Origin of the sequence: Archangium violaceum (genome assembly GCF_016859125.1) — a bacterium.
GTDB classification, from domain to species: domain Bacteria; phylum Myxococcota; class Myxococcia; order Myxococcales; family Myxococcaceae; genus Archangium; species Archangium violaceum_A.
The window spans coordinates 229,355-284,347 of record NZ_CP069338.1 but is presented as its reverse complement, the minus strand read 5'-3'; the positions used below and the strand labels follow the sequence as shown (position 1 = coordinate 284,347).

General features: G+C 69.1%; 51 protein-coding genes and 6 tRNA genes (2 of these 57 only partly in view). 20 read left to right on the top strand and 37 right to left on the bottom strand.

Annotated elements, in window-relative coordinates:
* From JQX13_RS01190 to JQX13_RS01130, 13 genes are all read right to left on the bottom strand, one after another.
* Positions 1 to 811, bottom strand: the 5' portion of a protein-coding gene (locus JQX13_RS01190) for an SGNH/GDSL hydrolase family protein (RefSeq protein WP_203407235.1). The gene continues 308 nt to the left of window position 1, outside the view; only the first 811 of its 1,119 coding nucleotides appear in the window; it begins with the start codon at positions 809 to 811; the stop codon falls past the left edge of the window.
* 159 nt (positions 812 to 970) lie between these two features.
* Positions 971 to 3,799, bottom strand: a complete 2,829-nt coding sequence (locus JQX13_RS01185) for an AAA family ATPase (protein ID WP_203407234.1) — start codon at positions 3,797 to 3,799, stop codon at positions 971 to 973.
* 139 nt (positions 3,800 to 3,938) lie between these two features.
* Complete coding sequence (locus JQX13_RS01180; protein WP_203407233.1) at positions 3,939 to 4,145, bottom strand: hypothetical protein; 207 nt, start codon at positions 4,143 to 4,145, stop codon at positions 3,939 to 3,941.
* A 380-nt stretch (positions 4,146 to 4,525) separates the two neighbouring features.
* Positions 4,526 to 5,068, bottom strand: a complete 543-nt coding sequence (locus JQX13_RS01175) for an HNH endonuclease (RefSeq protein ID WP_203407232.1) — start codon at positions 5,066 to 5,068, stop codon at positions 4,526 to 4,528.
* Positions 5,069 to 5,094: 26 nt separating this feature from the next.
* Positions 5,095 to 5,169 (bottom strand) — tRNA-Leu (locus JQX13_RS01170).
* 21 nt (positions 5,170 to 5,190) lie between these two features.
* A tRNA-Phe gene (locus tag JQX13_RS01165) sits at positions 5,191 to 5,263 on the bottom strand.
* 6 nt (positions 5,264 to 5,269) lie between these two features.
* A tRNA-Pro gene (locus JQX13_RS01160) sits at positions 5,270 to 5,343 on the bottom strand.
* Positions 5,344 to 5,349: 6 nt separating this feature from the next.
* Positions 5,350 to 5,421, bottom strand: a tRNA-Asn gene (locus tag JQX13_RS01155).
* Positions 5,422 to 5,435: 14 nt separating this feature from the next.
* Positions 5,436 to 5,506, bottom strand: a tRNA-Lys gene (locus JQX13_RS01150).
* A gap of 81 nt (positions 5,507 to 5,587) precedes the next feature.
* Positions 5,588 to 5,668, bottom strand: a tRNA-Tyr gene (locus tag JQX13_RS01145).
* 86 nt (positions 5,669 to 5,754) lie between these two features.
* Positions 5,755 to 5,892, bottom strand: a complete 138-nt coding sequence (locus tag JQX13_RS01140; RefSeq protein WP_203407231.1) for a hypothetical protein — start codon at positions 5,890 to 5,892, stop codon at positions 5,755 to 5,757.
* 83 nt (positions 5,893 to 5,975) lie between these two features.
* On the bottom strand, positions 5,976 to 6,533 hold the full coding sequence (locus tag JQX13_RS01135; protein ID WP_203407230.1) for a DUF4123 domain-containing protein: 558 nt from the start codon (positions 6,531 to 6,533) through the stop codon (positions 5,976 to 5,978).
* A gap of 14 nt (positions 6,534 to 6,547) precedes the next feature.
* Entirely contained in the window at positions 6,548 to 7,069 is a 522-nt protein-coding gene (locus tag JQX13_RS01130) for a hypothetical protein (RefSeq protein ID WP_203407229.1), read from the bottom strand.
* A 76-nt stretch (positions 7,070 to 7,145) separates the two neighbouring features.
* Here JQX13_RS01130 and JQX13_RS01125 point away from each other — a divergent pair, with 76 nt between their 5' ends.
* From JQX13_RS01125 to JQX13_RS01115, 3 genes are read left to right on the top strand one after another with little or no spacing between them, the layout of a single operon-like run.
* Positions 7,146 to 8,171, top strand: coding sequence for an MvdC/MvdD family ATP grasp protein (locus JQX13_RS01125; protein WP_239014457.1), 1,026 nt, complete (start codon positions 7,146 to 7,148; stop codon positions 8,169 to 8,171).
* 20 nt (positions 8,172 to 8,191) lie between these two features.
* On the top strand, positions 8,192 to 9,214 hold the full coding sequence (locus JQX13_RS01120) for an MvdC/MvdD family ATP grasp protein (protein ID WP_203407228.1): 1,023 nt from the start codon (positions 8,192 to 8,194) through the stop codon (positions 9,212 to 9,214).
* Between the two features lie 36 nt (positions 9,215 to 9,250).
* Positions 9,251 to 9,481, top strand: coding sequence for a hypothetical protein (locus JQX13_RS01115; protein WP_203407227.1), 231 nt, complete (start codon positions 9,251 to 9,253; stop codon positions 9,479 to 9,481).
* Positions 9,482 to 9,618: 137 nt separating this feature from the next.
* Here the strand turns inward: JQX13_RS01115 and JQX13_RS01110 are convergent, their stop codons facing one another.
* The 3 genes from JQX13_RS01110 to JQX13_RS55825 all read right to left on the bottom strand — a co-directional run bounded on the left by JQX13_RS01110 (position 9,619) and on the right by JQX13_RS55825 (position 12,538).
* The gene (locus tag JQX13_RS01110) at positions 9,619 to 10,518 is read right to left on the bottom strand and encodes a hypothetical protein (protein WP_203407226.1); all 900 of its coding nucleotides are present in this window, start codon (positions 10,516 to 10,518) and stop codon (positions 9,619 to 9,621) included.
* A 434-nt stretch (positions 10,519 to 10,952) separates the two neighbouring features.
* Complete coding sequence (locus JQX13_RS01105; protein WP_203407225.1) at positions 10,953 to 11,612, bottom strand: glutathione S-transferase family protein; 660 nt, start codon at positions 11,610 to 11,612, stop codon at positions 10,953 to 10,955.
* Between the two features lie 491 nt (positions 11,613 to 12,103).
* Complete coding sequence (locus tag JQX13_RS55825; protein ID WP_203407224.1) at positions 12,104 to 12,538, bottom strand: hypothetical protein; 435 nt, start codon at positions 12,536 to 12,538, stop codon at positions 12,104 to 12,106.
* Positions 12,539 to 12,629: 91 nt separating this feature from the next.
* Here JQX13_RS55825 and JQX13_RS01095 point away from each other — a divergent pair, with 91 nt between their 5' ends.
* The 4 genes from JQX13_RS01095 to JQX13_RS53605 all read left to right on the top strand — a co-directional run bounded on the left by JQX13_RS01095 (position 12,630) and on the right by JQX13_RS53605 (position 14,663).
* A complete protein-coding gene (locus tag JQX13_RS01095; RefSeq protein ID WP_203407223.1) occupies positions 12,630 to 13,049 on the top strand; it encodes a GFA family protein in 420 nt (139 codons plus the stop codon).
* A gap of 104 nt (positions 13,050 to 13,153) precedes the next feature.
* Entirely contained in the window at positions 13,154 to 13,522 is a 369-nt protein-coding gene (locus JQX13_RS01090) for a hypothetical protein (RefSeq protein WP_203407222.1), read from the top strand.
* Between the two features lie 210 nt (positions 13,523 to 13,732).
* Complete coding sequence (locus JQX13_RS53610) at positions 13,733 to 14,233, top strand: fascin domain-containing protein (protein WP_239014456.1); 501 nt, start codon at positions 13,733 to 13,735, stop codon at positions 14,231 to 14,233.
* Between the two features lie 145 nt (positions 14,234 to 14,378).
* Entirely contained in the window at positions 14,379 to 14,663 is a 285-nt protein-coding gene (locus JQX13_RS53605) for a hypothetical protein (protein ID WP_239014455.1), read from the top strand.
* 64 nt (positions 14,664 to 14,727) lie between these two features.
* Here the strand turns inward: JQX13_RS53605 and JQX13_RS01080 are convergent, their stop codons facing one another.
* From JQX13_RS01080 to JQX13_RS01070, 3 genes are all read right to left on the bottom strand, one after another.
* Positions 14,728 to 15,306 carry a HesA/MoeB/ThiF family protein gene (locus JQX13_RS01080; protein WP_203407221.1) on the bottom strand — a complete coding sequence of 193 codons (579 nt, stop codon included), beginning with the start codon at positions 15,304 to 15,306 and terminating at the stop codon, positions 14,728 to 14,730.
* A gap of 12 nt (positions 15,307 to 15,318) precedes the next feature.
* Positions 15,319 to 15,564 carry a hypothetical protein gene (locus tag JQX13_RS01075; protein WP_203407220.1) on the bottom strand — a complete coding sequence of 82 codons (246 nt, stop codon included), beginning with the start codon at positions 15,562 to 15,564 and terminating at the stop codon, positions 15,319 to 15,321.
* Positions 15,565 to 15,649: 85 nt separating this feature from the next.
* Complete coding sequence (locus JQX13_RS01070; protein ID WP_203407219.1) at positions 15,650 to 17,842, bottom strand: site-specific recombinase; 2,193 nt, start codon at positions 17,840 to 17,842, stop codon at positions 15,650 to 15,652.
* Positions 17,843 to 18,107: 265 nt separating this feature from the next.
* Between JQX13_RS01070 and JQX13_RS01065 the strand changes: the two genes are divergently transcribed.
* Positions 18,108 to 19,235, top strand: coding sequence for a sensor histidine kinase (locus JQX13_RS01065; RefSeq protein ID WP_203407218.1), 1,128 nt, complete (start codon positions 18,108 to 18,110; stop codon positions 19,233 to 19,235).
* A 32-nt stretch (positions 19,236 to 19,267) separates the two neighbouring features.
* Here the strand turns inward: JQX13_RS01065 and JQX13_RS01060 are convergent, their stop codons facing one another.
* A complete protein-coding gene (locus JQX13_RS01060; protein ID WP_203407217.1) occupies positions 19,268 to 20,209 on the bottom strand; it encodes a DUF1684 domain-containing protein in 942 nt (313 codons plus the stop codon).
* A 104-nt stretch (positions 20,210 to 20,313) separates the two neighbouring features.
* On the opposite strand from JQX13_RS01060, the gene JQX13_RS01055 reads away from it, so the two are divergent.
* A complete protein-coding gene (locus JQX13_RS01055; RefSeq protein ID WP_203407216.1) occupies positions 20,314 to 22,083 on the top strand; it encodes a DUF6311 domain-containing protein in 1,770 nt (589 codons plus the stop codon).
* A 16-nt stretch (positions 22,084 to 22,099) separates the two neighbouring features.
* Here JQX13_RS01055 and JQX13_RS01050 read toward each other — a convergent pair whose 3' ends face one another.
* Both JQX13_RS01050 and JQX13_RS01045 read right to left on the bottom strand, forming a co-directional pair.
* Positions 22,100 to 22,582, bottom strand: a complete 483-nt coding sequence (locus tag JQX13_RS01050) for a hypothetical protein (protein ID WP_203407215.1) — start codon at positions 22,580 to 22,582, stop codon at positions 22,100 to 22,102.
* Positions 22,583 to 22,669: 87 nt separating this feature from the next.
* The gene (locus JQX13_RS01045) at positions 22,670 to 22,885 is read right to left on the bottom strand and encodes a DUF2905 domain-containing protein (protein ID WP_203407214.1); all 216 of its coding nucleotides are present in this window, start codon (positions 22,883 to 22,885) and stop codon (positions 22,670 to 22,672) included.
* A 191-nt stretch (positions 22,886 to 23,076) separates the two neighbouring features.
* On the opposite strand from JQX13_RS01045, the gene JQX13_RS01040 reads away from it, so the two are divergent.
* A complete protein-coding gene (locus tag JQX13_RS01040) occupies positions 23,077 to 23,733 on the top strand; it encodes a DUF2231 domain-containing protein (RefSeq protein ID WP_203407213.1) in 657 nt (218 codons plus the stop codon).
* Positions 23,734 to 23,755: 22 nt separating this feature from the next.
* Here JQX13_RS01040 and JQX13_RS01035 read toward each other — a convergent pair whose 3' ends face one another.
* Positions 23,756 to 24,019 (bottom strand): hypothetical protein, encoded by a 264-nt coding sequence (locus tag JQX13_RS01035; RefSeq protein ID WP_203407212.1) that lies wholly within the window; start codon positions 24,017 to 24,019, stop codon positions 23,756 to 23,758.
* A 217-nt stretch (positions 24,020 to 24,236) separates the two neighbouring features.
* On the opposite strand from JQX13_RS01035, the gene JQX13_RS01030 reads away from it, so the two are divergent.
* Positions 24,237 to 24,761, top strand: a complete 525-nt coding sequence (locus JQX13_RS01030) for a DUF2378 family protein (protein WP_203407211.1) — start codon at positions 24,237 to 24,239, stop codon at positions 24,759 to 24,761.
* Here JQX13_RS01030 and JQX13_RS01025 read toward each other — a convergent pair.
* The 4 genes from JQX13_RS01025 to JQX13_RS01010 form a co-directional block, all read right to left on the bottom strand.
* On the bottom strand, positions 24,740 to 25,114 hold the full coding sequence (locus tag JQX13_RS01025) for a hypothetical protein (RefSeq protein WP_203407210.1): 375 nt from the start codon (positions 25,112 to 25,114) through the stop codon (positions 24,740 to 24,742). The two genes, JQX13_RS01030 and JQX13_RS01025, sit on opposite strands and share 22 nt — an antisense overlap.
* Positions 25,115 to 25,124: 10 nt before the next feature.
* On the bottom strand, positions 25,125 to 26,045 hold the full coding sequence (locus tag JQX13_RS01020) for a hypothetical protein (protein ID WP_203407209.1): 921 nt from the start codon (positions 26,043 to 26,045) through the stop codon (positions 25,125 to 25,127).
* Positions 26,046 to 26,061: 16 nt separating this feature from the next.
* Positions 26,062 to 27,828, bottom strand: coding sequence for a VWA domain-containing protein (locus JQX13_RS01015; protein WP_203407208.1), 1,767 nt, complete (start codon positions 27,826 to 27,828; stop codon positions 26,062 to 26,064).
* 62 nt (positions 27,829 to 27,890) lie between these two features.
* Positions 27,891 to 30,893 (bottom strand): hybrid sensor histidine kinase/response regulator, encoded by a 3,003-nt coding sequence (locus tag JQX13_RS01010; protein WP_343211060.1) that lies wholly within the window; start codon positions 30,891 to 30,893, stop codon positions 27,891 to 27,893.
* A 219-nt stretch (positions 30,894 to 31,112) separates the two neighbouring features.
* On the opposite strand from JQX13_RS01010, the gene JQX13_RS01005 reads away from it, so the two are divergent.
* From JQX13_RS01005 to JQX13_RS00995, 3 genes are read left to right on the top strand one after another with little or no spacing between them, the layout of a single operon-like run.
* Complete coding sequence (locus JQX13_RS01005; protein ID WP_203407207.1) at positions 31,113 to 33,404, top strand: ATP-binding protein; 2,292 nt, start codon at positions 31,113 to 31,115, stop codon at positions 33,402 to 33,404.
* The gene (locus tag JQX13_RS01000) at positions 33,401 to 33,865 is read left to right on the top strand and encodes a response regulator (RefSeq protein ID WP_203407206.1); all 465 of its coding nucleotides are present in this window, start codon (positions 33,401 to 33,403) and stop codon (positions 33,863 to 33,865) included. Before JQX13_RS01005 ends, JQX13_RS01000 begins: the two co-directional genes overlap by 4 nt.
* Positions 33,862 to 35,364, top strand: coding sequence for a sensor histidine kinase (locus JQX13_RS00995; protein ID WP_203407205.1), 1,503 nt, complete (start codon positions 33,862 to 33,864; stop codon positions 35,362 to 35,364). The genes JQX13_RS01000 and JQX13_RS00995 overlap by 4 nt, the downstream gene beginning before the upstream one ends.
* Positions 35,365 to 35,375: 11 nt before the next feature.
* Here the strand turns inward: JQX13_RS00995 and JQX13_RS00990 are convergent, their stop codons facing one another.
* Positions 35,376 to 37,757, bottom strand: a complete 2,382-nt coding sequence (locus JQX13_RS00990) for an ELWxxDGT repeat protein (protein ID WP_203407204.1) — start codon at positions 37,755 to 37,757, stop codon at positions 35,376 to 35,378.
* 93 nt (positions 37,758 to 37,850) lie between these two features.
* On the opposite strand from JQX13_RS00990, the gene JQX13_RS00985 reads away from it, so the two are divergent.
* A complete protein-coding gene (locus JQX13_RS00985) occupies positions 37,851 to 38,519 on the top strand; it encodes a pentapeptide repeat-containing protein (protein WP_203407203.1) in 669 nt (222 codons plus the stop codon).
* A 102-nt stretch (positions 38,520 to 38,621) separates the two neighbouring features.
* Here JQX13_RS00985 and JQX13_RS00980 read toward each other — a convergent pair whose 3' ends face one another.
* Positions 38,622 to 41,207 (bottom strand): ATP-binding protein, encoded by a 2,586-nt coding sequence (locus tag JQX13_RS00980; protein ID WP_203407202.1) that lies wholly within the window; start codon positions 41,205 to 41,207, stop codon positions 38,622 to 38,624.
* Positions 41,208 to 41,563: 356 nt separating this feature from the next.
* On the opposite strand from JQX13_RS00980, the gene JQX13_RS00975 reads away from it, so the two are divergent.
* Positions 41,564 to 42,226 (top strand): RNA polymerase sigma factor, encoded by a 663-nt coding sequence (locus JQX13_RS00975; protein ID WP_203407201.1) that lies wholly within the window; start codon positions 41,564 to 41,566, stop codon positions 42,224 to 42,226.
* Positions 42,227 to 42,259: 33 nt separating this feature from the next.
* Entirely contained in the window at positions 42,260 to 43,435 is a 1,176-nt protein-coding gene (locus JQX13_RS00970; RefSeq protein WP_203407200.1) for a hypothetical protein, read from the top strand.
* A gap of 17 nt (positions 43,436 to 43,452) precedes the next feature.
* Here JQX13_RS00970 and JQX13_RS00965 read toward each other — a convergent pair whose 3' ends face one another.
* The 5 genes from JQX13_RS00965 to JQX13_RS00945 form a co-directional block, all read right to left on the bottom strand.
* Complete coding sequence (locus JQX13_RS00965; RefSeq protein WP_203407199.1) at positions 43,453 to 44,112, bottom strand: oxidoreductase; 660 nt, start codon at positions 44,110 to 44,112, stop codon at positions 43,453 to 43,455.
* A gap of 48 nt (positions 44,113 to 44,160) precedes the next feature.
* Entirely contained in the window at positions 44,161 to 45,270 is a 1,110-nt protein-coding gene (locus JQX13_RS00960) for an AraC family transcriptional regulator (protein ID WP_203407198.1), read from the bottom strand.
* An 11-nt stretch (positions 45,271 to 45,281) separates the two neighbouring features.
* The gene (locus JQX13_RS00955; protein ID WP_203407197.1) at positions 45,282 to 45,821 is read right to left on the bottom strand and encodes a zf-HC2 domain-containing protein; all 540 of its coding nucleotides are present in this window, start codon (positions 45,819 to 45,821) and stop codon (positions 45,282 to 45,284) included.
* Positions 45,818 to 46,441 carry an RNA polymerase sigma factor gene (locus JQX13_RS00950; protein WP_239014453.1) on the bottom strand — a complete coding sequence of 208 codons (624 nt, stop codon included), beginning with the start codon at positions 46,439 to 46,441 and terminating at the stop codon, positions 45,818 to 45,820. Before JQX13_RS00950 ends, JQX13_RS00955 begins: the two co-directional genes overlap by 4 nt.
* Positions 46,442 to 46,557: 116 nt before the next feature.
* Positions 46,558 to 47,028 carry a PaaI family thioesterase gene (locus JQX13_RS00945; protein WP_203407196.1) on the bottom strand — a complete coding sequence of 157 codons (471 nt, stop codon included), beginning with the start codon at positions 47,026 to 47,028 and terminating at the stop codon, positions 46,558 to 46,560.
* Between the two features lie 30 nt (positions 47,029 to 47,058).
* On the opposite strand from JQX13_RS00945, the gene JQX13_RS00940 reads away from it, so the two are divergent.
* On the top strand, positions 47,059 to 48,414 hold the full coding sequence (locus JQX13_RS00940; protein ID WP_203407195.1) for a hypothetical protein: 1,356 nt from the start codon (positions 47,059 to 47,061) through the stop codon (positions 48,412 to 48,414).
* Between the two features lie 91 nt (positions 48,415 to 48,505).
* A complete protein-coding gene (locus JQX13_RS00935; protein ID WP_203407194.1) occupies positions 48,506 to 50,899 on the top strand; it encodes an ATP-dependent helicase in 2,394 nt (797 codons plus the stop codon).
* 87 nt (positions 50,900 to 50,986) lie between these two features.
* On the opposite strand, the gene JQX13_RS00930 is transcribed toward JQX13_RS00935, so the two are convergent.
* The 3 genes from JQX13_RS00930 to JQX13_RS00920 all read right to left on the bottom strand — a co-directional run bounded on the left by JQX13_RS00930 (position 50,987) and on the right by JQX13_RS00920 (position 53,844).
* Positions 50,987 to 51,895 (bottom strand): DUF3396 domain-containing protein, encoded by a 909-nt coding sequence (locus tag JQX13_RS00930; RefSeq protein WP_203407193.1) that lies wholly within the window; start codon positions 51,893 to 51,895, stop codon positions 50,987 to 50,989.
* The gene (locus tag JQX13_RS00925; RefSeq protein ID WP_203407192.1) at positions 51,892 to 52,515 is read right to left on the bottom strand and encodes a hypothetical protein; all 624 of its coding nucleotides are present in this window, start codon (positions 52,513 to 52,515) and stop codon (positions 51,892 to 51,894) included. Before JQX13_RS00925 ends, JQX13_RS00930 begins: the two co-directional genes overlap by 4 nt.
* 261 nt (positions 52,516 to 52,776) lie before the next feature.
* Entirely contained in the window at positions 52,777 to 53,844 is a 1,068-nt protein-coding gene (locus JQX13_RS00920; RefSeq protein WP_203407191.1) for a PQQ-binding-like beta-propeller repeat protein, read from the bottom strand.
* A gap of 54 nt (positions 53,845 to 53,898) precedes the next feature.
* On the opposite strand from JQX13_RS00920, the gene add reads away from it, so the two are divergent.
* On the top strand, positions 53,899 to 54,993 hold the 5' portion of the coding sequence (gene add, locus JQX13_RS00915) for an adenosine deaminase (RefSeq protein ID WP_203407190.1). The gene runs 66 nt beyond the window's last position; only the first 1,095 of its 1,161 coding nucleotides appear in the window; it begins with the start codon at positions 53,899 to 53,901; its stop codon lies beyond the right edge, outside the window.

Here is a 54,993-nt window from a genome sequence, read left to right as displayed (position 1 = left end):
CGTCGCGGAAGCGCTCCTCGCCGGGGTGCTCCTTCCAGAAGTCATTGGAGCCGAGCTGGATGACCACCGCGTCGGGCACCCATGACGTGAAGTCCCAGCGGCTGTCCTCGCGATGGGGGAGGGTGCGCTCGTAGAGCTGGGGCAGGAGGGGAGTGGGGTCGTTGGCGTAATTGACGGCCACGCCCTTACCGGAGAAGGCGACGATGGAGGCCTCGGCGCCGAGCGCCTGCGCGGTGAGTGAGGCCCAGGTGCGGGAGTTGCGCTGGGTCTCCGCGTTGAAGCTGCAGAACTCGTTCTTGCCCTCGATGCCGAAGCCGGTGAGTCCCGAGTCTCCGACGAACTCGATGCGGCGCCTGGGCCCCGGAGGCGCGGGCAGCACTCGGGCCCCTGGGTCCAGCTCGAGCCCGAGGACCTGGGTCTCTCCGACGACGGGCTCGGTCTCCTTCTCCAGGCGCAGCACGTGCTCGCCCTTGGGGAGACCTTCGGCGATGCGGTAGAGCATGCGCCCCTCGCCCACGTAGAGGTCGCGGAAGGGCGAGCCATCCACGCTGAAGCGAAAGCGATTGGGTGCGTGCTCCTCGACCTTGGGCAGGTCGAGCAGGCGCAGGCCGAGGGACGTGCCGGTGAAGCGCACGGTCAGGGACGTGCCACCCCAGGAGAGACGAGGCCCCTGTGGGTCTTCCCGGTCCACGCGGCCACCGAAGCGCAACTCCGGGGCCTGGGGGGAGACCTGGACGGGGACAGTGCGACAGCCACTGAGTGCGGCCAGGGCCACCAGCATTCCCATCAACTTCCAATGCGTACGTCTCATCCCCCTCATCCTACTGCATGCTCCCTCTCCCTCTGGGAGAGGGCGGGGGGTGAGGGTCGTCGTCACCCGCGTGCCACCCTTGGTTCCCATTCAGGAACACGGGAAGGGAATACCCTCACCCTGACCCTCTCCCAAAGGGAGAGGGGATTGAGCGACGGCTCAGCTCGCGGCGCTCGTGGGGCCCGTGGCGGGTGGACGTGAAATCCACGCGGCGATGAAGACGTCCAGCTCGCCGCGCAGCACGTCCTTCACGCGAGGAGTGCCGGCTCCGGTGCGCGGATCCTCCACCCGCGCGCCTCGGCCCATGTGGTAGCGCCGGGCCTCGTCCGCTGTGTTGCTGCTCCCCTGGCCCTTCACCACCCGCGAGGCGATGTCCTTCATCTCGCCCAGATCGCCCGCGCCCGCCAGCGTCATCATCCGGCCCGTGCTCTCGTCCCGCACCGTCACTTCCGTCTTCACCCGCGCGAGGTAGGTGCCCTCGTGCCGCCTCACCTCGCGGCCCTCCACGTCCAGGCTCTCCTCATCCTCCACCGGCCCACCCCGGTGCACGCGCACGTAGGCGCGCTGGCGCTTCTCGTCTTCGATCCGCCGGTGCAGGCCCGCCTCTCCCGACAGGTAGCCGTAGGCCCCCGGTCCCGCGATGCGCACCACCACCCGGAAGGGCTCCTCCGCCTCCGCCACCGCCATGGCCTCGTAGCCGCGACGCTCCGCCCAGCCCAGGTACATGGTCGCCAGCTCCTGCACCCACGCGTCCTGCCCCTCGCCCGTCTCGCTCGCGCAGATGTCCACCAGCGCCTCGTCGCCGTGGTCCGTCGCCCCCGCCGCGCCCAGTGCCTCGGCCATCTGGACCTCGCGGGCCACTTCCTCCACCTGCTTCGCCGCCGACGCGAGCTGCGCCTCTCCCTTCGCCTCGCGCACCAGCCGCCGCGCGAAGGTGGTCCGCTCCTCCATCCGGTCCAGCTCGTTGAGCTGCGCCTCCACCGAGCGGAAGGCCCTCAGTGTCGAGGCCGCCCGATCCGGGTCGTCCCACAGGTTCGGGGCCTGCGTCGCCGCCAACAGCTCCGTGCGCCGCTCCTCCAGTCTCGGCCGGTTGGCCGACACCGCCAGCGCTCGAGCACGGCCCACCAGCCGGTCCATCTCGTTGAGCAGCGACTTCTTGTCCAGCCGCCGCTTCACCGCGGACACCGACTTCTCCGTGGGCAGCGCGAGCTGTGCAGTCTCCTGGCGCGGGCGCGGTGCGAGCTCCGCCACCGCCACCACCTTGCCTCCCGGGCGCGTCTCCACCCGCACCGGTGCACCCGGTGGGAGCGGACGGCGGGCGATCTCCACCGCCAGCGCCGCGGTGAGCGTCTTTTCAATCTCCCGCTGCAGGTAGCGCGCGCCGAACTGCGGCGAGTAGCCCCGGTCCACCAGCAGATCCACCACCGCCGGAGTCACCTCCACGTCCAGCCCGCGCGCGCGAATACCCTCGCGCTCCAGTACCCGGCCCACCTCGCGCTGGGCGATCTTCCGGATCTCCACCTTCGTCAGCGGCTGGAAGTGGCAGATGGCGTCGAAGCGGTTGAGGAACTCGGGGCGGAAGGCCTCGGCGATGCGCCGGTCCACCTCGGTGATGAGCTCCTCGGCCCGGCGCGAGCCCATGAAGCCGATGGCCGGCTCGCGGTACACCTCGGCGCCCACGTTGGACGTGGCCACGATGACGGTGTTGTTGCAGGAGATGGTCTCTCCCGCTCCGTTCACGAAGGTGCCCTCGTCGAACAGTTGGAGGAAGCGGTCGTGCACGCTGCGCGCGGCCTTCTCGAACTCGTCGAGAAGCAGCACGGTGAACACCTTCCCCTCGAGCAGCGCCGTCAGCTCGCCGCGCTTCGTCTCGAGCGCGGGAGCCCACGAAGCCCCGAAGGGGACGCTCTCGTCACCGTCGTTGGGGAAGTCCGCCATGTTGAGGCGGACGAGCCTGTCCTGTGAGCCGAAGAGGTACTCTGCGAGCAGCTTCGCGAGCTGCGTCTTGCCCACGCCGGTGGGGCCGGCGAAGAGGAACACGCCCAACGGGCGGCGCGGGTCGTTCAACCCCGCCTTGAGCAGCGCCACGGAGCGCAGCACGGCCTGTACCGCGTCCGTCTGCCCGAGCAACCGCTCGCCGAAGAAGCGCTCCGTCTCCTCCAGGTCCAGCGGCATGGCGTCGTCCACGACGAAGCGCGGCAGCCGGGTGGCGGTGCAGAAGCGGGTGAGGACGTCCTCGGGACCCACGCGGTCCTTGGCCCCACCGGCGGCCTCCGCGGCCGTCTCCTTGAGCAATTCAATCGCCTTGCGTGGCAGCCTCTGGGCCAGCAGGAACTTCGAGGCCAGCCGCAGCGTCAGGTCGCACGCCGCCGGGTCGATGGGCAGGCGCAGCTCGCGCTCCAGCTCCTCGGCCACGCGGCCCAATATCCACCGGGCCCGCTCGGCGGGGGGCTCCTGGAGGGGGATGAGGTGGAGCCGCTCGGCGAAGGCCTCGTCCGCGCGCAGCAACTCCTGCACGCGCTTGGGCTCGGTCTCGAAGATGAAGCGGATGCCCCCGGTGCGCAGGGCCCGGAAGGCCACGGGAGCCAGGGGCCCGCCAATCACCGCCGGCAGGTCGCGGATGTAGACGATGGGGCAGGGGTGCCTGCTGAGCCAGGCCAGCAGCTCCTCGAACGTCTCCGCCGCCTGACGCTGGGTGCTGCGCGCCAGGATGTTGGCGACGGACACCTCCACCATCCGCGCGTTGGCCAGCTCCGCGTCCACGCGGCCCTCGACGATGCGGCGCGCCACCTCCTGCACCAGGGCGGACTTGCCCACGCCCGGGTCTCCGGAGAGCAGCGGGTGCTTGCCCCCACGCGACAGGAGGCCGAGCACCTCCATCACGGGTCCGTCCACGCCGTGCGCGGCCGCAATCCTTCCTTCCCGCGCCAGCGCGGTCAGGTCTCGGTCGATGAGCCGCTCGTTGTCCTCGCTCTTCCTGGTGGCCATGGTCGGGAACGCCTCGCCGGGCGCGGGAGCACTCTAACGTGCTGAACCGCAGTGGTGGACCCCGACCCTCCCGGGCCGGAGTCTTTCCTTCCCCGAAATCGAGGATTCCCGCCCGCCATGGACACCGGTGGTACCCGGCTCAGCAGTCCGCGACCGGGTGCCCCCAGGGGTTGGTGGCCGGGGTCTGCCGCAGCAGGGCCTGCAGCCTCTGGGCCCGGGTGCTGGCGTTCTCTCGCGCCGGGGTTGAGGGAACGAGGGGATGAGCCGTCGCGCTCAGGCGGGCTGCCTGGTTCGCGAGGAGCTGCTCCACCTCCGGAGACCAACGACCGAACTCGAGCCACTCCATGTGCGTCCTCCGCGTCAGAAGAAATACGGCAGTACGCATCCATGCCCCCGGCCCCCGTGTGGGTTCATTACGCCGCGCGTCAGGGAATGCTTGGACTGATGGGTTCCAAACCTTTCTGGGTTTCCGGGCTGGTGATTGACCAATCAACGGAAGGTGGAGGACTCGAACCCCAGACCGGAGACCCGGTCCGCACCCGGTAGCAACGGGGCCTGGCGCCATCGCCAGTTCACACTTCCAGGATGGGCCGGCAGCTGCACCCGCCTGCCGGCGCGCGGGGCGTACGGGCCGGGGGATGCCTCTGGCCTCCCCTGTAGGCACCTGCTCCCCCCTCGGGAGCAGGGCCGGGGCACCCCCTCAGGAGGTCCCCCTGTACCCGCCGCTCACTCCTCCAGCTCCGTGTGCCAGTACGCGACGTCACGGAGGAACTTCTTCCACGAGAGGGGCATGCCCTTCTCGTAGGCGAACGTGAGCTGCACCGAGCCCGGGAGCTTCCGGGGCTTCTCCGGAGCGGAGAGCAGCTTCATGTTGGCCTGCACGGGCGTGCGCCCGCCCTTCTTCTGGTTGCAGGGCACGCAGGCAATCACGATGTTCTCCCAGGTGGTGCGGCCCCCCTGGGCCCGGGGCACGACGTGGTCGTACGTGGCCTCGGGGCGCGACACCTTCCGGCCGCAGTACTGGCACTTGCAGCCATCGCGCATGTACACGTTGTCGCGGCTGAACTTGATGCCGCGCCCCTTGCGCCGCTCGCCGCGCAGGAAGCGGATGACGGAAGGCATCCGGAGCTCCAGGGTGACGGAGCGGACGAGGCGGTCATCGTACTCCTCGACCACCTCGACCTTGCCCTGCCACAGCAGCATCATCGCGCGCTGCCAGGAGATCCGTGCCACGGGCTCATACGACTGGTTGAGGACCAGCGTCTCCATGACTCGGGTGTCCTTCTTCGGGGATATGTCCGCGGCGAGAGTCGAACTCGCACGTGAGCTGGGTTTGAGCCAGCCGCCTCTCCCTGTTGGGCCACGCGGACGGGTTGGGGAGCTCCTTCGAATGCCGACCCCAGGAATCGAACCTGGTCCTCCCATTTTTCAAACGGGCGCGCGGACCACCTACGCAAGGACGGCGAAACATCTGGGTGACAGGATTCGAACCTGCAACCTCGCGGACCCGAACCGCGCGCTCTACCAGCTTGAGCCACACCCAGGTGATGCTCCACAGGAGGGACTCGAACCCCCAACCTGGCGGTTAACAGCCGCCCGCTCTTCCATTGAGCCACTGTGGAATGTGTTGCATGAGTACCTCCGGAGGGACTCGAACCCTCACCGTCCGCTTAAGAGGCGGATGCTCTACCCGTGAGCTACGGAGGCGTGTGCCGCCCCTCGTGTGGGCAGGCGGCGCTTCACCACTGCGATTCAGTTGTCAGAGAGCCGCGTACGGCGCGCTGCGAGTGGGGACGCTGGGAGTCGAACCCAGCGGGCCATGGCTCCGGCTCTACAGGCCGGCGCGTCTCCGTAACGCTCTACGTCCCCAGGAGGTGAGGCTGGAAATGCGAGAGGCCGGGACCCTTTCGGGAACCCGGCCTCGTTCGCGCCGCCTCACGTCTGGAGGCGGAGCATCAGAAGAGACCGGGATACCGGCGATACGGCAACCGCGAGGAGGGGGCCGGAAAGGCACTGACGTGCACGGGGGCGAAACCGGCCAGACTGTTGTTCTGCTTCGGATTCATCTTGCTCGGCATCGTCATCGTCAGCATCGTCACCGCTCCTTTCGCTGAGAAGAGACGCCGGGCCCGGCGATTCCTGACGCGGTGTTTTCCGATGAATTTCCCGTCAGCCTTCAGGCCACCGCGTGGGCCGAGACTTCCAGAGGGGGCATCCCCGGTTGGCCGATGCGCAGGGCGTACTGCATCAGCGTCGTTCCATCCGCGCCCTCGGCGAAGAAGCTCCGCACGGGTCCGAACAGGTGCTGGACCTCCTTCGCGGTGCAGGTGGGCAGGTACACCCGGAGGACGCGGGGATCGTAGTACCGGAAGTAGAGCTCCTTGCCCTGCTCGGTGCGCACCAGCAGCAGCGACTGCAGGTGCTTGCGCACGAGCTGCCTGTCACCCGTCGCCTGCAGGAACACCCCCCAGCTCCTGCTCCAGGAGTGCTCGATGAGCCACGCCGGAAAGGGGGTCCCGCGCCTGAGTCTCACCAGATAGGGGGCCACCCGGCTCAGCTCCGGGGGCAGCACTCCGGAGAAGAGGCAGTCCACCTCCAGGTCGCTGTTCTGGAGGGCGGGGAGGATGGCCTCGTCACGGGCGGCATCCAGGAGGACATACACATCCAGGAGGTTGCGTGCCTTGGGCGGCGGCCACACGGATTGGAGGATCTTCTCGACTTGCGGAGCGGTCATCGCGGCTCACCGTTTCAGGTCGTGATCCCTCGTTTGATGTTGTCGCACACCTCGCAGAAAGGGGTGCCGTCCTGGGCAGCGCTCCCCAGGCAGCTGTCCTGCTGGGCCACGTCGACGTTGCGAGCGGGAGGGGCCTGGGCGGGCTTGGGCTCCCGGGCCAGCACCGCCGCATCGACGACATCCTTGGGAACGGGGGGCGCCGGCTTCACGAAGAGGCCCAACGCGGGCTGCCTCGACTCGCGGCGGAACGCGACGAGCCGGCCGGACTGGAAGACCTCGGTGAGCAGCCGCTTGAGCTGCCGGCTCTCCTCGGTGGGAGACAGGTCGGGCAGCACCCGGTCCATCGCGCCGAGCATCCCGCGAAGGGTGTTCAGGGAGTACCTCACCCACCCGTCGAATTCCCGCTGGAGCTCCTCGAGGGGGACCACCTGGGGAGCCTCCTCCTCGTCCAGCTCGAACTCCCGGATGACCTCATACTCATGGGAGGCGGTCTTGAGACGCCAGACGCGTCGCTGGGCCTCGGGGGCGTTCTGCATCGTCGCTCCTCGGAGTGTGCGGGTGCTCGAATCCATCGCAGCATACCGGCAACCGGGGGGACAAAGGAGGCGGGGGATGAAGAAGCCGGAACAGGTGGCGGTGGGTGCTGCCCGCGACGTCGTCCTGCTCCTCACCCACTCGGGAGACCACTACACGGTCGATCGGGTGGCGGACGAGCTGTCGCGGCGAGGCCTGCGCCCGCTGCGCGTCGACACGGATGCCTTTCCGGCCCGGCTGGAACTGACGTCGATGCCGGGGAGCGATGGGGGCGAGGTGGTGCTTCGCACGGCGGCCGGCGAGGTGCACGCGGAGGACGTCCGGTCGGTGTGGTTGCGCCGGAGGGTGCCACCCCGGCTCGACGAGGCGCTGGAGCCCACCTGGCGCGAGAGCTGCGAGCGGGAGTCGGAGGCGGCGCTCGAGGGGGCACTTGATGGGTTGGAGGGGGCGGGGTGCCGGTTCATCAACCCGCTCGGAGCGGACCGGGTGGCGGGGAACAAGCCGCGCCAGCTCCGGATGGCCCGTGCGCTGGGGTTGGAGGTGCCCCGCACGCTGGTGACCAACGACGCGGCCCGGGTCCGGTCCTTCTTCGAGCAGGTGCGCGGACGCCTGGTGGCCAAGATGCTGACGCCCCTGACGCAATCCATGTCCGGAGGGCAGCCCTTCGTGTACACGAGCGCGATCGGCCCCGAGCACCTCGACGATCTGGAGGAGGGGCTGCGCCACAGCCCCATGGTGTTCCAGGAGCGCATCGACAAGGCCCATGAGCTGCGGGTGGCCGTGGTGGGGGAGCGCTGTCTCGTGGGTTCCATCGATGCCTCGCGCTCGGTGGAGGGGCAGGTGGACTGGCGGCGGGCCCGGCCGGAGGAGTGCGACTGGCGCCCGGGCGAGCTGCCCGAGGAGGTGGCGGCACGCCTGGTGCGTCTGGTGGCGGCCCTGGGTCTGGTGTACGGCGCCGCCGATTTCATCGTCACACCCGAGGGCCGGCACGTCTTCCTGGAAGTCAATCCCGGGGGCGAGTGGGGCATGCTCGAGCGCGATCTCGGCCTGCCCATCGCCGCGGCCCTGGCCGACGCACTCGCGTCCGAGGGCGGCTCTCCCTGAGTGTTTTCGCAGGAGCGTCCATGGCCATCCTCATCGTCACCCACTCGCAGGACAACGTGTCGCCCCACTGGGTGGCACGTGCCCTCGCGTTACGCGGCGAGCGGGTCTACCGGTTCGACACCGACCTGTTCCCCACCGGGCTCCAGCTCTCGCTCGACGAGCGGGGCGGGGGGCGGCTCTCCGGACCCGAGGGGGTGCTCGCGCTGTCGGAGATCTCCGCGGTCTGGTACCGCCGCAACGCGACGGGGGGGCGCATTCCCCGGGAGCTGGCGCCGCGGCTGCGCAACCCCTCGGTGGAGGAGAGCCGGCGGCTGGTGTTCGGGATGCTGGCGGCGCTCGGGGTGTTTCAGTTGGACGCGCTCGAGACCCTGCGGCGCGCAGAGCACAAGCCGCTGCAACTGGCGCTGGCTCGGGCGCTGGGGTTGGAGGTTCCGCGCACGCTGATGACCAATGACCCGGAGGAGGTGCGGGCCTTCGCAGCGAGCTGCCCCGAGGGGGTGGTGACGAAGATGATGTCGTCGTTCGCCGTCCACGACGCGCGGGGCCGGGAGCAGGTGGTCTTCACCACGCCGCTGGACGCGCGGGAGTTGGAGGAGTTGGAGGGGTTGGAGCTGTGTCCGATGACCTTCCAGGAGCGCCTGGCCAAGCGGCTGGAGCTGCGGGTGACGGTGGTGGGCGAGCGGGTGATGGCGGCGGCCATCGACTCGCAGGCGCTGCCGGGGGCGCGAGAGGACTGGCGTCGTGAGGGGCTGGCGCTCGTCGATGCGTGGATGCCCTACACGCTGCCCGAGCCGGTGCGGGCGCGGGTGCTCGGGTTGATGGATGCGCTGGGGCTCAACTACGGCGCGTTCGACTTCATCGTCACGCCCGAGGGGCGACATGTCTTCCTCGAGGTGAACCCGGCGGGTGAGTTCATGTGGCTGATGCGGCACCCGGGGTTGCCCATCGACGAGGCCCTGGCGGACGTGCTCACCGGACGCGAGGCGCGCCGGCTCGGTCCGAAGCCCCTGGCGGGTGGTTCGGGCGCCTTGACGTTTCAATGAGCCGGTCGGGTGTGCCAGTGGTAGGGTGCCGGTCCCATGGCCAAGTCCCCTTGCCCCGTCACGCATCCGCAGTTCATGGAGAAAGCCGAACCGTTGAAGGTGGTGATCAACGGTCAGGAGATGATCGCCGAGGTCAAGTCGTTCTCGACTGGTTCCTTCGGCTGGTACATCAACGGCAAGACGACCGTCACCGTCGATGGCAAGCCGCTGTCGGTGCAGATCGGCATGAACCTGACCGTCGTCGGTTCGAAGGAGGCCGCGCGCTGAGCAGGGCGTTCTCGCGCCCCGTCCGGGAGCGGCTCAAACGGTCGTCGGTGTCACCGCCACCGGCTGCGAAGCGTCCAGGGTGTCAGACGACTCGTAGGAGGCGAGGTGGGTCGAGCCCTTCGCGGTTCATGGGCTGCTCAGTGGATGCTGAGTACCTGCTGGCACGCCTGGGGCAACAGCCGCGAGGACCTTCCCGCGATGCACGAGATGACAGTCGGCATCCCGCGCACCACCGCACCCGCGAAGTACGCTTCCCGCCGTTCACTCGAGTCGAGCATGCGCAGGTACGTGCACTCCGTCCTGGCGCCGTCGATGGCGCAGGGAAGGCGCGACTCCAGGTAGCTCGCCCGGGGGACGTCCTTGAACATCAGCAGGCCCTCCCGCACGGAGTCCCGCAGGCGGGAGGCATCGGGGAGCCGGGTCCAGTCGAGTCGTGAGCCGTCGCCGCACTCAATCCGACCGCTGCCATTCTCCGCCGTGAGGTTGCACCCGTCGGGCGCGACGAGCTCCCGGCCCGCGAGCGCGGCATCCGATTGCGCCACGGCCACCCCCTCCTCGGGGAGGGCCCTCCAGGGTTGCGCCGCGAGCTGCTCCAGCACCCGCCCACAGCGGGCCTGTAGCTCCGGCGTGACGCGGGCCTTGCAGAGGACCCGCCGCGCCCCCTTTCCCTTCACCGGCACGACAGCGAACACCGATGCCTCCTGCGCCTCCGGCACCTTCGCGCGCATGCGCAGGAGGCGCACCTTGCGGCCCGCCAGCGTGGCCTTCACCTCCTTGAACGTCACTCCCCCAGCGGCTTGTCTCTGGAAGGTGCGGCGGCTGCGCTGCCACAGCCTCTGGGCGGAGATACCCGCGTGGTCCGAGAGGATGGCACTGAAGTCATCGCATTTGTAGCTCCACCCCTCACCGCCGAACGGCTCCGCCGTACAGCCCGCCAGAAGAGACTGCGGGCCCGCGTGGGCGGACAGCGGGCACACCGCCACACAGAACAGAAGGGCCAGGCCCGGCAGGAGACGGCTCGAAGGGGCGCGAATCAACGGCGCTCAGCCTATCAGGACATCGCCGCACAAGAGAACGCTGGCTCGGCTCCAGGTTCCCAACCAACCAGGGTGTCAGATGACTCGTAGGAGCTCATGGGCCTGCGCTGGGCTGGCCATGGGGAGCGCTGGTTTCAACTCCCGTGGAGGCGCTGACCGGGCGATGAGGCATGCGCACGAAAGTCCGCTCCATCCAGTGGCGTTGGAAGCAACGGCTCCCATGCGCAACTTCACTGCAAAGCACTCGCCTGGTGCGTGTTGGTGTTGTTCGTCGCGCTTCCCGCGATGGGCGCGACGGTGGAATCCATCCATTCCAATGCTCCCACCGGGACACTGGGCGGTGGACACCACCGGCGCACTACGGTCCAAGACGCTCGCGGAAGTGGACCGGAGCGGGACACAGCTCAATCGTCGCGGTCGGAGGCCCCGCGCCCCTACCGAATGTCCTCCACCGCAACCCCCAGCCGCTCGGCATAGGCCGCCAGTGTCCGCTCCCACGCGGGGCGGGCCAGGGCGCGGTCGTAGTAGGCCTTCACCCGGGGATACCGATCGAGCAGGTCGGTCCCGCGGATCTCGCGCAGGACGGTGGCCAGCAGGATGTCGGCGACGGTGAAGTCGGCGCAGGCGATCCAGTCGCGGCCCTCAAGCCGGCGCTCCAGCCCGGACAGCCAGCGGCCGGCCTCCTGGACCATTTTGGCGCGGCGGTCGGCGTCGGCCTCGGCGTCCCCGAACTTGTCGATCAGCTGGATCTCCATCAGCGGCCGCTCGACGGTGGAGAGGGCGGCGAAACACCACTGGACGACCCGCGTCCGGCCTTCGGTGTCCGCTGGGATCAGCCGGCCGGCCTTCTCGGCCAGATAGAGCAGGATCGCCCCGGACTCGGCGACGACGAAGCCGTCGTCATCGATGGCCGGGACCAGACGGAAGGGGCTGATCCGGCCGTAGGCGGGTCCGTCCATCTCGCCGCCCGTGTGATCCAGCGGGTGGACGCGGTACGGCAGGCCGGTCTCTTCGAGCGCCCATTGCACGCGCAGGTCCCGCGTCTCGCCGATGACCGGCGGATGGACGCGTCCGAAGCCGTAGAGGGTGAGCATGGGGTTCCTCCGGGGGTGGCGGGGGAAGAACGAGTGGGAGAGGGAAAGGTGGCGTCTCTTGGACGTGCGCACTGACCCCCCGCCGAACCGATCATGCCCCATTGGGAGCAGGATGGAAGGCTCAGGTCAGGCGTTTAGAGCGCCCGTTCCGCAACCGTCCTCGGTAGCTCGTACCATCCACCATGCGCTTTGGGGTGGCCCCTGCGCCGGGGCCAGCTTCGAAGGCCGAGAGGGCAGTCCCAGGTGCTCCAGAATGGCGCGCACCCCGCTGGGTGCTGTCACGGACGCCAACACCCGGCGCCCTTGCGCGGGTAGGGCCCCTCTTTTCTCCAGCTCCTGCAGATCTTCGAACCGCGCCTCTCCCCACGCAACATCGCCCTCATCGCGTCAAGGGCAGACCGACCTTGGGTCCTTCATCGTCCGCGCAGGCGTTCGCACTAGAGAACGAGCGGGTTGCTTCGAGGGTCCTGCTCGCCGTGGCGACCCTTTGCCTACCGGCGCAGGGACCGGGGCTCGCGCGTGTTCCGGGAGCTGGCCGAGGCCGGTAGGTAGCACTTGCCCCTGTACTCGGCCTGCTTGTCGTAACAGGGCGGGCGCTTCTCGAGTGCCACCCGGCAGCCACCGTTGATCTCCACCTCGCCCTCATTGGGAATGCAGGGCGCCTTGGCCTGGTCGGTGAAAGGCTTCTGGGGCAGGGGATAGGCGATGGGCCTCTGGCCCACCGCGGCCTTGTTGATCAGCACGGGCGCAGGCCGCACGACGACGGGTTGCACGGCCACCTCCTGCGTCACGGGCCGAGGCGTCATGTCCCAATTCAACCCATACACCTGCATCTCCACCACATGGACGACCAGGCGCAAGGACAGGAGCATCAGGCAGCAGACCGTGAAGGTGCGCCAGCGGCTGGCGCGCGTCCACTCGCCCATCAAGGACCGAAGCTGTCCGCAATCCCACTTACCTCTCCCGGTCATCAGGACGAGCCCAAGGGGGCTGTCCTCCCTCCAGGAGAATCATCTCATGAGCAACTTCTCGGGCCTCCGCACCTACCGGGGCAGCTGCCACTGCGGCGCGATTCGCTTCGAAGCCGACCTCGACCTCAGCACCGGAACGACCCGGTGCAACTGCACCATCTGCAGCAAGACCGGGTGGTGGGGGTGTCTCGCGAGACCCGCCACCTTCCGGCTCCTGATGGGCCGGGACAACCTCGTCCTCCTGGGCAAGGCTCAGCGCTGCAAGGATTGCGGCCTCCAGCCATTCGGGCACGGCGATATCCCGGAGCTGGGAGGTGAGTTCTACGCCGTGAACATCCGGTGCCTCGATGGCGTGGATCTCTCCGGAGTCCCGGTGAAGTACCTGGACGGGCGCCACGACACCTGGGCCCTGCTCGCGGAGGCAGCCTACGTGAACCCATTCGGAAACGCCGGCGGCGTCGCCTGACGCGCCTGCGCCTGCCCCGATTTCGTGGATACACGCTCGCCCTCCGCGGAGTGTCAGGGCCCCCTCGTAAGATGCCGCATCACCCCCGCACAAGGAGTGTCGTGATGAGCATGATGCGCATGCTGTTGCTCTTCGGGCTGCTGGCTTCGAGCACCGCCCTGGCGGTACCCGCCAGGTTGTCCATCTACTCCCAGGCGACGAACCAGTGGCGCGATGCCAACATCCGGTTCGTCCACATGCGGAACAACACCATCCAGGTGACCGCGCTCACGACGGACAATAACTGGGTCTACTGCAACATCTCTGGGACGAGCGTCTCGGAGACGATGGACATCCTCCAGCAGGTCCGCGAAACGGTGCGCGCCGATGGCGGCCAGGTGCTGTGCTACGTGCCGCAGTTCAGCTCCACGTACCCGGCCTGGTACTACGTCTCCGGTACGGGCTTCGGCCTGAATTTCAACGGCCCGCTATAGGTCCTCCGCGACGGCGGTGAGGTCCAGGCATCCGTCGAGGGGGCCGCTCGTGGGGCGGCATCCCCTCGTCGGGTTCGCTCTCCTCGTTTCTCCCCCTCAGGGCGTCGTTTCGTCACGTTTGGGACGAGTGACTCCCCGCCCGGTGGAAGCCGTGGAACGTATAGGAAGAAGTCAAGTGACCCGAATCCAGCCGCAAGAGTCTCTGTAGGCGTGAGGGCAAACTTCAACCTCCGCCCGTCAAACAAGGCAGGATTCATGCTCCGTTTCAAACGTTCAAAGCTGTTCCTTCGTGCCGCGTGCTCGGCTCTGTTGCTCTCGGGCGCGTGCACTCCGGTGAGCAGTTCGCCTGACGGGCAGGACGACGAAACAGAGGCCGCCTCGAGTCCATTGCTCACCTCCGGCGTGAGCTTCAAGACGGTGCTCGGCAATCGATACGTGGGCGCTCGAAACAACGGCGGCGGCGAGGTGAGCGCGACGGCGACGGTCGCGCAAGAGTGGGAGACGTTCACGATCGATGACATCAACGGCGGGGCCCTCGAGAGTGGAGACTCGATCTTCATCATCGCGGGCACCGGGCAGTACTTTCAGGCCGCGAACGGCGGCGGCTCGACGCTGAACGCCGCCAGCTGGAATCGCCTTGGCTGGGAGACGTTCCGCATCGTCAAGCTTGTCCGGAGGCACGACGCCGCCTCCTCCCGCTACGCGCTGTGACTCTCCCGGCCTCGTCTGGAAGACCGCCAACAAGACCCATTACACGTCGTACCCGGATCCGGACAGCGACGAGTGCACCAGGTACAACGGCTGCACGTGGGCAGGGCAGTTTGCGGCGTGCGAAGGGAAGAAGTCGGAGGCGTGGGTGGCGGCGCACAACATCGCCGCGGTGTTCCCCAACATGAACGCGCTCAGGCTCCATGACCTTTGCTTGAGGTCCGGCTCGAAGACCATCGTGGTCACCGTGCTCGACACGTGCGCCGACTCGGACTGCGATGGTTGCTGCACCCAGAACAGGGGGGACGCCGACGCGCTGATCGACCTCGAGAGCTATACCAACGAGCGCTGGGGCGTTCCCGACGGCAGGATCCAATGGGCGGACCTCGGTCCGACCCAGGGTGCGGCTGCGACTGATTCCCACTCGGGTTGAAGTTGAGGAGCCTGCGCATGAGAGGGGGGCGCTGATCTCGGCGTCCAGCGTACCCCAGGACTCCTCATGCGGAGGTCGGTGTCACCGCCACGAGGCTCACCATCGCGTCGCGGCGGGTGCCGTGCTTCGCGAAGTCCTGCACCACCCGCGCGAGCGTTGCGCCGAGCTGGCCGATGAGGGGCAGGTGGGCGCCTCCCTCGCACGTGGCCTGTCCCTCGGTGTCCTCGGCGTCCGGGACGAAGCGCTCGTCCCAGCGCACCAGTCCGAAGGTGCCGTCCGCCGCCAGCGCTGCGTGCACCAGCGGCTTGTTCGCCTCCCGCGCGAATCCGCTCAGCAGCAATCGGCTCGCCTGGTTGTCGAAGCAGTCCACCAGCAGGTCCGCGCTCCCGCACAGCGCCGCCACGTTGTCGCGCGTCACCCGCACGCCGAAGGCCTCGGCCTTCACCCCGTGGAGGTTGAGCAGCTGGAGCTTCAGCGCCTCCGCCTTGTTCTTCCCCACCGACGGCTTCACGAAGGCCTGCGCCAGCAGGTTCTTCGACTCCACCCGGTCGAAGTCGATGAAGACGAGCGTGGCCTCCAGGTTGCGGCACAACACCGCCGCCGTGGAGCCGATGGCCCCCACCCCGCAGAAGACGATGCGCATGGTGGGCCCTCCTCATGCCCCGAAGGGCACCTTGGGTCGCAGGTAGATGCGCTCCTCGCCCCGGGGCCCGCGGAACCGGTCCACCACGTAGTGGTTGAAGGTGTCCTCGGGCAGGTGGGCGATGTGCAGCCCCGGTACCCCGCCCGCGCGCACCACCTCCACCGCGATGCGCCGCACGTCCACGTCCGTCACGTGGCCGTCCAGCTCCAGGGGCAGGTCCGAGGACAGGCCGTTGAAGGTGATGTTCAGCGTTGCCATCTCGCGTCTCCTTGGGTCATGGGGACCCGGGTCGTGGGGACGTGGAGGGACGCGGGTTCCTGACCGGAGCGTCGAACCCGGCGCTTCACCCGTGCTCGTGTCCCCCACGCAAGGGGGCGCACGCACGTGCCGCCGAGCGGACGCCCTGGGGCGAGCTCGGGCGTTGAGCTGGCAGCAGCGGGCGGGGCGGGAGGATGAACCCGGACAGGGTGCGGAGGCCTCCGGCGAAGACCACGAGGACCACGCTCAGGAAGCCCACCGGCGCCAGGCCTCGCGCTCGCACCGCCGCGGAGAGCCCCAACGAGAAGCTCACCAGCAGGTTGATGACTCCCACCAGGACGAGCCCCATCACCGCCCAGAGGAAGTCCGGCTCCATCAGCTGCTCGGGCCCCAGCGCCGTGCCCGCGAAGGCGAGCGTGCCGGCGCTCAGGGTGACGTGCCGCACGTCCAGCGGCAGGCCGAAGAAGCGGCCCACCGCGGGGGTCATGCCCAGCAACAGGCCCAGGCTGACATTGGCTCCCAGGCCACACGCGTTGCGCGCGAGCGCTTCACCCAGCCAGCCTGCCCGCGTCTCGCCCAGCAGGCCGATGAGGCCCCGGTGGCGCGCGAGTGCCTCCGGCAGGCGCTGGTAGTGCACCCAGTTCTCCAGCCAGCCCCCGAAGATGCTCGAGCACCACAGCAGCACTCCCGTCAGGGCGGCGAAGAAGAGCGTCCCACTCTTGAAGGGGTGCAGCGAGCGCACCACGTACTCCGCCTCGCGTTGCTCCAGCAGGTGCCGCCCCTGGAACACCTGGATGCCGAGCCCCACCAGCGAGACCGTGGCCACCACCGCGCCCAGGTTGCCGAAGACCGAGGCCAGCTGGGAGCGGGTGATGCAGGCCAGCCGCTCCACCAGTCCACTCATCTCCTTGTCCCGGGCCTTCACGTCCAGCGACGCCGCCAGGGCCGCGCCCGTCATGGAGGGCTGCTTGGTGGCCAGCGTGAAGCCGAGCAACTGGATGAGCGTGAAGCTGAGCGCGTAGTTGGTGGCCGCCGCCAGCCCCTCGAAGAAGAGCGGCAGCGCGGCGAAGGTGATGGCCAGCTTGAGCGCCGCGGTTCCCGCCGTGAGCAGCCCTCCTCCCGCCGCCGCGCTCACCAGCCGGTGGTACTCGTCCTCGCTGGTGGTGATGTAGTGGCGGCCCACCTCACCGGTGTGCTCGAAGATGCGCCGCGAGATGCAGCGCACGCTGCCTCGCAGCAGCCCGGCCAGGCTCCGCTCCTCCTCGTACGCCCGGACCAGGGTGGAGAGCAGACGGGTGGCGGCACCCGGCGTGGCTCCCGCGCGCTCCGGGGCGAGCAGCCACAGCAGTGCCTCCAATCGATCCAACGTGTGGCCGAGCAGCTCGAGCCGGTAGACGAGATCGGTGTCCACCGCGTGCGCACGCAGGTGGTTCAGCACCACCTGCGCGGCGGCACGGCACCCCGCGAGGGTCTCGGCGCAGGCCTCACGTTGCCGCTCCACCCCGAGGCGATCGGCGCCCTCACGCACCGCGTCCCGCAGCGCCTCGCATGCCCGAGGCAGGCGGATGAAGGCGGTCTGCTCGAGGGGCATCGGAGGCAGCCGCGCCAGCACGTCGCTCGCCAGTCCGAGGTTGGTCGCGCGCAAGGCGAGCACCGACACCGCGTCCTCCACCGCCGCCCTCAACGGGGCGAAGGTCGACGCCCCCAGCTCGGCACAGAGGGCGGCCACGGGCTCCACCGACAGCTCGTCCAGCCAGGCCCGTCCCTCCTCTCCTGGAAACAGGCGCCACACCAGCGGTGCCAGCGCCCGCTCGTCGGGGGCGGGCGGCACCATCCGGCGGCCCAGCCGTGCCAGGGCCTCTCCCAGCAGGCCTCGTCCGGCCGACAGGCCCGGCTCGGCGAGCAATCCCAGCGCGGAGGTCTCGGCGAGCACCGACGCGACGACGGTCCGCAGGGCCTCGCACCACGCGGGGGTCTCTCCGAGCACCTCCGCCAGCAGCCGCAGGCGCGCCGAGCCCGTGGACTCCACCGGCGCCAACCGCCCGCGCCGCGACGGCGTGGCCCCCGGTGCTCGGAGCCAGCGGACCAGTTCCTCCAGCCAGTCCATGCGCTCGGCGAGTGGTGCTCGGGGCGGGGCCGAGGTCACCAGCGCATGCAGCTCGCGCAGGCGCTCCTCCGTCTCGGGTGTGCTCGGGTAGCGGGCCAGCAGTTGTTCCAGCGTGGGGACGTGGTGGGTGCCGGGTTCGGAGCGCGTCGAGCGAACGGGATGGGTGAACATGGGCAGTAGGAAAGTTTGTTCTCAAATCAACAAGGAACAAAATGCGCCCTTGGGGCCTGCCTGCTGCGCGGGCAGCCCCTGTCCACTCGCGGACCCACCTCGCGGCGAGCAGCCGTGGTGGCTCCATGTTCATCTTCAATGGGTCCAATATGGGTTCGAAATGGGCTCGATGGGGGGCGCTGGACTCGACACGCATTTCGCTGTCTGCTCGGGCTTTCACGGGAATACGATGCTGACGGTCCTCGCGTTCAGGAGGCACTGAGGGATGAGCAGTCCAGGTCCGGAGAGCCAAGGAGACGCCGCGCGCCTGCTCTTCGTGGCGGGCGAGAGCGAGACGCGACAGGTGTTGGAGCGACTGCGGGGAACGGGACTGGACGTCTTCGCGGAGCGGGTGTGCACGGCGGAGGCGCTGACGGCGGCGTTGGCGCATTCCTGGGACCTGGCCGTGTGTGGCTCGGAGGTGACGGGGCTGGGCTTCCGGGAGGCGGCGCCGCTGCTGCGCGAGAAGGCGCCCTCGCTGGCCTTCCTCGTCCTCACGCCTCGGTGGGAGGAGGCGGAGCTGAGCGCGGCCCTGGCGGCGGGGACCGAGGGCTACCTGGACATGGGGCGGCTGGCGCAGGTGGTGCTGGAGGTCCAGCGGGAGGTGCGGCGGGCCGTCGAGCGCCGCCAGGTCCTTCAGGCCGAGGAGCGGCGCCAGCGCAAGAGCGAGTTCCTGTCCGACCTCAACCACGACATCCGCTCGCCCCTCAACGGCATCATCGGCTACTGCGATCTCCTGATGCTCGAGGAGGGCAGCCACCTGACGCCGAACGGCCTGCATGACCTGGGCATGGTGAAGAAGAACGCCCAGGCGCTGCTCTCGCTCATCAACGACGTCCTGGCGCTCATCAAGCTCGAGGCGGGCCGGACGGATGTGGTGACCGAGCTGGTGAACTTCCGGGAGCTGACCGAGGAGTGTGTCGGCACGGTGCGCGAGACGCTTGAGGGCAAGGCGCTCACGCTCACCACCCAGCTGGCCGAGCAGGTGTACCTGCTGCGGACGGACGAGCTGAAGCTGCGGCAGGTGTTGCTCAACCTGCTGGGCTACTCGGTCCAGGCCACCGCCTCCGGAAGGATCGCGCTCACCGCGCGCGCCGAGGGCCACGACGCCCTCCTCATCGTCGAGGACACGGGGGAGGGCATTCCGGAGGAGCAGCTCCCCTTCCTCTTCGAGGACTTCCGCCGGGCGGAGGATTCCCGGGGACGCAAGGTGGGAGGCACCTCGCTGGGGCTGGTGCTCGCCAAGGAGCTGACGCGGGTCCTGGGGGGCTCCCTGTCCGTGCGGAGCACCCTGGGTCAGGGCACCACCTTCTTCGTGAGGCTGCCCTGCCTCGTGGAGGACGAGGCCAGCTGAGCGGCCAGCCTCGTGGACGTCATGTCACGGGCTCAGTGGTCGCCGTAGCGCTTCTCGCCGGCCTCCACGCGCAGCTTCAGCCGGTTCTGCGGCGGCGGCAGCGGGCACGTCGCATAGGGAGAGAAGGCACACGGGGGGTTGTAGGCCCGGTTGAAGTCCAGCACCACCTTCCCGTCCTTGGGCGGATCCGCGTACAGGAAGCGCCCCGCCCCGTAGGACTCCGAGCGGTTGGTGAGGTCCGCGAAGATGATGAAGAGCTGATTCGAGCCGGGCGACTGCACCGGATCCAACCGGTACTCCTGGCCGTTCACCGTGAAGACGATGGTGCCGGGCGAGGTCTCCTCCTCCACCGTGCCGAGCACCGTGGGCACCGCCAGCTTCCGCGGGGTGGCCGCCGGCTCGAAGCGGCCCTCGATGCGCCAGGCCGTGCTCACCGGCCAGGTGGGAATGCCGTGGAACTGCTTGCGCGCGGGCGCCTCCGTGTCCTTCACCCGGACGCCGATCCGATCGCCCCGGCGGATGAGGAAGAAGCGCAGCGAGCCCAGCATGAGCACGTCCTTCTCGGTCTCGCTGTCACCCACCTCTCCTCCGGTGAAGGGCTGGCCGGCCCGGGTGAGGGGGGTTCCCGGCTGCACGGTCAGTGTCACCTTGCCGCCCTTGTTCGCGAGGGTGCCGATGTGCGCCGGCGTGTTGGCGGGGAAGATGAGATCGTTGTCCTGGGCGGAGCCGAAGCGGTTGTCCCCTTCCTTCAGCCAGTGCAGGCCCACCAGGGAGAGCCAACCTTCTTCGCTCGTGAGATTGGCGATGCGCTTCTGGTGCCAGGCGCGCGTCTCCGCTTCGAGCTCGGATTGCTTCGTGTCGGGGGCTTTCGTTTCGGCGGACTTCGTCATGGCGGGCTTCACGGGGGGGCGGGTGGCGACCGCGGGAGTCGCGAACGCCAACGTCAAGAGGGGGGTCAGACGAGCAATTCGCATGGGTGGACCATCTCAAGACCGCTCGTGCTCGTCCACCCGCTAGGCGTCTGAACGCCCAGCCAGGGCGAGACGCCCACCCCTCTCTTCCGCTAAGGGTGGGGCCGATGCGTGACGCGATGGGGGCCGTGAAGAACATGTGGGCTCGGGGCCGGGAGTACGTGGCCGCGCTGCTGGCGGGTGCCTTCGGGGTGTTCTGGTTCATCCAGGCCCACGGCGACCGGGCGCTCAATCCCCAGAAGGTGGATTGGTTGATGGAGGGGGATTGGTCCACGCACCTGGTGGGCTGGCTCTTCTTCCGCAACGAGCCCCTGCGCTTCCCCCTCGGTGCCGTGCCCGGCCTGGCCCACCCGCTCGGGACGACCGTGGGCTTCACGGACTCCACGCCCCTGGTGGCCCTGCTCCTGCGCCCCTTCGCGGGCGTGCTGCCCTTTCCCTTCCAATACGTGGGCCTCTGGCTCGCGCTCTGCTTCTTCCTCCAGGGCTTCCTGGGCAGCCGGCTGACGGCGTTGTTCACCTCCCACCGGCTCGCGCAGTTGCTCGGGGGCATCCTCTTCGCGCTCGCGCCCGTGCTGTTGTGGCGCATGGGCCACGAGAGCCTGTGCGCGCACTGGCTCGTCCTGGGGCTGCTCTGGGTGAACCTGCGCGACTGGCCGGACGCCGCCGCGGCCCGTCGAGCCCTCGCGGTGACGTTCCTCCTGGTGGGGCTGAGCGCCACCATCCACCCCTACCTGTCGGCCATGGCGGTGGTGCTCGGCGCGGCGGCGCTGGTGCGGCTGCGGTGGGTGGACGGGACGCTCTCCTGGCGCGGGCTGGGGCTCGGCCTGGGGGGGCTCGTGGCGCTCCTGTTGGCCCTGTTCTGGCTCTTCGGCTACCTGGGCACGCGCACCCCGTCCGGCATCGAGGGCTTCGGCCATGTCTCCTCGGACGTGCTCTCGCTCATCAACCCCCTGGACTGGTCCCGGCTGCTGCCCGCCCTGCCCATCGCGGCGCGCGTCCAGGGCGAGGGCTTCGGCTACCTGGGCGTGGGCGTTCTGCTGCTGCTCGGGGTGGGCGTGGGCTCCGCGCTGCTCGCGCGGTGGCGGTGGCGCTCGGACTGGACGCCTCACTGGAAGCGCGTGGTGCCCCTGGCGGTGTGCTGTCTGCTGCTCGCCGTGTATGCGTTCTCCTCGCGCATCACCGTCATGGGCCGGCTGGTGTTGGATCTCCAGGCGCTCTACCAGCCGGTGATGCGGCTCGTGGAGCCGTTCCGCTCCTCGGGGCGCTTCATCTGGCCGCTGCACTACGCGCTGTTGACGGGAGCCCTCGCGCTCGTGCTGGGGGCCTGGCGCCGCCGGCCGTGGGTGGCCATCGGGCTGCTCGCCCTCGCGGTGGGCGTGCAGGTGTTCGACCTCAGCCGGGTGGTGAAGCGGGAGCGCTTCCAGAGCCTGTCCTGGAACGGCCTGCACTCCCCCGACTGGCGGCGGATGAAGGACGACTACCGCCACCTCGTGCTGTTCCCGCCGCAGCTCCACGACGGCAATGGCCGCGGTTGTCCCTACCCCGGCCGTGGCGCGCCCTTCAGCCCCATGTTCGCGTATCACGCGGCCTCGCTCGGGATGACCTTCAACAGCGCGTACCTCGCGCGCGTGGACCCCGCGGCGGCCCAGGCCTACTGCACCGCGCTCCAGCAGGAAGCCGAGCGCGGCGAGTTCCAGCCCGACACCGTCTACGTGGTGCACCCCGCGTATCTGGCGCCGTTCCTGCGCCATCCGGAGCGGGTGGTGTGCGGCCGGCTCGATGGCCACGCGGTGTGCGTCTCCAGCGGGAAGGAGAGCGCGTTCCGTGGGGTGCTCGAGTCGAGGCGGCTCCAGGCCGCTCCGTTCGCCAGGCCGTGAGGGGAGGGGAGGCGGCCTAGCGGCGGCCGGTGGCGCGCTTCACTGCACGTCGGGCGGCGGCTGGCGCACGCTTGGCGACCGTCGTCGTCTTCGCGGCGGCGCGTCCGGCCAGGGACTTCCGGGCGGGGCCGGTCTTCTTGGTGGCTCTCTTCTTCTGCGAGGCCGAGGGCTTGCGGCCGCCCACCTTGGGCTCGGTGCTCCAGCCCTCCTTCTCGCGGAAGGTATGGGTGGTGGCCCGCGTGTTCTTGCGGCTCGCGGCCGCCCTCTTCTCGCCGGTGGGGGCTGGGCGCTTCTTCTCGGGCTTGCGCTTGGCGACGGTGCGCCCCTTCCTGGCGGGCCCCGGCGGCCCTGACTTGCCCATCTTGCGTCGGGCACCCGCTTCGCCCGTGGGCGTCACGGAGGCGGGGGCCTGTCCGGGTGGGTTGGCGGTGGGGGCGATCATCTCGGCCGTGTTCTGCTGTTCGGCCTCCCGTGGCGGGCGCGGTGACTCGCTGGACATTCGGTGTTCCTCCAGGCGTTGGATGGGCGAAGTGAGCTCCACCCGACGAATGCGTAAGCATCGCGAGGCCGTGATGCGACGCGCGCGCTACAGGAGACGCCGCAGGACGAAGGCGATCAGACTGAGCAGCACCGAGAGCAGCAACATGGAGGCGAAGGGGACGTAGACCCGGGTGTGCTCGCCCTCCCAGCGCAGGTCGCCTGGCAGGCGGCCGAACCAGGACAGCGCACCCGAGTACATCAGCAGCCCGATGACGACGAGGAGCGCCCCCGCAACCATCAACATCAGTCCCGTCGGCTTCACCGAGTCCTCCCTCGAGCGTGTCGTGGCCCGTGGTCTGCCCATGTCCGGCCACTTCGACAAGGGGAATGCCGCCTCGCCTGCTCCTCCCCGGAGTGCCCCTCTGATTGGGAGTGGGAGCCGTGGGACGCCGGTGGGGCGGGTTGTCCGCCGGGAGGCGCGCACCAAGGTTCCCAGGACGAGGAGGGAATTGCATGCAGATGCGCGTACACGAGCTGCACCCGACGTTGATCCACGCTCCGCTGGCGCTGCTGCCGTCCACCGTGGTCGTCGACCTGACGGCGGCGCTCACCGGGAACCGGAAGCTGGACACGGCGGCCCGGACGTTGTGGTGGACCACCGCGGCGAGCGGGTTGATGGCGGGCCTGGCTGGTATGGCCGCCTCGCAGGAGGTGAAGGCGGATCGGCACACCCGGGACATGATGTTCCTGCACGGCCTGGGCAACGTGGTCATCGTGCTGAGCGCGTTCGGGGTCGCCGCGTGGCGCACCACCCACCGCTCGTCGCTGATCTCCGGCCTGTTGGGGCTGGGCTCCTTCGCCTTCGCCACCTACACCGGCTGGTTGGGCGGCGAGATGGTGTACTCGCACGGCGTGGGCGTGAAGGAACTGACGATGAAGGACGCGGAGCTCGATCAGCTCAGCCCTCCGCTGGCCTCGCGTCAGGCGCCCATGCGGATTCTTCGCGACGCGGTGAAGGGACTCGGGTGGTTGCTGGGCCGTGCCCGTCGCGTCTTCTCGGGTGACGAGCAGCTCGATCCGAGCGCGTTCGGAATGACGGTCGTCGAGGAGAAGCTGGCGCAGCAGCAGGCCACGCCGGGTGAGGTCCGTTCCGAGCTGCGTCCGGTGTGAGCACCACCGCCGTCAGGCGCGCTCAGCGGCCTCTCTGTTCCAGGGCGCGCCGCAGGGCCAGGGCCATGCGGCGGACGGCATAGCCCTCGAAGTCCTCCAGTGGATCCAGATGTGACGGGAAGACCTCGAGCAGGCTGTCCAGATAGCGGAGGGTGGGGGCCATCGCGCCCGCCCCGCTCTCCGCTGCCTCCTTCGCGCTCAGGGTCTCCTCCAACAGGAAGGCCCCCGCCACCAGGCTCTGCCAACGGTCCGTACGCCCGCTTTCCTCGGGAAGATCCGCGCTCACGGCTTCATCCTAGAGCACGAGCGGATGCTTGTTCCTCGGGATGTACCCGGAGCCGGGAGCAACGCGTGTCGGATGATGTGTTGGTGGGGGTGGTGGATGTCAGATGGCAGTGACAGGTGGTCAAGTTGTAAAGTTGTGGTCAATGGATACGCGTGAGGCCGTGCGAAGCCGAATTGCGCTTGCCTTGCCCGATGAGCGCACCCATGGGCAGATTTTCATGGATACCCTGGGCGGCTTTTCACAGCTCTATGGTTCCGAGGTGGCGGAGGAGGCTCGGGCCGCCGCGTCCGGGCCCGTGGAGCTTGGGCTCTTCACCTGCCCCATTGCGGAGCTGCTGCGCGTGACCGACGCGGGAGCGAACGCCGCCGAGGCTCGGGGCCTGGCCTCCTACCCCGAAGTGTTGGAGCGGATCGGCATCTTCCTGGCGGGCAGCTATCAGCGCTCACCCGTGGGCCAGGCATTCCGGCGGCTCACGGGCTCGGACGTGCTCAAGTCCATGGAGTTGTCGATGGCCTCCACCCGGGCCGTCACCACGTATGGGAACCGGAGGTTCGAGCGGTTGGGCCCCTCCTCCGCGCGCATCGTCTTCAAGCGGGAGCTGATGGGTCCGCTGTGGATCCGCGGCATCTACACGAAGGCGTTCCAGATGAGCTCCGGGCTCGACTCCCTGTCTGCCTCCGTGGAGCGTCGGCGGGAGCCGGGCCTGGACTTCGACCTGGTCTACACCTGGCCGTTGTCCTGAGCGTGCCGCATCCCCGATTCGGCTCGCAGACGTCGGGCCCAGTCGGGCTCCTCGGTGAGGATGCGCTCCCCACCGTGCTCGCGCACCACCATGCCGTCGGGGGCCACCACCGAGAAGCGCACGGGCCGGCCGAGCGCCAGGGTGAGTGCCTCCATCGTCGTCTCGTCCTCGGCGCTGAAGGCCCTCGGCCCCACGGGGTGGCTGTGGGCGATCTCCTCCAACTCGTCACGCAGCCGCCAGATGGCCTCCCAGCGCGCGCGCGAGTCCGGCAGCGACACGGGGCTGTCCGAGGCATCGCTCCACAGCGCCGCCCCGTCCCGGCCGATGAGCAGGCAGACTTCACGTGGCCGCATGGCTGCTCCCTCACGCGTGCCGGGTGATGACCAGCACGTCGTCCTCGATGGCCTCGCGTATGACCGACGGCAGGCTCTCCAACGTCACCTGCCGGTCCTCCCCCGCGAGGCAGATGCCCGCGTCCACCACCCGCAGCGAGTCCGCCTCCACGATGCTGATGAAGCGCTCGCCCATGAAGCCGAACGTCACCTCGAGCCGCTCGCCCTCCAGCCGCCGCGTGTCGAGCAGCCGGGCTCCCGCTGATTCGAGAGCCCGCTCCACCCGCATGGTGCCCTGGGGCTGCCGCTCCTGGTGACGCGGAGCGCTCCGCGGCCGTGCGTCCACCCCCCTTGCGTGGACCGCGCGCTCGGTGGCCAGCGCCCGCAGCCGGGCCTCGGCGATGGGACGACCTCCCTCGGCCACGGACAGCACCTGGCCTCGCACCTCGACGGGGGAGAAGCGGATGCCGAGCGCGCGCGAGGTGCCCTCCAGCACCGCGTAGCCAAACGCCGCCCGCAGCGAGGCCGGCACGGCCTTCACCTCCGCGAGCGTCCGGCCCTCCTCCAGCATGAGGCGTGCACCGCCCTCGGCCTCGCCCTCGAACTCGAGCGCCTCGAAGACGAGCGTGCCGTCGTGCCAGCGCCGGGCGCGTACCGGAGAGAAACGCGGTGGCTCCTCGTCGGGGAGGAGTTGCACCGGCTCGGCCACCGCGCCCTCACGCACCAGCCGCGTACCCCAGAGATGTCCACGAATGAGCGGGAGCCCGTCGAGCCCTTCCGGCCCGGCCGGCTCCCGCGCGGTGGCGGTGCGCCCCTGCACGTCGAAGCGCCACCAGCCGGGAGCGGGCGGCGTGGACACGCGGAGGCGCCGCGAGGGCGCGTCGACGCAAGCGCCGCCGAAGTAGGGCAGCACCGCCGACTCCACCTTCCCGAGGAACTTCCGGTAGTCCACGACACCCACTCCTCTCTCACGCCACCTTCAACAGCGGCGTGCGCATCACCCGCTCGACCCAGCCGGACTGGCTGGCCCCGGGCACCGTCGGCGCGTCCAGCAACGCCTTCAACACACGGGGGACCTGGTAGGGGTCCTCGAACTGGCCCACCGACACCTCACTGAACGGCACCTGCATCTGCCGCGCGCACGTGCGCACGGTGTTGCCCCGCGTGCTCACCACGCTCAGCAACAGCGCCATGGCGGCCACGCTGTAGCCGCACTCGTTGAAGGCCCGGGCGAGCTGCTCACCCGACTCACCGGCCTCGTCACCCACGACGATGACGATGAGCTTCGCCTCCCGCGGCACCCGCACCTCCGCCCGGTACAGCGCATGCACACCGGCCGCGTGCGTGGTACCGCCCGACGCCTGGATGCCCTGCAGCATGTGCTGCACCGCCGCCCGGCTCGCCGCCTTGGGCTTGAGCACCGTGCCCATCGTGTCGAACGTCGCGATGTGCAGCTTCTCCAGCGGGAAGCCCGCGAGGATGCGAGACAGCGCCTCCTTCGACTGCTCGATGGCGCCCTCCATGGAGCCGGACTTGTCGATGAGGAACATCACCCTCACGTCCGTCTCCGCCGTCGCCTCCGCCACCGCGGCCCTCGCCGCATTGTCGCTCGCCTCCTCCAGCTTCGCCTTCAGCTCCTGGCTGCGGACGTTCTTCACGATGTGGAGCGCCCGCTGGTCGGTCGCCGTCTGCACCGCCTTCTCCCAGCGCGCGCGGATGGCGGGGTCGGACATCAACCCCAGCTCCTCGAGCGTGGGCGTCAGCATGCGCAGATCCCTGTCGGACAGCGAGGGCAGGAGCGCCGCCATGATGGCCGGCGTCAGGCCCACGTCCTTGGGAAGCCGGCCCACCACCTCCTTGAAGGAGAGGCGCTCCCGTTCGATCCACTCGCAGATCTCCGCCTCCGAGAGCCCGTCGAAGCGCTCCCGCTTCACCAGGTTCAGCCCCTCCAACCCCACCGAGCGGTGGCCCGCGGCCGCCTGCTTCTGCTTCCAGCCGAGCACCTCGAAGAAGGCCTGCGACACCGGCTTGTAACCGGCCTTGCGGGCGATCTTCTTCAGCGTCTCCTTGTAGCCGGCCTTCACCAGGCCCTGGAGCATGGGCAGGTTCTGCTCACGCACGCGCAGCCACTTCGTGGCCACGGCCTTCCACCGGCCGAGGGGCGGCTTGCGGGACGCGGGGTCACCGAAACCGGCCTCGCGGTTGAGGTGGGCGATCTCCGGCGTCTCGAGCAGCTCGGCCACCCGCAGCACCGCCTTGGGCGTGAGCATGCGCGTGGACTTGCGCTCGTAGTGCAGGAGCATGGCCGCGCCGATGGCACGGAAGTCGTCGTCGAGGAACGCGATGGAGCCGTCGTCCTCGCGCACGGGCTGACCGGAGTGGTTCTGCACGAGCATCAGCGCGCACGTGGCCACCTTGAGGTCACGCCAGTCCGTCTGCGTGAGCGCGTAGGACGCGAAGTGCGCCATCAGGTCCGTGTTGAGCCGGTAGATGTCGAGCAGCTGGCGGTAGAGCTTCACCGCGGCGGGCACGAAGAGTCCGGGCTTCACCGGGGTGCTCCGGCGGACGAGGGTGTCCTTGGCGCCCTGCGCGGGATGCCAGACGCCGTTCACGTCCAGGCCCGGGCGGTTGTGCCACAGGTGCGCGGAGCCACCGAGCACCAGCTCCAGGAGCTTCTCGGCCGGGCCGAGCTGGGCCTCGGGGAGCGTGGGCGTGGTCGGGTTGTGCGTCGTCATGTGCTGCCCTCCGTCGTTCTGCCCGGAGGGACGCGGGTGCCCGTGGTTCCTGACGGAGGACGTCAGTTCACGGCGGAGCTGGCGTTACCCGCCTGGCCGTTGCGTGGCAGCCGGACGTGGAAGGTCGCTCCGCCTCCAGGCGTCTCCTCGATGAGGATGGTGCCCTGGTGCGCCTCGACGACCTGCCGCGTCACCCATAGCCCCAGCCCCAGACCGCCATAGTTGCGCACCGGGACGGCCCGCTCGAAGCGCTCGAAGACGCGGGCCCGGTCCGCCGGGGGAATGCCGATGCCGTGATCCACCACGCTCAGCTGCACCACGTTGCCCTCCGAGCGCAGGGAGATCTCCACGGGCCGCCCCTGGCCGAACTTCAAGGCGTTGGACAGGAGGTTGTGGACCACCTGCTCCATCCGGTCGGGATCGAAGTGTCCGGCCAGCGGGCTCTCGATGCGGACCGACAGCGGTGTCTTCAGCTTCCGGGCCTCCTCCTGGGTGTTGGCCACGACCTCGCCGACGAGAGTCGACAGGTCCACCGGCTCGGGCATCAGCTGCAGGCGGCCGGTGGTGAGCTGCGACACGTCCAGCAGTGTCTCGATGAGCCGGGCCAGCCGGCGGACGGAGTGGCGCGCCACGTCCAGCCGATCGCCGATGTTGTGCTCCGACGTCCGGCTCAGCCCCCGCTCGATGGCGTTGAGATTGAGTTGGAAGGCGGTGAGCGGGGTCTTCAACTCGTGAGATGCGACGGTCAGGAAGTCGTCCCGGGCCCGGAGCGCCTCCATGAGGCTCTCCACGCGGGCCCGCTCCCGGGCCACATCGCGGCGCATGCGCACCCGCTCGAGGTTGGACCTCACGCGGGCGAGCAGCTCGCGAGCGGAGAAGGGTTTGACGAGGTAGTCGTCCGCCCCGGATTCGAGCCCCTCGAGCGTGGCCTCCTGGCCGGCGCGGGCCGACAACAGGAGGATGGGCAGATCCTTCGTATGCGGAGCCGCCCGCAGCGCGCGCAGCAACCCCACGCCATCCAGCCGCGGCATCATCACGTCCGAGAGCACGAGCTCCGGCGGGTGGGACAACGCCGACTCCAGGGCCGCCTGTCCGTCCGCCACCGCCTCCACCTCGAAGTGGGGGGACAGCACCCGGCGGATGTAGTCGCGCATGTCCGCGTTGTCGTCCGCGAGGAGCACCCGGGCCCGGGGCTCGTTCGCCTTCGCCGGGTGGGGCGCCTCCCGCCTCGGGGCCTCATCCGGGGTCCAGCGCAGCGCCTCCTCGACGTAGGGGGTGGCTCCGGTGGCGGTGGAGGGCAGGCCGCGCGGGGCGCTGATGCGCTCCTGGGAGAGGTGCGCCGAGCCCAGGGGAATCTCGACGGTGAACGTCGTTCCCCGGCCCTCGGTGCTGTCCACGCTCACGGTGCCCCCGTGCAGCTGCACCAGCTCCCGCACCAGCGCCAGTCCGATGCCCGTGCCCTCGTGCGTCCGGGAGTGCGCGTCCCTCACCCGGTGGAAGCGCTCGAAGATGCGCGGCAGCTCCGAGGCGGGAATCCCCGTCCCGGTGTCGCGGACGATGAGCACGGCGCGTCCCTCCCGCTCGTGGGTCTGGACGGAGATCTCCCCCTTGTGGGTGAACTTGAAGGCGTTGGAGACGAGATTGAGGACGACCTTCTCCCAGAGCTCCTTGTCCAGGTAGACGGGCTGGGACAGGGGAGGGCAGTCCACGAGGAGCTTCAGCCCGGCCCGCTCCACCGCGGAGCGGAAGCTGCTCGCGAGGTCGGCGGAGAGCGTGGAGAAGTCCGTGGGCGCGTAGCTGGCCTCGATGCGCCCCGCTTCCAGGCGGGAGAAGTCGAGCAGCGCGTTGACGAGCCGCAGCAGCCGCTCCGCGTTGCGGTGGATGAGCTGGAGCTCGGCCCGGACGCTCTCCGACACGGCGCCCGCGCGCCCCTCGAGCAGGTGCTCGGTGGGCCCCAGCATCAGCGTCAGCGGCGTGCGGAACTCGTGGCTGATGTTGCTGAAGAAGGTCGTCTTGGCGCGGTCGAGCTCCGCCAGGGCCTCCGCGCGCCGACGCTCCTCCTCATAGGCCTGGGCATTGCGCAGGGCCACCGACACCTGACCCGCCAGTAACTCGTAGAAGGAGCGGTAGCCCTCGTCGAGCGCGCGGTTGGGACTCACCCCCGCCACCAGCACGCCAAGGGGCGCCGTCTGTCCCGAGGAGGCGATGGGAATCACCAGCGCCGAGCGGATCGGAGCCCTGTACGGGCCGCCCGCCAGCGCGACGCGACGCTCGACGTCCTCGACGAGGACCGTCTCTCCGGCCGCCGCGCGCTCCAGGGGCCAGATGTCGTCGCCATCCACCCCCACCTCCACGGAGGCCGGGCACACGGGGCCGTTCTCGTCCAGCCCGATGACGCCGCCGCGCGTGAGCGTCCTCCCGTCCGGGCCTCGCAGGTAGATGAGCGCGAAGGGGACATCCAGCGGGTGCTCGGCGATGGCGGCGGAGAGATCGCCGCAGGTCCTCTCGACGCTGCGGGTCCCGTCCGTTCTCGAGGCCAGCTCCCTCAGCAGCCGCATCCGCCGCTCGCCGAGCAGTTGCTGGGTCACCTCGCTGCAGACGGCGAGCATGCCGACGATCCGCCCCTCGTCGTCCTCGGCGGGGGCGTGGGAGACGCTGAAGTAGGCCTCCTCGCGGTAGCCCGAGCGCTCCATGAGGAGCGGGAGGGCCGGCGTCCAGTTGGCCACGCCGGTGGTCATCACCCGGTGGATCATCGGGCCGAGCGTGTCCCACGACGCGGCCAGGGTGATGCGGATGTCGATGCCGAGCGCGGCCGGGTGTCCGTCGCCGATCAGCCTCGAATAGGCGTCGTTGTAGAACTGGGTGAAGGCGGGCCCCCAGGTCAGCACCATGGGGTAGCTGGAGGAGAGCAGTGTCCGGATGAGGGCCTTGAGACTCTGCGGCCAGGTCTCCACGGGGCCAACCGGAGTACTGGCCCAGTCATGCGCCCGGACGCGGGCGTGCATCTCACTCGGGCCGGCGAACATGTCCTGCTGGGCACGCGCCCGATTTACCGACTCCTCCACGCCATCCTCCGAAACAGAATGGGCCCATTAACAGGGCCGCGGCCCGGGTCGCGACCCTCTGCTTACCGGCTTCCCTGGGTTGATGGGATGTGAACATTTACCTTCGCGCATGCCACCGGAGCGCCAGGCAGCCGGGCGGGAGAGCTGTCGGGCGGCTTATAGGGGTCGGTTCCAATCGGGTCGACGCCAGGGCTCCCAGGTGCCCGAAGAGGAGGAGTGATGAGCACGGAATCGGCCGGAGCCGGGCGGACGGCGGATCTCACCAACTGCGATCGCGAGCCCATCCACATCCCGGGAGCCATCCAGCCGCACGGCGTGTTGCTCGTCCTGAAAGAGCCCGCGCTGGAGATCCGCCAGGTCAGCGAGAACGTGCAGGCCCTGCTCGGCGTGCCGGCCCAGGAGCTGCTGGGCAGGACGCTCGAGGTCCTCCTGCCCGCCACCCAGGTCGAGAGCGTCCGCGCGAGCCTGTTGTTGGAGCGGCTCGAGGACCGCAACCCGCTCAAGCTCTCCATCCGGGGAGGGAGCGGCGAGCGCACGTTCAATGGCATCGCGCACCGGCACCAGGGCCGGCTCTTCCTCGAGCTCGAGCCCTCGTCCGAGCAGGAGGCGCTCCCCTTCTTCGGCTTCTACCACCAGGCGCGTGGCTCCATGTCGCGCCTGCGTGACGCGAGGGACCTGCGCGAGCTGTGCGAGGAGGCCGTCCGCGAGGTCCGCCGGCTCACGGGGTTCGATCGCGTCATCATCTACCGCTTCGACGCGGAGTGGAACGGTCAGGTCCTCGCCGAGGATCGGGTGGAGAAGGCGGACCCGTACCTGGGCCTGCACTTCCCCGCCTCGGACATCCCCCGCCAGGCGCGCGAGCTGTACACCCTCAACTGGCTGCGCATCATCCCGACGGTGGACTACGTGCCCGCGCGCATCCTCGCGTTGCCCGAGGAGGCCGCCCAGGGTCCACTCGACATGTCCTTCTGCGTGCTGCGCAGCGTGTCGCCCATCCACCTCGAGTACCTGCACAACATGGGGGCGTTCGCCTCGATGAGCATCTCGCTCATGAAGGAGGGGCGGCTCTGGGGCCTCATCTCCTGCACGGACGTGTCCGGGCCCCGGTACATCCCCTACGAGGTGCGCACGGCCTGCGAATTCGTGGGCGAGTTCATGTCCTCGTTCATCCCCTCCAAGGAGGGCTACGAGGACTATGACCAGCGCCTCCGGGCCAGGTCCGTGCAGGCGCGGCTGCTCGAGCGGATGACCCGCAGCGCGGACTTCGCCGCGGGGCTCTGCCACCCACCGCCCGAGCTGCTCGAGCTCACGGGCGCGAGCGGCGCGGCCGTCTACTTCAACGGCGCGACGACCATCGTGGGCAAGGCCCCCTCGGACGAGCAGCTCCAGGGCCTCATCCGCTGGCTGGGCGAGAAGCCGGATCCAACGGAGGTGTTCTCCACCACCAGCCTGTCCCGGGAGTACCCCGAGGCGGAGGCGTTCAAGGACGTCGCGGCCGGCCTCATCGCCGCCTCCATGTCACGTGGCCGCCACAACTATGTCCTGTGGTTCCGCCCGGAGGTGGTGCAGACGGTGGAGTGGGGCGGCAACCCGAACAAGCCGGTGGACGTCCAGGACGACCAGCTACGGCTCCACCCGCGCAAGTCCTTCGCGCTCTGGAAGGAGACGGTGCGCGGCAAGTCCCTGCCCTGGAAGGACTACGAGCTGGAGGCGGCCCGGGAGCTGCGCAGGAACATCATCGACATCGTCCTGCAGCGCAGCGAGGAACTGCTCAAGCTCAACACGGAGCTGGAGCGCAGCAACGTGGAGCTGGACTCCTTCGCCTACGCGGCCAGCCATGATCTCAAGGAGCCGCTCCGGGGCATCCACAACTACGCCAGCCTGGTGCTGCGCGAGGAGTCCAACCATCTCGAGCCCACCAACCGCACGCGCATGGACACGGTGGTGCGGCTCACTCAGCGCATGGAGCGCCTCATCAACTCGTTGCTGCACTACGCGCAGGTGGGCCGCACCGAGCTCTCCCTCCGGGAGACGGACCTCAACGAGGTGATCGCGTCGGTACTGGAGGTGCTCAAGCCGAGGATCGACGAGGCCCAGGTGGAGGTGCGCATTCCCCGTCCGTTGCCTCCCGCGCGGTGCGACCGCGTGCGCATGGTGGAGGTCTTCACCAACCTCATCACCAACGCCATCAAGTACAACGACAAGGACACGAAGTGGGTGGAGCTCGGCGCCACGAACGCGCCCGAGGGCGACACCGTCTACTTCGTGCGCGACAACGGCATTGGCATCAAGCCCGAGTACCAGGAGGCCATCTTCCGCATCTTCAAGCGCCTGCACGGGCGGGACAAATACGGCGGGGGCACCGGGACGGGTCTGACCATCGTCAAGCGCCTCATCGAGCGGCACAGCGGCCGTATCTGGCTGGAGTCCCGGCCGGGCGAGGGCACCACCTTCTTCTTCACCCTGGGCAGTGAGAGGGACGAGCCCTCTTCGACAGGGGGCGGGAGATGAACCGCGAGCTGCCCATCCTCGTGGTGGAGGACAACGACGAGGACTTCGACATGCTCCAGATGACCTTCCAGGGCGTGGGCATCCCCAATCCGCTCTACCGCTGTGCCGAGGGCGAGGAGGCGCTCGCGTTCCTCCACCGGACCGGCCGCTACGCGGGCCCGGAGCCGGCGCCCCGCCCGGGCCTCATCCTGCTGGACCTGAACCTCGCTGGCCTGGATGGCAGGCAGGTACTCGAGCATGTCAAGAATGACCCTCTTCTCAAGAGCATCCCCGTCATCGTGTTCTCCACTTCGGACAACCCGAAGGACGTTCAGAGTGTCTACGCGAATGGCGCGAGTGGTTACCTTCTCAAACCCGTGGATCTGACCCGGTTCGAGCGAATGATTCAGCTCTTCAAGGACTTCTGGCTGGACCACATCGTGATGCCGGAAGGTGACGGCCGGGAGAGCTCTCGCAGATGAGCCGCCGACAATTGACGCTGCTCCTGCTGGAGGACAGCCCGGAGGATCGGCACGTCTTCAGGACCTACCTGGAGCAGGTGGAGGAGTACTCCTTCCGCTTCCTCGAGGAGGAGAACGCGGAGCAGGCGCTCGAGGTGTGCAAGCGCGAGCCCGTGGACTGCATCCTCCTGGACTACGAGCTCCCGGGCGCCAACGGGCTGGAGTTCCTCCGGAGGCTGGAGATCGACGAGGGCCTCCTGCGTCCGCCCGTGGTGATGGTGACCGGGCGGGGGAGCGAGCGCATCGCCGTCAAGGCGCTCAGGGGGGGAGCGTCCGACTACCTGGTGAAGGCGGAGGTGACTCCCGAGAACCTCTACCGCGCCGTGCGCAACGCGGTGGAGAAGGAGGACATCCGCAAGCGCCTCACCGAGCAGCGGCTGCGGACGGGGCTCGCGGAGTCCCGGCTCCAGCTCGCCCTCGAGGTCCTGGAGCACGGGGACGCGTTGATCGTCCTCGACAAGGACGGTCGCGTCGTCCTCGTCAACAGCAACCAGGAGCGCATCTCGCGCAAGCCGCGTGACGAGACCCTGATGCGCAGGGTGTGCGATCTCTGGCCACTGCTCGCCGACCCGAAGACGAAGTTCTGGTCCGAGTACCAGCGGGCCATGCGCGAGCGGGTGCCCGTGCACTTCGAGGAGTTCTACGCGCCCATGGACCTGTGGGTGGACGTCAGCGTCTACCCCACGAAGGAGGGGGGACTCGCGGCCTTCTTCCGGGACATCAGCGAGCGCAAGCGCAAGGAAGAGGACGCCCGGGCCGAGGAGCGGCGGCGCTCGGAGTTCGAGCAGCAGCTCATCGGTATCGTCAGCCACGATCTGCGCAACCCCATCACCGCCATCTCCCTGGGGATTTCGCTCCTGCTGCGCCGCGAGGGCCTGGACGAGCGCATCCTCAAGACGCTCGTGCGCATCCATTCCTCGGCCGAGCGCGCCATCCGGATGGTGAGGGATCTCCTCGACTTCACGCAGGCCCGGCTGGGCGGGGGCATCGTCCTGCACCGGGAGCAGATGGACCTGCACACCCTCCTCCACCACGTGGTGGAGGAGGTCCACATGTCCTATCCCGAGCGCGAGGTGCGGGTCGAGGTGAGCGGCAGTGGCGTGGGAACGTGGGACTCGGACCGGGTGGCGCAGGTCATCACCAACCTGGTCACCAACGCGTTGAAGTACAGCCCGGGGGAGACGCCGGTCACGGTGCGCACGCGCGGAGAAGCCAACAGCGTGGTGATGGAGGTCCACAACCTGGGCGAGCCCATCCCGCCCCAACTCCAGGCCCACCTCTTCGAGCCCATGCGACGCGGGGGTGAGAATTCCGACAGGACGAGCCGCAGCATCGGGCTCGGCCTCTTCATCGTGGACCACATCATCCGTGCCCATGGTGGCACCATCGACGTGCGGTCCAACGCGCTCGATGGCACCACCTTCTGCGTGCGGCTGCCCCGGAGCCCGGCCTCGGCCTGAACCGCGAGGCGCTACCCGTCGCGGCGCGTCCCGGACTTGCGGCGGCGCGCGCCCAGCAGAGCCAGGCTCGACAGGAGCAACCCTCCAGCGAACTCACTGGCGGAGGCCGCTCCGCAGCCGCAGCCACCGCGGGCGTACTGCCGGCTCACTCCCACCCGGAACGTGCAGCGCGAGGTGTTGCCGGCCGCGTCGGTGGCGGTGACGACAACGGGGGTGATTCCCACGATGAAGTCACTGCCGGGCGGAGGCTCGTAGGTGAGCGCCGGCGGGGACACCGTGTCGGTGGCCGTGGCCCGTGGGTAGTCCACGGTCGCCCCATACCGTGTCGTCCTCCAGACCTCATGGTCCTGCGGACAGATGACCGACGGCGGCTGGGTGTCGCGGACCTTCACGGTGAAGGTGCACTGCGCGCCGTTCCCGGACTCGTCGGTCGCCATGGCGGTGACCTGGGTCGAACCGAGCGGGAAGTTGTCACCCGCGGCGTGGCTGTAGCTGAAGACCAGGGGCTCGGGCTTGTTGTCGTAGCCCGTGGCGGCCGGATAGGTCACGGTCGTACCGCTCTCGCTCCTCGCCTCGGCCGTCAGCTCGCTGGGGCAGGTGATCGTCGGAGGCGTGCAGTCATTGAGCACCCACGGCTCGGCGCCAGTGGCGCTCGCGTCGGCGGCGGAGGTGTCACCCGCGAGGAAGAAGACGCGCGGGCCCACGGGCGTGAGCAGCGAAGGCGACAGGGAGCCGGGTCCGGGAACGGCGTCCTGGAGCATCGCCGTCCCTTCCAGGGTGCCATCGCTCGACCAGAGCTCGCGGCCGGACTCCGTGGTCTCGGCGCTGAAGAGGAGCTTGCCGTCCACCACGGTCAGCCACGAGGGCGCCGAGCTGTCGCTTCCGGGACGGAGGTCCTCGATGAGGACCGTGCCGGCGACCGTCCCATCACTCCGCCACAGCTCGAAGCCGCTCGCCTCGTCCCAGGCGGTGAAGACGAGCGTCCCGTTCAGGTTCGTCAGGAAGCGGGCGTCCGCCGAGGGCTTGATGAGGGACGTGCCCTTGTCGGTACCGTCACTCCGCCACAGCGAGCCGTCCGCGCCGGCCCGGAAGTAGATCAGCTCTCCCACCTGCGTCACCGAATCGGGACCCATCGCGTAGTCGGCGGCGCTCAGGGCCAGGGGCGTGACGCGGACCGTTCCCGGCCCCGTTCCGTCGCTCTTCCAGAGGTCCCACCGCTTCTTGTAGGCCGACCCGGCGAAGAAGTAGAGCCTGTCGCCCACGGCCTTCAAGCCCTGGAGGGTCTCCTCGCCGGGATCGCTCTCGATGACCCGGACGATGGCGACGCGCTCGGTCCCCGCCTTCGAGCCATCGCTGCGCCACAGCTCGGTCTCCTGGGGCCCACCGTCGGCCGCGAAGAAGAGCGTGTCGCGCATCACCGTCAGGGAGCCGAGCCCCGCGCCCACGGGGCCGGGGACGATGTCCGCGACCAGCTCCGTGCCCGCTTCCGAGCCGTCGCTCTTCCACAGCTCCAGGCCGTTCACGCCGTTGTCGGCGATGAAGAAGAGGGTGTTGCCCATCGCCGTCAGCGAGGTCGCTCCCGAGCCCTCGGTGCCGGGCCGGATGTCGCGCACGAGCACGGTCCCTTCGGCCGTACCATCCGACTTCCACAGCTCGGCGCCGTGGGCGCCGTCATCGGCGATGAAGAAAAGGGTGTTGCCGACCACGGTCAGGAACCGTGGCTCCGAATCCTTGGAGCCTGGGAAGATGTCCTTCACCAGGGCTGTGTCGCCTTCCTTGCCGCGGCTTCGCCACAGCTCGAGGCCGGTCGTTCCATCCTTCGCGGTGAAGAAGACCGTCTTGCCGAGGACAGCCGGAGTCTGGACCTGAAGGTCCGGAATCGAGCTGGCGGGTCCGGGGGCGATGTTCTTGACCAGCGTGATGGGCTGGCAGGTTTCCAGTGCGTCCGCTGGAGCCGACGCACACACGCCTGCCAGCGCACAGACGGATAGCAGAGAAGACACACCGGTTGGATACCGACGCATGTCCACCTTCCTATTGAGCTTTTTGGGTGAGGGGGGACGTAGTCTGGGTATTCGGCCCGGTGGGACAACCTGCTCTCCAGGGAGGGTTGACGTTCCGCTTCCGGACAGCGCCGGTGTCAGTCGGACTGTGTGGTCGGGATGGGCCGTGGGGGCCTCCGAGAAGCCCAGCCGCGCGGCGACCACGAGCTGGGCCATCCCCAACGCCAGCCAGGCCTTGCCCGTGCTGGTCACCCGCACCGCCGAGTGCAGCCGCGCGAGGGCGATCACCGCCAGCAGTCCGATGAGGCCCAGGACGATGTAGCCGAGCAGCGCCCCGGGGGAGCGGAAGGCGGGTGAGGTCGCGTCCTCGTCGCGGACGCCGCCCATCATCCTGGCCTCGCGGTAGAACGTGTGTCATCGGGCCGCGGCTTCGCACGAGCACGGCGGTGGCGCGTGGGCGTCGGTCATGAGAAAGAGGCCCGCATGACTCACGTACCCACGGATCCGGAAGAGGCCTCGCGGCTCGCGCGGCGGCTCGCGCAGGAGGAGTTCTTCGAGAACGAAACGTTCGCCGATCTGGATCTCCAGGGCTGCGAGCTCGGCGGGAAGGAGTTCTACCGGTGTACCTTCCTGCGGACCCAGTTCCAGGAGAGCCGCTGGCGCAACAGCAAGCTGGAGGTCTGCGTCTTCAACGGTTGCGACCTCACCCGTGCGCAGCTCAAGGGCACGGCGCTCCGGGACGTGCGCTTCGAGGGCTCGAAGTTGATGGGGGTCGACTTCACGGAGGTGTCGGCCAACCCCGAGATGTCGTTCGAGGATTGCGTCCTGCGCTACGCCTCCTTCGTCGGACTCAGCCTGCGCAAGACGGCCTTCCTGCGCTGCTCGGCGCTGGAGGCGAACTTCTTCGACCTGGACCTGTCGGAGGCGGACTTCACCGGGACGAACCTCGCGGGCAGCAACTTCCGGGGCTGCACCCTCACCCGGACGGACTTCTCCCAGGTGTCGGGGCTCTTCCTCGATCCGGCGAGAAATCGTCTCAAGGGCACCCGGGTTCCCGTCGAGACGGCCGTGAGTCTGGCGCAGTCGCTCGGGATGCAGGTGACGGGCTTCGATGACGAGAAGTCCGAGCGCCGCGGCCGGAAGAAGTCCTGAGCCGCTCGAACCACCGAAGCTTGTGTGGCCTCTCCGGCCGGGTGCCCGAAAATCGCTTCCGCCCTCAGTGACGTGGAGGCGGAGCCGCTCCTGACGAGGCCCTCACCGTCGCGCGTCCGGTGGTGGGGAGAGGGGCAGGTCGACCGTGAAGGTGGAGCCTTCTCCCACGCGGCTCTCCACCCGGATGCTCCCGCCCATGGCCTCCACGATGACTCGGGTGATGTAGAGCCCCAGCCCGAGTCCCCCGGAGTGGCGTTCGGAGACGGCCCGCTCGAACTTCTGGAAGATGCGCTCCTGGGCCTCCGGTGCAATGCCGATGCCCTGGTCCCGTACCACCAGCCGCGCCACGTCTCCCTCCACCGTCACCCGGGCGTGGATGGGGCGGCCGGCGCCATAGCGGATGGCGTTGGAGACGAGGTTGGTGACGACCTGTTCCAGCCGCAGCCTGTCCCACTGGCCGGTCACCCGCGTTCGTGTCTCCACCTGGAGCTCCGAGCCCACCCGCGCCGCCTCGGGTGCGAACCAGGCGAGGACCTCGTCCAGCACCTCGCCCAGGTCCGCGTCTTCCAACTCCAACTTCAGCTTCCCCTGCGAGAGCCGGCTGACGTCGAGCAGCGCGTTGATGAGCATGGACATCTTCTTCACCTGGCGCCTGGCCACCTCCACGTGGTGCTGGAGTTCCTGGGCGCGGGCATCCCCCTCGCAGCACCGGGGCAATTCGCGCATCAGGGTGGTGAGCTTGAGGTGCAGGGGCGTGAGCGGGGTCTTCAGCTCGTGCGAGGCCACCGAGAGGAACTCGTCGCGCAGCTGCACCGCGAGCTGGGCCTCGCGGTAGAGGCGCGCGTTGTCCACCGCGAGCGCGGCCCGGTGCGCCAGGTCCTTGGCCATGAGTTGGTCCTCCTGGCTGTAGCGGGCCGACTTGCGGCAATAGTAGAAGGTGAGCGCGCCCAGGGTGCGGCCACGGGCGCGCAAGGGGACCGTCAGCGTGGACGTGACCCCGAGCTCTCGCAGCAGCTTCAGTTGCTCCGCGTCGACCGCATGCGCGGTGAGCAGCTCGTCGAGGTCCGTGAGCAGCTCGGGGTGTCCGGTACGGATGACGGCTCCGGGCCCACAGGGTGCGTCGAGCCCCCTGAGGTAGCGCCGGGCTATCTCCCAGGCGAGCTCCGCCCGGGATGGATCCACGTGGGACACCGCCAACCGGCGCAGGGTGCCATCCGGTTCGGCGAGGTCCAACGCGCAGCCGTCCCCGAGCGTGGGCACGGCCCGCTGCACCACGTGGGCGAGCGTGTCCTCGTAGTCCAGCGAGCTGGCCAGGGTCTCGCTCACGGAAGCGAGGAAGGCCTGGTGCCGCTCGGTGCGTTTGAGCTCGGTGATGTCGATGAAACTCGCCACCGCCGCCTGCAGCTTCCCCTGGTCATCCCAGATGGGTCCGGCGCTGATGAGCAGGACCCGTACGGAGCCATCGGGCCGAGCATAGAGGGCCTCCTCCTCGGGTTGCTCCTTCCCGGTGAGCATCACCCTCGCGAGGGGATACTCCTCCGCCGCGTAGCGGCTTCCATCCGGGTGGATGGCCCGGTAGCGGGCGAAGTCCTTGATGTTGCGCACATCGATCATGGGATGTCCGAGGAGTTGCTCGACCCGGGCATTGAAGGCCACGGTTCGCCCGGAGTGCGCCTCGGCGATGTGGACCGCGCACGGGAGCTGTTGGAGGATGGTCTCCAACCGGTTGTGCTCCATCCGTGTCTGGGCCAGCAGCCGTTCCCGCTCCTGCTCGGCCTGGTGGAGCGCGGTGATGTCGGCGACGAATCCCTCCAACATCAGGAGCTCGCCCCCGGGCCCGTGGATGGCCACCCCGCGCTCCCAGACCCAGCGCACCTCCCCGCTTCGCGTGCGGATCCGATAGGTGAGGGTGAAGGGCTCCCGGGAGTGGAGCGCCTCCTGGATGTGGGCCCAGACCTCCTGGACGTCATCGGGGTGGAGCAGGTCCGCCCAGAGCACGCGGTGCGAGGTGAAGTCCTCGGCGCTGTATCCGGTGAGCTCCAGGGCCTTGGGGCTGGCATAGGACAACGGGAAGCCGGGTGCGTTGTGGCACCGATAGGCCATGCCGGGCAGATTTCCCATCAGTGTGCTCAGGACGCGCTCGCTCTCGTGCGCGGCCGCCTCGGCGAGCTCGGCCCGTGCGAGCGCCGCCCTCATCGCCCGCTCCCTCCGGTGGAGCTCGATGAACATCCCCACCTTGGCGCGGAGCAACTCCGAGTGAAGGGGCTCCAGCAGGTAGTCCACCGTCCCCAGTCCCTCGCCACGCGGCAGGTCCGCCCCCGGGAGGGTCCTGCCCACGAGGACGAGCAGGGGGATGTGCCGGGCCTGCTCGTGCTCACGCAAGCGGTGGGCCGTCTGGAGGCTTCCGGCTCCATCCCGCCGTGCATCCACGAGGATGCAGGCGGGCTCCTCCTCAAGCAGGGCCACGAACCCCTCGCTCCAGGAGCTGGCCGCGTGGACGGGCTGTCCCAGGGGGGCCAGCATGGCCTTCAACCCCTCCACCTCCTCCGAATCAAGCGCTCCCACGAGCAGGAGGGGGGTGGCCGCCGTCTCCTCGGGCTGGACTCCTCCATCCCCGGGTGGGGGCCTGGCGCCCTGGTGCTGCCCTGGAGCGGGTGGGGGGCTGACGTCCGGTTGGGTTCCCCACATCCCCTGTCCTCCTCCTTGCCCCCCTCCGGGATTTCCAGGGGGTGACATTTCGCCAACCCCCCGTGCCTCCCGCGTCGTCCGGGCCGCCTGTCGCCCGGGGCGAAGCATGCCCGCTCGGCCAGGACCAGAAAAAAGGCCGTAAATCGGCCGGAAAATCCCCGCCGTCAGGAATCCGGGGGGGGTCCGTCCCTCTTCTCCAACACCCCTCGTGTGTCCTCTGTCGGGCATTCGAGGGCCGTGTCATCGGGAGACCGCCTTCGGATGCCGACGTGCTACCTTGCCCCGCCGTTCCACCGACCCCCCCCCTGCCCAGGCGAGGGGCTCGTACTTCCTGGCGGCGCTCCGAGGACCTTCCGGTGTTCGACGATCTCACGGATGACGAACTGTTCGCAGAGGTGCTCCAGCGCCGCGCCGCGGGCGAGGCCGTCGGGGCCCCGCTTGGCGCGCTCTGTGAGCGCTGGGCCCGTCCGGCCCGCTATGTCATCTCCAAGATTCAGGCGAGCTATGGCCGTGGCTCTCCGGCGGACGCGGACGAGCTCTATCAGGACGCGGTCGGCAAGTTCCTCGACCGGGGCCTGGACCAGTTCCGCGGTGTCTCCGAGCAGATGCCCGGGCGCAGCGCGTCTCCCAAGACGTTCTTCCTGCGCATCGTCAAGCACGTGGCCATCGACTTCTACCGGCGGCAGCGAGAGGACCTCGCGCCCGCTTCGGCGGACTCGGATGACGCCATGGAGGAGCCGCCTTCCGAGGTGGCTCGCGCGGTGGAGTCGTCACGGCGGCGCGAGGAACGCTCCGAGGCCCAGGAACTGTACTGGCGGGCCTTCGAGCGTCTGCAGCAGGAACATCCCAAGGAAGCGGGTGCGTGGGATCTGTACCACCACCAGGACGTAGAGGACCACGAGGAATGCGCCCGGCGCCTGAACATCAGCGTGGTCAATTCGTACAAGCGCGTCAGCCGCGCACAGGCCTACCTGCGGCTCTATCTGCTCGACCTCCAACAGGAGGCCGGGCACGAGTGAGCCGCCCCCCCGTACCCGAAGGAGGGTACTCACATGGTCGTCGATGCACTCTCTCGTTATCAGTCCCGGCGTGAGCAACTCGCGCGGGGTGGTTCTCCCAACGGTGGTTCGCTCGAGCTGATTGGAGACATCCTCCGGCGAGGCGAACGGTTGGGCAGGGAGGGAGTCGAGCAGGCTCTTCGGAGCCTGTCCCGGGCGGACATCGACACCTGGCTCCGGGCGCAGAAGCCGGAGACCTTGCAGCCCGCGCTCCTGCGGGCCGCGGAGGAAGCCGCCGAGGTCGCCCTTGGCGAAGGAGGAGAAGAGGCCGAGGTCTGGCGTACCTCCTCGTTGGAAGGTCTCACCGCGCGGGACAGGGCCGAGTCCGCCGCCCGCGCCATCGGTGAGTGGGAATCACTTCATGGGCCGCTCGACGGAGAGACGGCACGTACGTTGCGCTCGTTTCGCGAGGGCCTGGGGCGTCTGGATGAGGCACTCCGCTCGAAGGCCCGCTGGTTCATCCCCCTCAATCCGCAGCGCCGCGCCGAGCGGGATCTCCTCGATGCCGCCGAGCGCGCCCGGGCCTGGTGGTTCACGGCGCGCGCCGATTGTGACGACTTCATCGCCGCGCTCAGCCAGCGCCCGGCTCGACCGAGCCCCCATCTCCAGGGTTGTGCCGATTGTCGTGCCGACCTGGCGAGTACGGAGTCCGTCGAATCTCCTCCCAAGCGGCACCTGAGCGCGGATGACCTGTGGCGCTTCGACATGGGATTGATGTCGGCCGTGGAGCTGAAGTGGGTGGATGGCCACACGGAGAAATGTCTGGATTGCGCGCAGGCCATCTGGGCATTGGAGGAGGGCGACGAGGCCATCGAGCAGGCGCGGGACGAGCAGCCCGCCCCCGCGGCCCGGAGCTCGCGGACCCTGGAGAACCCCGCGCGACGGCCAGGTGCCGCGCGCCATCCCGAGCAGCGTGAAGTGCTGGAGGAGCGGCGGGAGTTCCGCGTGGTGCTCGTGAGAGAGCGTCAGCGGGCCCGGCTCCTGGTTCAACCCCTCTCGGGGCGTGCCGTGACGGCGGCCGTCTTCCTGGCCCCCGGCAAGCCCTCCCTCAAACCCCAACAGGGCCCGGAAGGTCTCCAGTTCGACCTCGGCACGGGCGGCGGTCGCTCCGCCCACCTGATGGTGCGGGTGGGCAACAACGAAATCTTCGAGCGCGACTTCTCCTTCTAGGAACGCGCTGTCCGGCGCTACCGGCCGAGTTCCTGCAACTCTCCGGAGGGCACCACCCGCACGCCCGCGGGTGCGTCGTGCGCCAGGGCGCGCATGGCCCGTGCGACGGTGCGTGCCTCGATGGGGCGGCTGGCCAGCGGACGCAGCAGCGGTGCGAGCACCCGCGAGGCGATGATGGCCGCGTGCTCGCCCGGACGGCGCTCCGCGCGCTCTCCGAGCAGCAGCGACGGTTGGAGGATGACGAGCGACTCGAAGCCCACGGTCTTCAGCGCCTCCTCCACCTCGCCCTTCACGCGGTTGTAGAAGACGCGCGAGCGCGGGTTGGAGCCGAGCGCCGTCACCACCAGGAAGCGCTGGGCGCCCGCCTTCCTCGCCGCCTTCGCGAAGGCCAGCACGGCGTCATGGTCCACGGCGCGGAAGGCCTCCTGGCTGCCGGCCTTCTTGATGGTGGTGCCCAGACAGCAGAAGGCATCCTGGGCGGCGGGCAGCGCCTGATCCGCGAGCCGGGCGAAGTCCACGGTGTGCTGGACGAGCTTCGGGTGCTGCCTGGGCAACGGGCGGCGGCCCAGGGAGTGCACTTCCCGGTACCGTTCATCCTCGAGCAGCGCGTCGAGCAGGAAGCCTCCGACGAGCCCGCTCGCGCCTGTCATGATCGCGGTGCGCGTTTGCGTGTCCATGCGGCGGATGCTCAGCACATCCGCCGCGCGGGCGCCAGGAGCGCGTGGTTAGCGGGGCTGGTTCGGCGACAGTGGATCCCTGGGCGCCTGGGGCGGTGAGGCGGGTCCCATCCGGGCCGCGACCGATTTGAAACCCGTGGAGAGGAAGGCGATCGTCAGGGGCACCAGCGGCGGACTCTTGCTGAGCGCCAGGCCGCAGACGTCGAGGGCGTCGCCCGAGAAGATTCCCCCGGCGTCCCGGTAGCGGATGCAGCGCCCGTCCTCCCGGGGGCGGGCGTCTTCGCGCACCAGCTCCCGCTTGTAGAGGCCCTTCTTCATGACGAGCTTCTCCGCGCCCAGCTCGATGAACACCTGCTCGGTGCCCCAGACGCCCTGGATGAGGGTGGAGGGGCCCCCCGTCTTGATGGTGACGTTCAGCGCCTGATGCCCCAGGGTGCCCTGCACGGTGTTGCCGTTCACCAGGGAGACCACATTGGAGAAGTTGTCCTTCCAGGAGCCGTCCTGCTGCGTCACGGCCCGGTACACGGCGGAGTCCACCTTCTCCCGGCTGAACCAGAAATCGCCCACGCGGCCGGCGGCCGGACGGGGCTGGGGCCTCTCCGCGATGAGGTTGGTGACCGGGACGGAAGCGTCCACCGTCTCGAAGCGCACGGCGCCGATCCACGCCTTGCCCGTGCCGCTGAGCATCAGCCCGGCCATGATGGCCTTGGACTCCTGGGGCACGTCCAGCACCACCTCGTAGCGCTTGCACTGCGTGGTGCCCACCACCGCGCGCGACTGCATGTTGTCGAAGGCGAGCGGCTTCTTCGGGTCCTCGCCCTCCACCCGCATCCACAGGCCGGCCCAACCCTTCACGTCCTCGGTGCGCACCACCGCGGAGAAGCGCAGCCGCTTGCCGCGGAAGCTCTGCGCGCCGAAGGCCTGCATGAAGGTGCCGTAGCCCGTGGGGTTGGCCTGGAGCGAGCTCAAGAACGCGCTGCGGTTGCCCTCGCACGGGCTCTGGGTGTCCAGGCCCGCCTCGTAGAGCTTCGGGGCGCTCTCGGTGACGAACCACCCCTTGGGCAGGCCCTTCTTGTCGTCCGCGGCCCGGGCGGTGCCTCCCATGGCGAGCGCCGCCATCCACAGGAGCGTCAGGACCTGCTTCATCCGATCGATCATGGCGGTGCCTTTCACAGCGAATGGGGCCCTGCGGCGTTCAGCGCGCTCGTCGGGATTCCGGCATAGCCCTCGTAACGTGGCACCTCGCCCACGCCCTGGGGGTACTGCACCAGCAGCCCGCGCGCCAACGCTTCCGAGGCGCACTCCTCCTGGCTGTCCAGATCCGGGCAGGCGACCAGCCGCTGCGGCGTCTCCGGCAGCTCCACCGGCAGCGCCATGACGGGGAAGTCGTCGTCCTGGGTCCGCGGTTGGACGGTTCGATCGGGGCGGAGGACGAGCAGCATCACCGCCGCCGCGGCCGCCATCATCACCCCCGCGGCGGCGGACGAACGGGCCCGGTTCCAGCGGGCCGGGCGGATCACCGTGGCTCGCGCGGCGGCGGCCTGGGCCACCTCGCGCAGCTGCTCCTCCAGGAGGGCCTCCTGCTGGAGGATGCGGGCGCAGTGCGGGCATTGAATCGTGTGGGCCTCGAGGGCCGCCGCGGCTTCCGGTTCCAACGCACCCAGGACGTACTGCTCGGCGTCGGCCGGGCGGATGTGCGGCTGGTTCATGGTGCTTCCTCCTCGAGGGCGCTCCGCAGCTTCTTGCGGACCTCGCACAGGATTTGTCGGACGCGCTGCACGGACAGGCCGACGCGCGCGGCCACCTCGGCGTGCGGCAGTTCCTGGCCGTCACATGCCAGTTGAAAGACACGCTGGGCGCTCGCCGGGCATTCCCGGAGCGCCGCCTGGGCCCGGGCGAGCTGCTCCTCGGAGAGCAATCGCCGCTCGGCGGAGACCGAGGGATCCACCGGGTGGTGGGACTCGGGCAGCTCCTCCACCGGACCCGCCAGGGACTCGCGGCGGGCGCGGCGCGCCTCGTCGGCGGCGAGGAACGCCGCCTGGGTGAGGGCGAGGCTGGGCAGGCGCAGCTCGGTGAGCAGCCCCTTCTGTTGCTGCTGGATGAGCCGGGCCCAGGTCTCCTGGGCGAGCTCATGGGCCCTGTCCGCCCGGACCCCCCGGGCGAGCAGCGAGACCACGACGCGGTGCTGGTAGCGGGAGATGAGCGTGTTCCAGGCGGTGCGCTCCCCGTTCAGGGCACGGCGTGCGAGCTCGGCTTCCTCCTCCAGCGCACTCCCCCCCGGTCGTGCGCTCCCCTCCTGCTGTCGCACCGCGCTGCGAAATGGTTGCACCAAGGCCACACCCATCGTGTCTTCCCGAGCTTCCGACGGCCCGCCGGGGTCTCGCTGCTCCCCGGTGCCCAGGAAACGTCCCGTGTCGGTGGACATATCGATGGGGGTGGAGGGCCTCAGTTGACGGCCGGGCTCTCTCCCGAGTCCCACTTCATCCTGGAGAGCTTGACCACGCCCTGGCAGCGGGCACACACCTGCCCCTGTGCGTCGTACATCCGGGCGGAGGCGAAGAGGGTGGAGGTGCCGACGCTGTCGATGGTGGCCTCGGCGCGTACGGTGTCTCCGCGAAGGGGGCGCTCGAAGCTCGTGGAGAGCTGCATGGTGGCGGCGCGGCGGGTGGGATCCAACAGGGCGGGCGTGCAGCCGATGGCGTAGTCGAAGAGGGCGGAGATGATGCCTCCATTGACGGCGGAGGTGCCCAGACCGCCCCGGTGCTCGGGACGGACCTCGGGGAGGGAGACGACCACCTTCTCGCCATTGGGAAAGCTCAATCTCGCACCGAAGAGCCGCAGCGTCTGACTCTGGTTGAACTGTTCGGCGTAGCGGTCGAGCTGTTCCTGGGTCGGTCGGGGGTCTGCGTCGGACATGGGCACGACTCTACTGGTAGAACGTCGTCCATGCCTCGCCTGTCGCGTGCCCTGGTCGTCGTGCTGCTGGCCATGTCGGGATGCACGGAGCTTCGGGGTTGTGGGGCCTCCGAACCGGTCCAGCCCCCGACCCGGGCCCCGGCCGCCGGAGCACCGGATGCCTCCACTCCCAGTGTGGTTCAGCCTCCGCCGGAGGCACGGTACGCGAGGATGTGGCTGGTCATCATCCACTCCTCGGCGACTCCGGGGGAGGGCCGTGGCGTGCTGGAAGCGCTGAAGAAGACGGGGCTGGCCGCGGAGCCGCTCCGGTTGTCCACCAACGCCTTCAGGGATCTGCGTCCGTGCCTGGAGGTGGTGGTGGCGAAGGCCTTCGCGGGCAGGGCGGAGGCGAACGCCTTCCAGGCGCAGCTGGCCCAGGCGGGCGTGGAGGCCTACGTGAAGAACGCCGGGCCGCTGGATCCGGAGCTCGAGGGCAAGGAGGCCACGTGCCGTTCCCGGGCCGAGGCTCGTGCCGCGCGTGCGGAGACCCTGAAGACGCAGGCGGTGCCGCGCTTCGTGGAGTCGCATGTGGGGCGCACCTTCATGCTGCTGGGCGAGGCGCGCGAGAGCGTCGCGCTGGAGCCCGTGGACGTGCGCCGGAGTCTATGGATGGCGGCGGTGGAGCAGGATCCCACCGGCCTCTACACCAAGGGGGACAGGGTGGACCTCTACGGTGTGGACGGTCCCGTGCGCGCGGGCTGCGCGGTGACGGGGTTCGCGTGGATCAACCGCGCGGTGCCCCACTTCGGCTACTTCATGCGGGAGCCGCCCCCGGAGGCGCCGGGCTGCGGCCGGGCCTGGGCCTTCGCCGAGCTGGACTGCGCGGTGGCACCGGAGGCGCTGCTGTTCGCCCTGCCCGCGGGCACGAAGGCGCCGGTGTTCTTCGCGTCCGGCGCCGGACCCTCGGAGGAGGTGCTGGCCGCCCAGGAGGACGCGCTCCGAAAGCTCCCTCGCTTCGCCGAGCTGCGCACCGAGGGCTCCGTCCTCGCGGAGCGGGTGGAGGAGGTGCTGAGCGAGGAGGTGAGGGCGTTCAACTATGCCTCGGGAGAGCGGCACGCCGTCTTCACGGTGGCGCGCTTCCGCACGGGCGAGGGTAACTCGGCGTGTGGCACCGACTACAACCAGCAGGTCACCCGGGCCGTGGTGCTGGAGCCTGGTACCGGGGAGCGGTTGCTGCCCAAGGAGTTGGTCGGCGACGAGGTGGTGGGCGTGCTGGACCTGGAGGGGGATGGGCAGCTGGAGCTGCTGCTGCACGAGTCGTGGCCCTCCCAGACGGTTCGCCTGGTGCGCGAGGACGGCACCGAGGTGGCGGGGGCGTCGGTGGAGAACTGCGACTGCGGGTGCTGAGGCTCCCCAACAGGGCAGGCGGGCGTGCCCCTGCGTGGAACGTCCTTCCAGACGGGCGGAAACTCGTTAGAAGCAGGGTTTGCCCCTAAAAATGGCGCCTGCCTTGAACGCCGAAAACGAACTCCTCAAAGACCTGAACGAACCCCAGAAGGAAGCCGTCCTTCATGGGGATGGCCCGCTCCTCGTGCTGTCGGGCGCGGGCAGCGGCAAGACCCGCGTCATCACCCGCCGGGTGGCCCACCTGGTCCAGGTGCGCGGCGTCTTCCCCTGGCGCATCCTCGCCGTGACCTTCACCAACAAGGCCGCTCGGGAGATGAGGGAGCGGCTCGTGCAGCTGCTCGGCCCCCAGGCGCACGAGCTGGTGGTGAGCACCTTCCACTCCTCATCGTCGATGATCCTCCGCCGCATCCTCCGGGACCCGACGGTGGGGGCGGACAAGTCGCTGGAGGCGGTGACGGGAGGACTCACCCCCTCGTTCGTCATCTACGACGACGGGGACCAGCTCCAACTCGTCAAGCGCGCCATGCGCGAGGTGCGGGTGGACCCGATCATGCAGCCGCGGGAAATCCTCCACCGGATCGATCAGGAGAAGAACGCGGCGCGCCTGCCGGACGACATGGTGGTGGACTCGGAGGACCTGCGCGGGATGGTGGTGCAGAAGACCTACCGGGCCTACCAGCGGCTGCTGCGCGCGGCGAACGCGGTGGACTTCGGGGACCTGCTGCTGCTGCTGGTGGCGCTCTTCCGCAAGCGCTCGGACGTGCTGGAGCAGTACCGGCGGCGCTTCCAGCACATCCTGGTGGACGAGTTCCAGGACACCAACCCGGTGCAGTACGAGCTGCTGCGCCTGCTGGCCCCGCCGGAGCGGCGCCCCAACCTGGTGGTGGTGGGCGATGACGACCAGTCCATCTACCGCTGGCGCGGGGCGAGCGTGGACAACATCCTGGGCTTCCCGGAGCACTTCGCGGGCGCGCGGGTGGTGAAGCTGGAGCAGAACTACCGCTCGGACCAGACCATCCTGGACGCGGCGCACGCGGTCATCGCGCGCAACACGCGGCGCATGCCCAAGAAGCTGTGGAGTGATCGGCCCAAGGGCGAGCACCTCCAGCTGATGATGAACCGGGACGAGCGTGCCGAGGCCCAGGACGTGGCGCGCCGCATCCACGAGCTGCAGCGCGAGGGCTTCATCAAGTACTCGGGGATGGCGGTCTTCTACCGGACCAACGCGCAGAGCCGCGTGCTGGAAGAGGCGCTGCGGCTGGCGCGGGTGCCATACACGCTGGTGAGCGGGCGCAGCTTCTATGATCGGGCCGAGGTGCGGGACGCGGCGGCCTACCTGCGGTTGATGGTGAACCCGCGCTCGGACGCGGACCTGCTGCGCATCATCAACACGCCGGCGCGAGGCATTGGCGACACCACGGTGGAGCGGCTGGTGGACTGGGCCCAACAGGCGGGGGTGAGCCTGTACGAGGCCACGGCGGCGCCCGAGCGGATTCCGGGCCTGAACACGGCGGCGGTGCGCCGGCTCACGGGGTTCCACGCGGTGGTGTCCTCGCTGTACGCCTTCGCGCAGGAGGCGAAGGACGCGGCGAGCGCGGTGGACCAGATGCTGAAGGAGTCGCACCTGGTGGAGTCGCTCGTGACGGAGGGCAGTGACGAGTCGCTGTCGCGAGCGGAGAACCTGCGCGAGTTCCTGGGCGCGGCGCAGGAGTTCGACCTGAACCGTGCGGCGGCGGCGGTGGCGGCGGCCTCGGTGGGGGACGAGGAGGGTGAGGAGGAGGTGCCCGAGCGGCCATTGGAGGAGGAGAGCCTGGACGACTCGCCGCTGACGGCGGACGTGCCGCCGCTCAACGCGTTCCTGGAGCAGATCAGTCTGGTGGGCGAGGCGGACGCGGAGGTGGGTGAGGGGCGGGTGGCGCTGATGACGCTGCACGCGGCGAAGGGGCTCGAGTTCGACGCGGTGTTCATCACGGGGATGGAGGACGGGGTGTTCCCGCACTCGCGAGCGTTGGCGGCGGAGGACCCGGACGGGGAGGAGATGGCCGAGGAGAGGCGGCTCTGCTACGTGGGCTTCACGCGAGCGCGCAGGCGGCTGTTCGTGAGCCTGGCGCAGTGCCGCTCGCTGTTCGGCGAGCTGCGCTACAACCCGCCCTCGCGCTTCCTGAGGGAGGTGCCGCAGTCGCTGTTCGGCTTCGCGGAGCAGGAGTTGGAGACGCCATCGCCGAAGTCCACGCCGATGGTGGCGCGCAAGCGCAACTGGGCGGACGAGGACGACGGGCCGCGCGTGGACCGCTCCTACTCACAGACGTCGGACATGGACGGAGTGGGTGGGGACGTGCGTGGGATGAGGGTGCGCCACGAGCAGTTCGGGATGGGGCGCATCGTGTCGGCGGACGGCAACGGACCGAACGCGAAGGTGACGGTGGAGTTCGGAGGGGGAGTGGGCCTCAAGCGAGTCATCGCCCGCTTCCTGATGCCGGGCTGACACCTTCCTTCCCTCCCTCTCCCTTTGGGAGAGGGTCGGGGTGAGGGTATACGGGCCGCGAGTTCGCACCCCGGTTGAAGCGGTGGGTCAATCGAGGAATCGTCGTTCCCATCGTCGCGTGTCCTCCATGCTCTGAACGGCATGGAGACGCGGCTCGTGGTAGAGCCAGGGCTCCAGCACGCGAGCCAGTTCCCGATAGGCAGGTAGTACCTGCCCCTGTTCAGTGTCACCCGCCTCGGGCCAGGGCCCCAGGGAGACAACGGCCCTATCGCCCTCCAACTCCTGGACGGTGGTTTCCGGATGGTGCAACCGGGCGCGTAGCCCGGACACGCCACCCAACTCTCCCAGAACGGGCTGCCCGAGGAAGGTCAGCCAGGAGGGGCCCCGCACCTGGGTGCCGATGTGTAACGAGACCCAGCTCATATCGGGAACATCCATGCCCGGGTAGCGGAAGCGCAGGTTGGGCGCGTCTCCCCGCATCTGTGCCAGGTTGGTGACGCCGTTGAAGGAGAGTCCGGCGTAACCAGTGCAGAAGGGCAAGGGGGAGGCCAGTTCCATCGCGAGCTCGCGTACCCGCCCCGGTCCGTGCTCCTCGAGAAACTCACTGGGCAGCCAGAAGGAGACGGCGGATGTCGCACCGGGTTCATTCACGAGGAACGGAGCGTCCAGGTTCCTGCCTTGATAGATGAAGTGGTAGCCTTGCTCCGGACTCGACGCATCGGTCAAGTGAACATAGGCACTGTGTGGGTCGTTCAATTCATTGCGAATGACCGCCCAGCCAGCCTCGTCGAGCAATAGCCAGTCTCCCTCTTCATCGGCGTACAGGCCGAGCGAATTGGGGCCAACCGCGTGCAAGTAGGATTCAAGCGAACGACTGATGTAGTGCGAGATCTCCTGGTGAGAGCGGCGAATATAGAAGGTGACGGTCAATCCCTCCTTGACCAGGATGTATCCATTCTCTGTCCGAAGGCTGATTCGTGGGTAGGTGGTACTCATGGGACTATTCCCAGCCGAGGAAGGACGCGCGCGACAAAGAGCGCTATGTATTTTTGGTAGACGGATTTCTGGGTTTCGTTTTCAAATGGATGCCCCTTGGGATACTGCCTCCAGTCCGGTGCCCTATCCGTGCTCACGCAAGGGAACTTGAAGTCATAAGCGGCCTGCGCGTTGAGGGGGTCTCCCTCGTGAATGACGACATCCGGTTTCAACGTGCCCGTGAGTTCTCGGGCATTGCCAGAGTCGAGCAAGGCCGCCTCTTCCTCTGCGCTGACCAGCTTCTTCTCTCCTGTCTTCAGGTTGATGATGCGGTAGCGCTGCTCCAGGCTGTAGCGGCCCTTCCTCATCGCGCCCAATTCCGCGTCGATACATTCCCGGGCCACCTCGTGCATTTCTTCGCCGAGCCGCTGGGCCCATGACATTTTCCGACCTTTGTTCTCGGTCATTTGCCTGCATTCTTCGGCGTTGGGAATGTCCGCTTTGAATTCCTTGCGATGACGGATGAGTACCGTCGAGCGAGCGTTGTTGGCGCACTCCACCAGTTTCTCCTCAATGGAACCTTTTGCTTGCTCGAACAGCACCTTCAGTGTGGCGGCGATTGAGGCCGCCGCGGTGTTCACGCGTTGAGGGAACTCGATGTCCCTCCCTGTGGCTGCTGCGCAGTTCGCGGGGTTCTGCCGGCACGTAGCGCTCGCTGTGTTGTCGTAACTGAAGTTGCCCGCGTGGGGAGCCACGGGCGCGGTGGTGATGCATGCGGATTGCGCCATGAGCACAGCCAGGGCCAACACGCCCAACCAGGAGGGCTGGCTGGCGTCCGTTCGGCGGGAATCAAGAAGACGAGGAGACACAGGCGTCCCTTTCGCGCTCGAGTCGCCTTGCGCTCACGGCTTCGGGGGCCGCAGTCGCCACGAGAGCACCCGGCCGTCCTGTCCCTGCACGAAGAGCTGCTCCCCCAGCACCACGGGCCGGGTCGGGAGCGGCGTATCCAGCCGCAGCGAGAAGATGGGAGGCCCCTCCTGGGGCTCGAGCCCGAGCAACCACCCCTGACTGCTCCGGGTGGGCACCAGCAACCACTCACGGAACTCCGCCACCTGCGTCACCAGGGGCGCGGGCAGGCCCAGGCGGAAGCGCTCTCGTCCGTCCTGGGGCGACAGCGCCAGGAGCAGGGGCTCCTCCGTGCCCACCCAGACATGGCCTTGGGCGAAGCTCGGTGGACTCGTGAGGGCAGTGGAGGGCGTCTGCCGCCAGCGCACCTGCCCGTCGGCGAGCCCGAGCGCGAGCACCTCGCCCTTCCGGGTGGAGACGTACAGCACCTCGTCCTGGGCCTCCAGGCCCAGCACCTGTGTCACCGGATGGTGCCAGCGTACGGTGCCGTCCTGGGGTGAGAGGGCGAACAGCCCCGCGTCACCGAGTCCCACCACCAGGACGCCTCCCTCCAGGACGGGAGCGGGCAGGGGCCGGGTGGCATCGGGGCGGGGCTCTTTTGGGGGAAGGAGCCACCGCCAGCGGACCTCGCCCGATTCCACCGCGAGTGCGCGTACGGAGCCATCCGGGGCCACGACGTAGGCGGAGCCCGCGTCCGAGACGAGCGGGGTGAGGACGGCGGGCTGCCCGGTGAGGTGCCAGCGCTCCGAGCCATCGGCGAGCGCGAGGCTGACGAGAGTCCCTCCAACCGTTCCCACGATGATGCTGTCTCCGGACACCGTGGGGCGCGCGGCGATCTCCCGGCCGAGCTCCACCTGCCAGACCGGCTCTCCCTGGAGATCCAACCGCAGGAGCCGGCCGGCCTCGTTGCCCACCAGCACCCCGTCCGTCAGGGCCACGAGGCCCGCCCGGGAGGGGGCGTTGGAGGAGAAGTCGAAGAGCTTGTCGGTGGGCTGCCGACAGGCGGCCATCAGCGCCGCGATGGCGAGCAGTAAGACGAGGCGCTGACAGACGGGCGGCGGCATGGTTGAGGGAGGATTTTCAGACCCCTAGGATGCTTGGCAAGGAAGGAACCCGACATGGCTTCAATACGCGACGACGAGCTCCCCAGCTCGACTGGTATTCCCTCATCCGCTCGCCGGGCTGACTGGGCCCCACCCCCGGCCATTCCCGTGACCGAGGAGCTGCTCCACGCCCTGCCCAAGACGGACCTGCACTGTCACCTCGACGGCTCCATGCGGCTCAAGACGATCCTCGAGCTGGCCGAGCAGCAGAAGGTGAAGCTGCCCGCGGATACCGAGGACGGCCTGGCCAAGGCCATCCACATGGGCGAGGTGTGCGAGAGCCTCGAGGACTACCTGGTGGCTTTCGACGTGACGCTCTCGGTGCTGCAGACGGCCGAGGCCCTCTACCGCTCGGCCTACGAGCTGGCGGTGGACGCGGCGGCGGAGAACGTGCGCTACATCGAGGTGCGCTACTCGCCCGCGCTGCACCTGCAGAAGGGCCTGAAGATGACGACGGTCATCGACTCGGTGCTCGAGGGTCTGCGCGTGGCCAAGCGCGAGACGGGCATCAAATATGGCGTCATCGTCTGCGGCATCCGCCACATCAACCCGCAGACGTCCATGCGGTTGGCGGAGCTGTCCGTGGCCTACAAGAACCGCGGAGTCATCGGCTTCGACCTGGCGGGCGCCGAGGCGAGCTTCCCGGCCAAGGACCACAAGGAGGCCTTCCAGCTCATCCTCAAGAACAACGTCAACTGCACGGCGCACGCGGGCGAGGCCTTCGGGCCCGAGTCCATCTCCCAGGCCATCCACTACCTGGGGGCGCACCGCATCGGCCACGGTACGCGGCTGCGCGAGGACGGCGACCTGCTCAACTACGTGAACGACCACCGCATCCCGCTGGAGGTGTGTCCCTCCTCCAACGTGCAGACGGGCGCGGTGACGAGCCTGGACGCGCACCCGCTGAAGTTCTACTTCGACTACGGCCTGCGGGTGACCATCAACACGGACAACCGGCTCATCACCGACACCACGGTGACGAAGGAGCTGTGGCTGGCGCACAAGGAGCTGGGGCTGTCGCTGGAGGACCTGACCACCATCATCGTCTCCGGCTTCAAGAGCGCCTTCCTGCCGTTCCGCGAGAAGCAGGATCTGCTGCGCCAGGTGAAC

Bases quoted from the DNA above. Each gene is read 5' to 3' on its own strand.
- JQX13_RS01185 (WP_203407234.1), bottom strand. From the start codon at position 3,799: ATGGCCACCAGGAAGAGCGAGGACAACGAGCGGCTCATCGACCGAGAC.
- JQX13_RS01180 (WP_203407233.1), bottom strand. From the start codon at position 4,145: ATGGAGTGGCTCGAGTTCGGTCGTTGGTCTCCGGAGGTGGAGCAGCTC.
- JQX13_RS01175 (WP_203407232.1), bottom strand. From the start codon at position 5,068: ATGGAGACGCTGGTCCTCAACCAGTCGTATGAGCCCGTGGCACGGATC.
- JQX13_RS01140 (WP_203407231.1), bottom strand. From the start codon at position 5,892: ATGCTGACGATGACGATGCCGAGCAAGATGAATCCGAAGCAGAACAAC.
- JQX13_RS01135 (WP_203407230.1), bottom strand. From the start codon at position 6,533: ATGACCGCTCCGCAAGTCGAGAAGATCCTCCAATCCGTGTGGCCGCCG.
- JQX13_RS01130 (WP_203407229.1), bottom strand. From the start codon at position 7,069: ATGCAGAACGCCCCCGAGGCCCAGCGACGCGTCTGGCGTCTCAAGACC.
- JQX13_RS01125 (WP_239014457.1), top strand. From the start codon at position 7,146: ATGAAGAAGCCGGAACAGGTGGCGGTGGGTGCTGCCCGCGACGTCGTC.
- JQX13_RS01120 (WP_203407228.1), top strand. From the start codon at position 8,192: ATGGCCATCCTCATCGTCACCCACTCGCAGGACAACGTGTCGCCCCAC.
- JQX13_RS01115 (WP_203407227.1), top strand. From the start codon at position 9,251: ATGGCCAAGTCCCCTTGCCCCGTCACGCATCCGCAGTTCATGGAGAAA.
- JQX13_RS01105 (WP_203407225.1), bottom strand. From the start codon at position 11,612: ATGCTCACCCTCTACGGCTTCGGACGCGTCCATCCGCCGGTCATCGGC.
- JQX13_RS55825 (WP_203407224.1), bottom strand. From the start codon at position 12,538: ATGGGCGAGTGGACGCGCGCCAGCCGCTGGCGCACCTTCACGGTCTGC.
- JQX13_RS01095 (WP_203407223.1), top strand. From the start codon at position 12,630: ATGAGCAACTTCTCGGGCCTCCGCACCTACCGGGGCAGCTGCCACTGC.
- JQX13_RS01090 (WP_203407222.1), top strand. From the start codon at position 13,154: ATGAGCATGATGCGCATGCTGTTGCTCTTCGGGCTGCTGGCTTCGAGC.
- JQX13_RS01080 (WP_203407221.1), bottom strand. From the start codon at position 15,306: ATGCGCATCGTCTTCTGCGGGGTGGGGGCCATCGGCTCCACGGCGGCG.
- JQX13_RS01075 (WP_203407220.1), bottom strand. From the start codon at position 15,564: ATGGCAACGCTGAACATCACCTTCAACGGCCTGTCCTCGGACCTGCCC.
- JQX13_RS01070 (WP_203407219.1), bottom strand. From the start codon at position 17,842: ATGTTCACCCATCCCGTTCGCTCGACGCGCTCCGAACCCGGCACCCAC.
- JQX13_RS01065 (WP_203407218.1), top strand. From the start codon at position 18,108: ATGAGCAGTCCAGGTCCGGAGAGCCAAGGAGACGCCGCGCGCCTGCTC.
- JQX13_RS01060 (WP_203407217.1), bottom strand. From the start codon at position 20,209: ATGCGAATTGCTCGTCTGACCCCCCTCTTGACGTTGGCGTTCGCGACT.
- JQX13_RS01055 (WP_203407216.1), top strand. From the start codon at position 20,314: ATGCGTGACGCGATGGGGGCCGTGAAGAACATGTGGGCTCGGGGCCGG.
- JQX13_RS01050 (WP_203407215.1), bottom strand. From the start codon at position 22,582: ATGTCCAGCGAGTCACCGCGCCCGCCACGGGAGGCCGAACAGCAGAAC.
- JQX13_RS01040 (WP_203407213.1), top strand. From the start codon at position 23,077: ATGCAGATGCGCGTACACGAGCTGCACCCGACGTTGATCCACGCTCCG.
- JQX13_RS01030 (WP_203407211.1), top strand. From the start codon at position 24,237: ATGGATACCCTGGGCGGCTTTTCACAGCTCTATGGTTCCGAGGTGGCG.
- JQX13_RS01025 (WP_203407210.1), bottom strand. From the start codon at position 25,114: ATGCGGCCACGTGAAGTCTGCCTGCTCATCGGCCGGGACGGGGCGGCG.
- JQX13_RS01015 (WP_203407208.1), bottom strand. From the start codon at position 27,828: ATGACGACGCACAACCCGACCACGCCCACGCTCCCCGAGGCCCAGCTC.
- JQX13_RS01005 (WP_203407207.1), top strand. From the start codon at position 31,113: ATGAGCACGGAATCGGCCGGAGCCGGGCGGACGGCGGATCTCACCAAC.
- JQX13_RS01000 (WP_203407206.1), top strand. From the start codon at position 33,401: ATGAACCGCGAGCTGCCCATCCTCGTGGTGGAGGACAACGACGAGGAC.
- JQX13_RS00995 (WP_203407205.1), top strand. From the start codon at position 33,862: ATGAGCCGCCGACAATTGACGCTGCTCCTGCTGGAGGACAGCCCGGAG.
- JQX13_RS00990 (WP_203407204.1), bottom strand. From the start codon at position 37,757: ATGATGGGCGGCGTCCGCGACGAGGACGCGACCTCACCCGCCTTCCGC.
- JQX13_RS00985 (WP_203407203.1), top strand. From the start codon at position 37,851: ATGACTCACGTACCCACGGATCCGGAAGAGGCCTCGCGGCTCGCGCGG.
- JQX13_RS00980 (WP_203407202.1), bottom strand. From the start codon at position 41,207: ATGTGGGGAACCCAACCGGACGTCAGCCCCCCACCCGCTCCAGGGCAG.
- JQX13_RS00970 (WP_203407200.1), top strand. From the start codon at position 42,260: ATGGTCGTCGATGCACTCTCTCGTTATCAGTCCCGGCGTGAGCAACTC.
- JQX13_RS00965 (WP_203407199.1), bottom strand. From the start codon at position 44,112: ATGGACACGCAAACGCGCACCGCGATCATGACAGGCGCGAGCGGGCTC.
- JQX13_RS00960 (WP_203407198.1), bottom strand. From the start codon at position 45,270: ATGATCGATCGGATGAAGCAGGTCCTGACGCTCCTGTGGATGGCGGCG.
- JQX13_RS00955 (WP_203407197.1), bottom strand. From the start codon at position 45,821: ATGAACCAGCCGCACATCCGCCCGGCCGACGCCGAGCAGTACGTCCTG.
- JQX13_RS00945 (WP_203407196.1), bottom strand. From the start codon at position 47,028: ATGTCCGACGCAGACCCCCGACCGACCCAGGAACAGCTCGACCGCTAC.
- JQX13_RS00940 (WP_203407195.1), top strand. From the start codon at position 47,059: ATGCCTCGCCTGTCGCGTGCCCTGGTCGTCGTGCTGCTGGCCATGTCG.
- JQX13_RS00935 (WP_203407194.1), top strand. From the start codon at position 48,506: ATGGCGCCTGCCTTGAACGCCGAAAACGAACTCCTCAAAGACCTGAAC.
- JQX13_RS00930 (WP_203407193.1), bottom strand. From the start codon at position 51,895: ATGAGTACCACCTACCCACGAATCAGCCTTCGGACAGAGAATGGATAC.
- JQX13_RS00920 (WP_203407191.1), bottom strand. From the start codon at position 53,844: ATGCCGCCGCCCGTCTGTCAGCGCCTCGTCTTACTGCTCGCCATCGCG.